Source organism: Ravibacter arvi (assembly GCF_039540405.1).
GTDB lineage: Bacteria > Bacteroidota > Bacteroidia > Cytophagales > Spirosomataceae > Ravibacter > Ravibacter arvi.
Window position 1 is genome coordinate 1 of sequence record NZ_BAABEY010000005.1, and the last position, 57,671, is coordinate 57,671.

Annotated in this window: 39 protein-coding genes, 3 tRNA genes and 1 pseudogene (1 of these 43 running past the window's edge); 31 read left to right on the forward strand and 12 right to left on the reverse strand. The window is 52.1% G+C overall.

Going from position 1 to position 57,671, the window contains the following annotated elements:
* Positions 1–1,432, reverse strand: a pseudogene (locus tag ABD852_RS03260) (gliding motility-associated C-terminal domain-containing protein); the annotation flags it as partial.
* A gap of 366 nt (positions 1,433–1,798) precedes the next feature.
* Between ABD852_RS03260 and ABD852_RS03265 the strand changes: the two are divergent.
* The 4 genes from ABD852_RS03265 (at position 1,799) to ABD852_RS03280 (ending at position 6,047) form a co-directional block, all read left to right on the forward strand.
* The gene (locus tag ABD852_RS03265; protein WP_345026587.1) at positions 1,799–2,581 is read left to right on the forward strand and encodes a succinate dehydrogenase cytochrome b subunit; all 783 of its coding nucleotides are present in this window, start codon (positions 1,799–1,801) and stop codon (positions 2,579–2,581) included.
* A 42-nt stretch (positions 2,582–2,623) separates the two neighbouring features.
* Entirely contained in the window at positions 2,624–4,612 is a 1,989-nt protein-coding gene (locus tag ABD852_RS03270) for a fumarate reductase/succinate dehydrogenase flavoprotein subunit (RefSeq protein ID WP_345026588.1), read from the forward strand.
* A gap of 17 nt (positions 4,613–4,629) precedes the next feature.
* Positions 4,630–5,382 (forward strand): succinate dehydrogenase/fumarate reductase iron-sulfur subunit, encoded by a 753-nt coding sequence (locus tag ABD852_RS03275; RefSeq protein WP_345026682.1) that lies wholly within the window; start codon positions 4,630–4,632, stop codon positions 5,380–5,382.
* A 92-nt stretch (positions 5,383–5,474) separates the two neighbouring features.
* A complete protein-coding gene (locus tag ABD852_RS03280; RefSeq protein WP_345026589.1) occupies positions 5,475–6,047 on the forward strand; it encodes a nitroreductase family protein in 573 nt (190 codons plus the stop codon).
* A 70-nt stretch (positions 6,048–6,117) separates the two neighbouring features.
* Here ABD852_RS03280 and ileS read toward each other — a convergent pair whose 3' ends face one another.
* On the reverse strand, positions 6,118–9,495 hold the full coding sequence (gene ileS / locus ABD852_RS03285) for an isoleucine--tRNA ligase (RefSeq protein ID WP_345026590.1): 3,378 nt from the start codon (positions 9,493–9,495) through the stop codon (positions 6,118–6,120).
* A gap of 149 nt (positions 9,496–9,644) precedes the next feature.
* Positions 9,645–10,412, reverse strand: coding sequence for a lysophospholipid acyltransferase family protein (locus ABD852_RS03290; RefSeq protein WP_345026591.1), 768 nt, complete (start codon positions 10,410–10,412; stop codon positions 9,645–9,647).
* A 389-nt stretch (positions 10,413–10,801) separates the two neighbouring features.
* Here ABD852_RS03290 and ABD852_RS03295 point away from each other — a divergent pair.
* The 10 genes from ABD852_RS03295 (at position 10,802) to ABD852_RS03340 (ending at position 21,422) form a co-directional block, all read left to right on the forward strand.
* A tRNA-Gly gene (locus ABD852_RS03295) sits at positions 10,802–10,874 on the forward strand.
* 53 nt (positions 10,875–10,927) lie between these two features.
* Positions 10,928–11,013: transfer RNA gene (locus tag ABD852_RS03300), tRNA-Leu, on the forward strand.
* A gap of 81 nt (positions 11,014–11,094) precedes the next feature.
* A tRNA-Val gene (locus tag ABD852_RS03305) sits at positions 11,095–11,169 on the forward strand.
* A gap of 282 nt (positions 11,170–11,451) precedes the next feature.
* Positions 11,452–12,030, forward strand: a complete 579-nt coding sequence (locus ABD852_RS03310) for a GNAT family N-acetyltransferase (RefSeq protein WP_345026592.1) — start codon at positions 11,452–11,454, stop codon at positions 12,028–12,030.
* A 304-nt stretch (positions 12,031–12,334) separates the two neighbouring features.
* Positions 12,335–13,810 (forward strand): energy transducer TonB, encoded by a 1,476-nt coding sequence (locus ABD852_RS03315; RefSeq protein ID WP_345026593.1) that lies wholly within the window; start codon positions 12,335–12,337, stop codon positions 13,808–13,810.
* Between the two features lie 114 nt (positions 13,811–13,924).
* Complete coding sequence (locus ABD852_RS03320; protein WP_345026594.1) at positions 13,925–14,917, forward strand: bile acid:sodium symporter family protein; 993 nt, start codon at positions 13,925–13,927, stop codon at positions 14,915–14,917.
* A gap of 50 nt (positions 14,918–14,967) precedes the next feature.
* Positions 14,968–15,948 carry a nucleoside hydrolase gene (locus tag ABD852_RS03325; protein ID WP_345026595.1) on the forward strand — a complete coding sequence of 327 codons (981 nt, stop codon included), beginning with the start codon at positions 14,968–14,970 and terminating at the stop codon, positions 15,946–15,948.
* A 958-nt stretch (positions 15,949–16,906) separates the two neighbouring features.
* Positions 16,907–19,570 (forward strand): hypothetical protein, encoded by a 2,664-nt coding sequence (locus ABD852_RS03330; RefSeq protein WP_345026596.1) that lies wholly within the window; start codon positions 16,907–16,909, stop codon positions 19,568–19,570.
* A gap of 119 nt (positions 19,571–19,689) precedes the next feature.
* Positions 19,690–20,760 (forward strand): T9SS type A sorting domain-containing protein, encoded by a 1,071-nt coding sequence (locus ABD852_RS03335; protein ID WP_345026597.1) that lies wholly within the window; start codon positions 19,690–19,692, stop codon positions 20,758–20,760.
* 32 nt (positions 20,761–20,792) lie between these two features.
* Positions 20,793–21,422 (forward strand): LuxR C-terminal-related transcriptional regulator, encoded by a 630-nt coding sequence (locus ABD852_RS03340; RefSeq protein ID WP_345026598.1) that lies wholly within the window; start codon positions 20,793–20,795, stop codon positions 21,420–21,422.
* 132 nt (positions 21,423–21,554) lie between these two features.
* Here ABD852_RS03340 and ABD852_RS03345 read toward each other — a convergent pair whose 3' ends face one another.
* The gene (locus ABD852_RS03345; RefSeq protein WP_345026599.1) at positions 21,555–24,731 is read right to left on the reverse strand and encodes a two-component regulator propeller domain-containing protein; all 3,177 of its coding nucleotides are present in this window, start codon (positions 24,729–24,731) and stop codon (positions 21,555–21,557) included.
* A gap of 161 nt (positions 24,732–24,892) precedes the next feature.
* On the opposite strand from ABD852_RS03345, the gene ABD852_RS03350 reads away from it, so the two are divergent.
* Positions 24,893–25,675: a response regulator transcription factor gene (locus tag ABD852_RS03350; protein ID WP_345026600.1), complete on the forward strand. Its 783-nt coding sequence runs from the start codon at positions 24,893–24,895 to the stop codon at positions 25,673–25,675.
* 46 nt (positions 25,676–25,721) lie between these two features.
* On the opposite strand, the gene ABD852_RS03355 is transcribed toward ABD852_RS03350, so the two are convergent.
* Positions 25,722–25,850, reverse strand: coding sequence for a hypothetical protein (locus ABD852_RS03355; protein ID WP_345026601.1), 129 nt, complete (start codon positions 25,848–25,850; stop codon positions 25,722–25,724).
* Positions 25,851–25,961: 111 nt separating this feature from the next.
* On the opposite strand from ABD852_RS03355, the gene ABD852_RS03360 reads away from it, so the two are divergent.
* Positions 25,962–26,867, forward strand: a complete 906-nt coding sequence (locus ABD852_RS03360; protein WP_345026602.1) for a TIM barrel protein — start codon at positions 25,962–25,964, stop codon at positions 26,865–26,867.
* A 98-nt stretch (positions 26,868–26,965) separates the two neighbouring features.
* On the opposite strand, the gene ABD852_RS03365 is transcribed toward ABD852_RS03360, so the two are convergent.
* Positions 26,966–28,396: a sensor histidine kinase gene (locus ABD852_RS03365; RefSeq protein ID WP_345026603.1), complete on the reverse strand. Its 1,431-nt coding sequence runs from the start codon at positions 28,394–28,396 to the stop codon at positions 26,966–26,968.
* Positions 28,397–28,633: 237 nt separating this feature from the next.
* On the opposite strand from ABD852_RS03365, the gene rpoN reads away from it, so the two are divergent.
* The 14 genes from rpoN to ABD852_RS03435 all read left to right on the forward strand — a co-directional run bounded on the left by rpoN (position 28,634) and on the right by ABD852_RS03435 (position 46,493).
* The gene (gene rpoN / locus ABD852_RS03370; protein WP_345026604.1) at positions 28,634–30,079 is read left to right on the forward strand and encodes an RNA polymerase factor sigma-54; all 1,446 of its coding nucleotides are present in this window, start codon (positions 28,634–28,636) and stop codon (positions 30,077–30,079) included.
* A 112-nt stretch (positions 30,080–30,191) separates the two neighbouring features.
* Entirely contained in the window at positions 30,192–31,637 is a 1,446-nt protein-coding gene (locus ABD852_RS03375; protein WP_425568756.1) for a sigma-54-dependent transcriptional regulator, read from the forward strand.
* Between the two features lie 24 nt (positions 31,638–31,661).
* Positions 31,662–32,657, forward strand: coding sequence for a sensor histidine kinase (locus ABD852_RS03380; RefSeq protein WP_345026606.1), 996 nt, complete (start codon positions 31,662–31,664; stop codon positions 32,655–32,657).
* A 28-nt stretch (positions 32,658–32,685) separates the two neighbouring features.
* The gene (locus ABD852_RS03385; RefSeq protein WP_345026607.1) at positions 32,686–34,131 is read left to right on the forward strand and encodes a hybrid sensor histidine kinase/response regulator; all 1,446 of its coding nucleotides are present in this window, start codon (positions 32,686–32,688) and stop codon (positions 34,129–34,131) included.
* 192 nt (positions 34,132–34,323) lie between these two features.
* Positions 34,324–35,193 (forward strand): helix-turn-helix domain-containing protein, encoded by an 870-nt coding sequence (locus tag ABD852_RS03390; RefSeq protein WP_345026608.1) that lies wholly within the window; start codon positions 34,324–34,326, stop codon positions 35,191–35,193.
* Positions 35,194–35,198: 5 nt separating this feature from the next.
* Positions 35,199–36,401 carry a Gfo/Idh/MocA family protein gene (locus ABD852_RS03395; RefSeq protein WP_345026609.1) on the forward strand — a complete coding sequence of 401 codons (1,203 nt, stop codon included), beginning with the start codon at positions 35,199–35,201 and terminating at the stop codon, positions 36,399–36,401.
* Between the two features lie 18 nt (positions 36,402–36,419).
* Positions 36,420–37,304, forward strand: coding sequence for a sugar phosphate isomerase/epimerase family protein (locus ABD852_RS03400; RefSeq protein ID WP_345026610.1), 885 nt, complete (start codon positions 36,420–36,422; stop codon positions 37,302–37,304).
* A gap of 19 nt (positions 37,305–37,323) precedes the next feature.
* Positions 37,324–40,203 carry a PVC-type heme-binding CxxCH protein gene (locus tag ABD852_RS03405; protein ID WP_345026611.1) on the forward strand — a complete coding sequence of 960 codons (2,880 nt, stop codon included), beginning with the start codon at positions 37,324–37,326 and terminating at the stop codon, positions 40,201–40,203.
* A gap of 36 nt (positions 40,204–40,239) precedes the next feature.
* Positions 40,240–41,031, forward strand: coding sequence for an SDR family NAD(P)-dependent oxidoreductase (locus ABD852_RS03410; protein WP_345026612.1), 792 nt, complete (start codon positions 40,240–40,242; stop codon positions 41,029–41,031).
* An 11-nt stretch (positions 41,032–41,042) separates the two neighbouring features.
* Positions 41,043–41,957, forward strand: a complete 915-nt coding sequence (locus ABD852_RS03415) for an ROK family protein (protein ID WP_345026613.1) — start codon at positions 41,043–41,045, stop codon at positions 41,955–41,957.
* Between the two features lie 9 nt (positions 41,958–41,966).
* Entirely contained in the window at positions 41,967–42,770 is an 804-nt protein-coding gene (locus tag ABD852_RS03420; RefSeq protein WP_345026614.1) for a sugar isomerase domain-containing protein, read from the forward strand.
* Positions 42,771–42,778: 8 nt separating this feature from the next.
* Entirely contained in the window at positions 42,779–44,143 is a 1,365-nt protein-coding gene (locus ABD852_RS03425) for an FAD-dependent oxidoreductase (protein ID WP_345026615.1), read from the forward strand.
* Between the two features lie 10 nt (positions 44,144–44,153).
* Positions 44,154–45,122: a phosphotriesterase family protein gene (locus ABD852_RS03430; RefSeq protein WP_345026616.1), complete on the forward strand. Its 969-nt coding sequence runs from the start codon at positions 44,154–44,156 to the stop codon at positions 45,120–45,122.
* 105 nt (positions 45,123–45,227) lie between these two features.
* Entirely contained in the window at positions 45,228–46,493 is a 1,266-nt protein-coding gene (locus tag ABD852_RS03435; RefSeq protein ID WP_345026617.1) for an MFS transporter, read from the forward strand.
* Positions 46,494–46,497: 4 nt separating this feature from the next.
* On the opposite strand, the gene ABD852_RS03440 is transcribed toward ABD852_RS03435, so the two are convergent.
* The gene (locus tag ABD852_RS03440) at positions 46,498–51,072 is read right to left on the reverse strand and encodes a translocation/assembly module TamB domain-containing protein (protein WP_345026618.1); all 4,575 of its coding nucleotides are present in this window, start codon (positions 51,070–51,072) and stop codon (positions 46,498–46,500) included.
* Positions 51,073–51,183: 111 nt separating this feature from the next.
* On the opposite strand from ABD852_RS03440, the gene tsaD reads away from it, so the two are divergent.
* The gene (tsaD, locus tag ABD852_RS03445; protein ID WP_345026619.1) at positions 51,184–52,188 is read left to right on the forward strand and encodes a tRNA (adenosine(37)-N6)-threonylcarbamoyltransferase complex transferase subunit TsaD; all 1,005 of its coding nucleotides are present in this window, start codon (positions 51,184–51,186) and stop codon (positions 52,186–52,188) included.
* A gap of 23 nt (positions 52,189–52,211) precedes the next feature.
* On the opposite strand, the gene ABD852_RS03450 is transcribed toward tsaD, so the two are convergent.
* From ABD852_RS03450 to metK, 5 genes are all read right to left on the reverse strand, one after another.
* Entirely contained in the window at positions 52,212–54,476 is a 2,265-nt protein-coding gene (locus ABD852_RS03450) for an NADP-dependent malic enzyme (RefSeq protein WP_345026620.1), read from the reverse strand.
* A gap of 83 nt (positions 54,477–54,559) precedes the next feature.
* On the reverse strand, positions 54,560–55,288 hold the full coding sequence (locus tag ABD852_RS03455; RefSeq protein WP_345026621.1) for a DUF4197 domain-containing protein: 729 nt from the start codon (positions 55,286–55,288) through the stop codon (positions 54,560–54,562).
* 69 nt (positions 55,289–55,357) lie between these two features.
* On the reverse strand, positions 55,358–56,116 hold the full coding sequence (locus ABD852_RS03460) for a DUF4197 domain-containing protein (protein WP_345026622.1): 759 nt from the start codon (positions 56,114–56,116) through the stop codon (positions 55,358–55,360).
* 129 nt (positions 56,117–56,245) lie between these two features.
* The gene (locus tag ABD852_RS03465; RefSeq protein WP_345026623.1) at positions 56,246–57,202 is read right to left on the reverse strand and encodes an isopenicillin N synthase family dioxygenase; all 957 of its coding nucleotides are present in this window, start codon (positions 57,200–57,202) and stop codon (positions 56,246–56,248) included.
* An 80-nt stretch (positions 57,203–57,282) separates the two neighbouring features.
* Positions 57,283–57,671: the final stretch of a methionine adenosyltransferase gene (gene metK / locus ABD852_RS03470; protein ID WP_345026624.1), read on the reverse strand. 892 nt of this gene lie beyond the right edge of the window; 389 of the gene's 1,281 nt are visible here — the last part of the coding sequence; its start codon lies beyond the right edge, outside the window; its stop codon occupies positions 57,283–57,285.

The window sequence follows — 57,671 nt, forward strand, 5'->3', positions numbered from 1 at the left end:
CACCGTTGTCGACATAGGAGGTAGCATTTGCGGGCAGCCTAGCGACGACGGTATAACCTGCATTGTCGGCCAGGCCGGTCTGGCATTGGTCGAGCTGCAGGTCGGAACATCCTTCTTTCCTGTAGACGACGATCTGGGCGCCCGGCAGCTGGCAGGTATAAGGGTCCCATGAGAGGTTGAATGCCCTTGTGGGATTTTCGACGGCTGTTGCCTTGAGGTTTTTGGGCGCTGGGGCATACACGGTTATTTTAAGGGTAACCATGTCGACCAGCTTCCTGTAAAGGCTTGGGTTGGGATACCCGGGCCTTGGGGAATCTTCGACCTTAAAGGTGACTTCATAAGGTTCATTCCTGACATGCAGGCAGCCGGTCTGCCATGTAAAAACAGCAGAGGCGGTCCCCGGCGGGGGCGATTGGCCTACCTGGAAGGAAGCCAGCTGAGGGTCAACGAGCGAGGACTGGTAGACGCCCCCTGTAGAGGTAAGCCTGAGGTTGTCGCCATCCGGATCGGTAGCGGTGACGGTGTACCGCGCCGTTGTGCCAGCTTCCACACAGAGGTCCGGGGGTATAGCGAGCTTTGGCCTGGCATTGGGTGCATCCCTGATCCTGATCTGCATGTCCCTTACGATTTCGCCTATTTTGCTTCCGTCGCGCCATTCTTCGACGATGAAGGCTACGTTGTACATTCCGGCAACGGAGGGGGCATCCCATATGAGGTCTCCTGTTATGGGGTCGATTTTGAAATCGGCCTGCCCGGTACCGTCTTCTTTGGGCCCCAGGGGTGGCACGGTATTGGGGTGCCTGTAATCAAAGGGGATGGGAGTTTTCCCGTCGGTGGTAGCACCCAGCGGGGTGAATAACCTGTAGGAAAGGCTGTCGCCGTCTGCATCGAAGGCTCCCGGGTTATGAATGAACCGCTGCCCTATGGCGCCCTGGTCGATGGGCGAGTTGAGCAGGACGGGAGTCCGGTTCATGCCCAGGCTGGCGTTAATGGCCAGCGTGCTCCTGATAAAAAAGTTGAGGCGGTCGGTAGGCTGGGGGCCTATATTGAGAATGTCTGCGTTCCGGTTGTCGATTCCGAGGTTAATAGTATAGACGCCGGGAGCGGGGAAGGTATAGATCAGGACGTACTCGTTGCGGGTAGTTTCATTGCCGACATCAATCATACCGTCCAGGCCGCCCACCCGTGGGGTTTTGATACCTTCACGCTCTCCTGTGATCCAGAACCATACATCGGTATTAAGTATGGCGGCATCTTTCCCATCGTCGTCCATGTTATAGTACCCGGTGAATTTAATCTCGTAGGTGAGGAGTGAACTTCCGGGTATTCTTTTCGCTGTAATTTCACCGGCCCGTACATGGGTAGCGTTGGCACGGGTGCCGGTCAGCAGGAAAGCAATGACTAGTACCAACAAAGAGGAGAAAGGCTTCATAAGAATGAGGAACTAAGTCTATTGATAGGGAACAGGTATAGCCAGTGCAAAATCCAATTGCACCGTATTTCTGTTGTTAACGCAAAATCAGGAGAGAATGGTATGTGAGGTATGAGGTATGAGCTTTGAGGTGTGAGGGGGCAATCCTCATACCTCATACCTCATACCTCATACCTCATACCTCACACCTCATACCTTTTCAAAATATTCCGATGCCGGATGAGTATGTCTCAACTTAAAAAGATTATAAATAATTGGCGGGTGTCTGAAATAGTCTACCCTTAGTTGTATGAAACTTGAATGTGACTTACCTTTGGACACCTTTAAAATGAATAAATTTTACTTAAAACACTCTGGCTGTTTGCTATGTCTTGGCTAACACAAACTTTAACCAGTTCTATTGGCAAAAAGGTCCTGATGGCATTAACGGGACTTTTTCTATGTCTTTTTCTGGTAGTACACCTGATTGGAAATCTCCAGCTTTTCAAGGATGACGGCGGGTATGCCTTCAACACCTATGCCGTCACGATGACCACCTTCACGCCTGTTAAGGTGATCTCTTACGTTAATTACTTCTTTATCCTTTTTCACGCTTTCTGGGGGATCTACCTGGCGTCTTCCAACCGTAAGGCGCGGAGCGTAAGGTATGCTGTGGTCCATAACCAGTCCAGCTGGTCGAGCCGCAACATGGCGTTGCTCGGGACCATTCTGCTGGTGTACATTGTGGTGCACATGGGAGATTTCTGGTATAAGTTTCACAACAAACCACTGCCATACGTTCAGTATACCGAGGTTCTGGCAACCGGCGAGATATTCTCCCAGGACATGCCTGAGGACTATACGCAGGATGTCAAGCAAGTGGAGTTTGTCAACGCCGACGAAGGAACGAAAACAGTAATTGTAAAAGATCTGTACGAGACTGTGGCTTTCGCGTTTCAGAATTTTATTCTGGCGTTGTTCTATGTTCTGAGTATGGTAGTGGTCGGTTTTCACCTGTATCATGGTTTTCAAAGCGCATTCCAGACACTCGGGATTAATCACCCGAAGTACACTCCGCTGATTAAGACCATAGGCGCCTGGATCTTCGCGATTGTTATTCCGGCTGCGTTTGCCGCAATGCCTTTGTATTTCTATTTCAAGCAGTTTTAATAGGGGTTCCCCTTGTAACGACATAAATTTTAACAAACGAACATGGCAAGCTCATCACGTTTGGACGCAAAAATTCCCGCAGGCCCGCTTGACAAGAAGTGGTCTCAGTACCGGTCTACCGTTCCCCTGGTTAACCCTGCCAACAAACGTAAAATTGAAATAATCGTAATCGGAACCGGTCTTGCCGGGGCATCTGCTGCGGCAACGCTTGCGGAGATGGGTTACAAAGTAAAGACATTTTGTTTCCAGGATTCACCACGACGGGCACACTCGATTGCGGCCCAGGGGGGGATAAACGCTGCAAAAAATTACCAGAACGACGGTGACTCGGTTTACCGCCTGTTTTATGACACGATCAAAGGCGGGGACTACCGCTCGCGTGAAGCGAACGTTCACCGCCTTGCCGAGGTTTCGGGGAACATAATTGACCAGTGTGTGGCGCAGGGTGTTCCTTTCGCCCGCGAGTACGGCGGTTTGCTGAGCAACCGTTCCTTCGGAGGCACCCAGGTGCAGCGGACTTTTTACGCCGCCGGCCAGACCGGGCAGCAGTTGCTGCTGGGGGCTTACTCCGCATTGGAGCGCCAGATCGGTATGGGAACCGTGACGATGTACAACCGTCATGAAATGATGGAAGTGGTGATTATCGACGGTAAATGCCGCGGAATCATTGCCAGGAATCTGATCACCGGCAAGCTGGAGCGCCATTTCGGGCATGCCGTCCTGCTCGCGTCCGGGGGCTATGGCAACGTTTTCTACCTGTCTACCAATGCGATGGGAAGCAACGTGACTGCCGCATGGAAAGCACATAAGAAAGGGGCATTCTTCGGAAACCCCTGTTTTACACAGATTCACCCGACCTGTATCCCGGTCTCGGGCGATCACCAGTCGAAGCTGACACTGATGTCGGAATCGCTTCGTAATGACGGGCGGATCTGGGTTCCTAAAAAGCAGAATGATACCCGTGCTCCCGGCGCAATTCCGGAAGACGAAAGGGATTATTACCTGGAAAGACGGTATCCGGCATTCGGAAACCTGGTTCCCCGGGATATCGCTTCGCGCGCAGCAAAAGAGCGTTGCGATGCGGGTTACGGCGTAGGCGCCTCAAAACTGGCGGTATATCTCGACTATGCTGCGGCTATCGAGCGGTACGGGATAGGAGAAGCGAATAAGAACAGCATCCACAATCCTTCGAAAGAGGAGATTACCAGGATGGGAAAGGCGGTTGTCAAGGAAAAATACGGCAACCTTTTCGATATGTACAAGCAAATCACCGGGGAAGATCCCTATGAGGTGCCTATGCGTATCTACCCGGCGGTACACTATACCATGGGCGGGCTTTGGGTGGACTACAACCTGATGACGACCGTTCCCGGCCTTTACGCCCTGGGCGAAGCCAATTTCTCTGACCACGGTGCAAACCGGCTGGGTGCGTCGGCACTTATGCAGGGCCTGGCAGACGGCTACTTCGTTATTCCGTATACCATCGGCGCTTATCTTTCCAAGGAGATCGGCACCGCTGCGATCCCGACCACGCATGAAGCCTTTGTCGCGGCTGAGGCGAGTGTTCGGGAGCGGATTGTAAATTTGCTTAATATCAAAGGAAAAACCTCGCCGGAAATGTTCCACAGGCGCCTCGGCAAGATTATGTGGGAAAAATGCGGGATGGCGCGGAACAAGCAGGGCCTGGAGTCTGCAATTGTCGAGATTCAGGCGTTGCGGCGTGAATTCTGGAGCGACGTCCGCGTAATGGGTGGCGCCGACGAATTTAATACCGAATTGGATAAGGCAAGCCGGGTAGCGGATTTCCTCGAATTGGGAGAGCTGATGTGCCTGGATGCACTAACACGGGAGGAATCCTGCGGCGGACATTTCCGCGAGGAGTTCCAGACTGAAGAAGGAGAAGCTTTGCGGGATGATGAACACTTCATCTTCGTTTCCGCCTGGGAATACCTCGCTGAAAGCGAGTGGGAGCTTCACAAAGAAGAATTGGTTTACGAAAACATCAAGATTGCCCAGCGCAGCTATAAATAATCATGAGTCAAGGTAATATGAACCTAACCCTCAAAGTGTGGCGGCAGAAGAACAGCCAGACGGAAGGGTATTTTGAGACGCATCAATTGTCGGGAATTTCTCCGGACATGTCCTTCCTGGAAATGTTTGATGTGTTGAACGAAAAGCTGGTGGAAGAAAATAAGGAGCCGGTGGCGTTCGATCACGATTGCCGTGAGGGAATTTGCGGAATGTGCTCGATGTATATCAATGGGCGACCGCACGGACCGCTGCAGGGGGTTACTACCTGCCAGCTGCACATGCGCTCTTTCAAAGATGGTGATACCGTAGTGGTAGAACCGTGGCGCGCAACGGCTTTCCCGGTGATCAAGGACCTGGTGGTGGAGCGCGGCGCATTTGACCGGATCGTAGCAGCAGGCGGTTTTATTTCGGTAAATACCGGTAATGCGCAGGATGCCAATAATTTGCCCATCCCTAAAGACGATGCGGACGAGTCGTTTATGGCTGCGGCCTGTATTGGTTGCGGAGCATGCGTTGCGGCTTGTAAGAATGCTTCGGCGATGCTTTTTGTGTCCGCCAAGGTTTCGCAGCTTGCGCTGTTGCCCCAGGGACAGGCCGAAAGGACAATGCGCGCCGAAAAGATGGTAGCCCAGATGGACGAGGAAGGGTTCGGCGCCTGTACCAACACAGGTGCTTGTTCTGCCGAATGTCCGAAGGAAATCAGCCTGGAGAATATTGCGCGCCTGAACCGGGAGTACCTCGGTGCCAAGTTGTCGTCGAAAACGGTTTAGTTCCGAAGGAACGAAGATTCCGGGATATCAGTTATACCTTCAGCGTCGGGTACGCCCTGCGCTGAAGGTTTTTTTGTTAGTAACCCTACGATATGTCTTTTTTATCAGATTCACTTATTCGTTCCAGGCGAAGTATTTTTCCGCCAAGCTATGTCAGCGAGCCCATTTCAAAGGAAACCATCATGGAGCTGCTCGAAAATGCCAACCATGCCCCCACACACAGGCTTACACAGCCGTGGCGTTTTACGGTTTTTACCGGTGAGGGACTGAAAACCCTGGCGGCATTTATGGCCGAGAACTATCGGGCCACCACCAACCCGGCATCTTTTTCACAGGCAAAATATGACGTTACTGCTGACAAGATTCTAAGATCCGGCGCAGTAATTGCCATCAATGTGGAGCTTCATCCCGAGCTGGTGCCGGAATGGGAAGAAATTGCTGCCACGGCGGCGGCCGTTCAGAATATCTGGCTCTCGGCCTGGGAGCGGGGTATAGGCGGATACTGGAGTTCGCCGGGCGGGGCGCTGGAACCGCTGGGAGAATTTCTTAATCTCCCGGAAAACCAGAAAAATATTGGACTGTTTTATCTCGGTCGTCACAACGCGGCGGTGGTTCCGGCGAGGCGCAGCCCGGTAGAAGAGAAGACCGTTTGGATAGAAGCGTAGCCGTTTTTAAATAAATTAAAGGGGGAAAACGAGGCCGGTGCGTGCCGGTCTCGCTTTCCCCCTTTCTATTTTATACCACTTTTGCGGCTACCTGTAGGACGAATTCGTCCATTTCAATTTCAGTAATCGCGGAACCGTTAGCCGATGGCAGAAACTCCAGGTCTACTGCCTGCACTTCCTGGCAGATATAGGACTTGTTTAGACTCAGGGATTCGGTCAGCAGGGAGTTGTTGTCGATCAGCGAAATGTGGATTTTATCGGTTACTTCAAACCCGCTGTCTTTGCGCAGGTTCTGAATACGGTTTACGAAATCGCGGGCAATACCTTCGCTCCGGAGGGCGTCGGTCAGCGTGATGTCAAGTGCTACCGTCACAGCGCCTTCGGAAGCGACCGCCCAGCCGGGAACATCTTCTGTAGTGATTTCTACATCGGAAAGCGTCAGGACTGCTTCTTTCCCGTCGAAGAGGAGCGGGTAGGCTTCTTTCTGCTCGAGCTGCCGGATATCTTCTGCGGTAAACAATGCTATTTTTGCAGCAATGTCTTTCATTTGAGGGCCGAATTTCGGACCCAATGCCTTAAAGTTCGGCTTGATTTTTTTCTTCAGTACACCGCCGTCATCCTCTATAAACTCCACCGCTTTTACGTTCACCTCCGTTAAGATGATAGGCGTTACCGTTTGGATCTGCGAGCGCGTATCCGGGTTGAGAACCGGGACTAAAATGCGCGAAAGTGGCTGCCGGACTTTCAGTTTATGGCTTTTTCGGATGGAGTGCACCAGTGAACTGATGGTCTGGGCAAGTTCCATAGACGCTTCCAGCTCCTTGTCAATTGCCTCTGCCGGACGGACCGGCCAGTCTGTGAGGTGAACCGACTGCTGTCCTGCCGAAAGGTTCCGGAACAACCAGTCAGCAAAGAAAGGGGCGATTGGTGCCATTAGCTTTGAGACGGTTGCGAGGCAGGTATATAAGGTGTTGTATGCCGCTATTTTATCGGGGTTGAGCGCCCCGGTTGCAGACCCGCCGGTCCAGAAACGGCGGCGGTTCAGCCGGACGTACCAGTTGGAGAGGTGCTCCGTCACGAAATCCTGGACAAGACGGCCGGCCTTGGTCGGGTTGTAGCCGTCGAACTGTTCCTCTACTTCCTGCACCAGCGTACTTAGCCTCGAAAGGATCCACCGGTCCAGTTCGGTCGGCTTCCCTTCGGTTACATCGGTGATGTTGTATAGAAAACCGTCCAGATTGGCATAAAGCGCAAAGAAGTTGTAGGTGTTGAACAGAGTTCCGAAGAATTTGCGCTGTACCTCTACAATTCCCTCGGCATTGAACTTCAGGTTGTCCCAGGGTTCGGCGTTGGTAATCATGTACCAGCGCGTGGCATCGGGTCCGTATTCGGCCAGCGCCTTGAACGGGTCAACGGCATTGCCAAGTCGTTTTGACATCTTATTGCCGTTTTTATCCAGTACGAGCCCGGTTGAGACCACGTTTTTAAAAGCTACGGAATCGAAAAGCATACCGGCAATGGCATGTAGGGTGAAGAACCACCCCCTGGTCTGGTCTACGCCTTCCGAAATGAAGTCGGCTGGGAAGCTGTCATTGAAAACATCCTGGTTTTCAAACGGGTAATGCCATTGTGCGTAAGGCATTGCCCCTGAGTCGAACCATACGTCGATGAGGTCGGGTTCACGGAACATCACATTGCCTTTTTCCGACACCAGGAAAATCCTGTCTACATAGGGACGGTGCAGGTCGAAGTTGCCGGCCTCGAGCTGGTCCAGGTAAGTTTGGTTGAACGATTTCTGGTCGGGTGTAAGCGCATCACCGGCATTGGCTTCCAGGATCCTGTTTTTAAGCTCCCCGATAGATCCGATGCAGGCTTCTTCTCCCAGGCTGTTTTTCCAGATGGGCAGGGGCGTACCCCAATACCGGCTCCGGCTCAGGTTCCAGTCGACCAGGTTTTCGAGCCAGTTGCCGAACCTGCCGGTCCCGGTGCTTTCCGGGAACCAGTTGATGGTTTTATTCAGCTCTACCAGTTTTTCCCTGACGGTTGTGGTGCGAATAAACCAGCTATCCAGCGGGTAGTACAAAACCGGTTTGTCCGTCCGCCAGCAGTGCGGGTAGGTGTGTTCGTATTTTTCTACCTTGAAAGCCTTTCCTTCCTCTTTCAGTTTAATGGCGATCAGTACGTCAGTAGGTTTGAAATCCGGCTGATCCTGTACCTCCTGCGGATAATATTCGGGCTTCACAAACCGTCCTCCGAATTCGCCTATTTCCTGTACAAACCGCCCGGTCCTGTCTACGATGGGAACTTCTTTTCCAAGTTCATCTTCAACGAGGATAGCCGGAATGCCATTTTGCTGTGCCACCCGGAAGTCATCGGCGCCAAAGGTAGGTGCGGTGTGTACGATACCGGTACCATCCTCGGTGGTGACGAAATCACCGGTAATGACGCGGAACGCCGGCGTACGCGGCTGCACATAGGGTAGCAGCTGCTCGTATTCAATACCTTTCAGGTCGGTTCCTTTGAATTCCCCGACCACGCTCCACGGTAACACCTTTTTATCGGAACCGGCATAGGTTTCAAAGCCAGCATCGCGCCCTTTTTCGCTGAAGTACTTGGGAAGGAGGTCCTTGGCCAGTACCACCTGGATGGGCGTGTAGAGGTAGGGGTTAAAAGTTTTGACGAGCACATAGTCAATATTGGCGCCTACCGTCAAAGCCGAGTTAGCCGGGAGTGTCCAGGGAGTAGTAGTCCACGCAAGGAAGAAGTTCGGTCCCCACCCGGAGTCGGGAAGCACCCCGTTATTTTTCGCCCTGAACATGGCCACGATAGTGGTATCCTTCACGTTCTTGTAGGTACCGGGCATATTGAGCTCATGAGACGAAAGGCCGGTACCGGCAGCCGGCGAATAGGGCTGAATGGTATAGCCCTTGTAAAGCAGATCCTTGTCATAGAGCTTTTTAAGCAGGTTCCATACGCTTTCTATGTAGGCATTGTGGTAGGTGACATACGGGTTTTCCATATCTACCCAATACCCCATCAGATCGGTCATTTCCTGCCATTGGTCGGTAAACCGCATGACGGCCTCCCGGCATTTGGCGTTATAGGCCTCCACGCTGATACTCTTGCCGATGTCTTCCTTGGTGATGCCAAGCTCTTTCTCTACCTGGAGTTCGACAGGAAGGCCGTGGGTATCCCAGCCACCTTTCCGTTTCACCTGGAAACCGCGCAGCGTTTTATAACGGCAGAAAATGTCTTTTATGGTACGCGCCATTACGTGGTGAATGCCGGGCGTCCCGTTCGCAGACGGCGGTCCTTCGTAGAAGGTAAAGGACGGCGCCCCGTTCCGGATTTCAACCGACTTCTCGAAAACCTGGTTTTTCTTCCAGAAATCCAACACTTCTTTGGCTAATTGGGCATACTGAAGCCCTTTATATTCTTTGTAGCTCATCGTTATACTCAGCGACCCCTTATCGCGCTTTGGTAGGGTCCGTTAAGACTGTTGTTTGGGACTGCAAAATTAAGCAAAAATGACCAAAAGGCGATGGTATAACGGGAGACCGGGCGTGATTTCAGCCTTAATAACCGCTATGCCGACGCCTATTTCCAACGCTTGTGCGTCCAAAGCCACCAATCCGGATTTTGACGGATGCTCTTTTCCAGCTTTTGGGCGTAGGCGGTTGTGATGGTACCGGATGAAGTTTCGGCGGCATTTTCGCATATGGTTTGCAGGGACATTTCCCATTCGTGGCCCGAAAGCGGCCTGAGTTCGACATAACCTACGTAAGCGCCGAGGCGTTTTGCCAGTTGTTCGGCGCCGGTAAACATATAGGTAGGCTGGTTAAGGAAATCCAGTTGCAGTCCGTTCCGGTGGCCGGGGAATTGGTCGGCAATAAACAAGGTAATTCCCGGTCGCCCTCTTTCGGAGAGTAAGGTGCGTGCCGCTCCATGTGCGGGCAGGAGCCTGAGGCCGTTGCGCTGCCGTGCGGTCTTTATAAGTGAATTGCAGGTCTTATTTTTGAGCGGTTTGTAAAGTGCCTGTACCGGGGAGTTTACCCATAACGGAAGGCTATTAAGCACTTCCCAATTGCCGTAGTGGCCGAGCAATAGCACCATGCTGCGATTCTCCATGTCTTTTTTCCGGAGGAGGGCCAGGCTTTCCGGGGTGACGCGGAGCTTGGGCAGGCGATAGAAAATGTTCTCGATCAGCACCCGTGACAGGTTCCGGTAGAAGGTAGTCTGGTATTGCAGGATATCGGCATATGAGGCGGCGGGCATGGCGCGGGCCAGGTTTTGGAGCGAAACACTGGAGCGGTATCGGCATACTTTCCCGATCAGGTAGCCGAGCAGTTGGTAAGTAAGGCGCATGGGTCCGATTATTCAAGGCCCGTATGGAGGACCCCGGCGAAAATCCGGATGGTGAGCAGAATGGCCATTGCAATGGCGACGAAAAGATAGGTGATCAGAAACAAGGCGGTCATATTTTGGCTTTTGCCTGGGTGACAACTGAAAAGGAGATCTCCCTTTTCCAGTGCTCACTTTTATTTTCTAAATACAGGGCGGTGCGAGACCGGCTTGTCGGCGCTTTGGAGAAAAAAATTATTTGCGGGCAAGTTCAACAGGTTTAGGAGGTTAGCGGGGGGCGGTAAAAAATCATAAAAAAAATCTTGGTGGCAGACTTGCGCTGAATTGTCTAATCGGATACCTTTGCATCCACAATTCGAGAGAGGCGTTAAACGAAATGCCTGAATTGATTCGCAGAAGTAGCTCAGCTGGTAGAGCGCGACCTTGCCAAGGTCGAGGTCGCGGGTTCGAACCCCGTCTTCTGCTCAGGAGCACCGGGAACGGTGCTTTTCTTTTCTGACCCGAACGCGGGAAAGAGAGCCGGGGTGGTGGAACTGGTAGACACGCAGGACTTAAAATCCTGTGGGCCGCAACGCCCGTACGGGTTCGATTCCCGTCCCCGGTACGACGGTGAATTGGCGGCGGAACTTGTTTCGGAATGCCGGGCTGAAGTGAAAAGTTACTTCGGCAAGAAAATAAAAATATCGGGAGTTTAGCTCAGTTGGTTCAGAGCATCTGCCTTACAAGCAGAGGGTCGGGGGTTCGAATCCCTCAACTCCCACGAAAAGGAGACACCAGATACTGGTTGTCTCTTTTTTTATGCCTAAAATTAAAGACAGCGAATCAGACTGTTATGGAGTAGAATTTACTTTTGCAGCTTGGGTCAGACGTACCACGGATTCTGGAAAACTATGGTAAAGAGTGCTTTCTGTTTATGGACAACTTTATCCGAATGGTGTTTCCGGCTACGGAGATCGTCACCCCCCAAGTTCCCCCCAAGTCACCCCCCAAGTTCCACCCAAGTCACCCCCCAAGTTCCACCCCAAGTCTAGCCCCCTTGAATATGAATCTGGAAGAATTTTTCTCATCTGAATTGATTCTCGAAAATGAATCAATTTTATTGTGCCCTTTGACCATTCACCATATCGACGCAATAGAATCAATAAGCTATAGTACAGAGCTTGGCGAATTTGGCGCGCGAGTAAAAAGCAGGGAAGATTTAACGGCCTATTTCAACTTCTGCCTGGATTCGAAAAAGGAAAAAGCGCTATATCCCCTGGTAATTATAAGAAAGAAAAACAATGATCCGGTCGGGATAACGATGCTTGGAAATATCAGTTTTCAGCATAGGAGATTGGAAATAGGATGGACATGGCTCGGTGAAAAATTCCAGGGCACAGGTGCGAACACGATTTGTAAAAGACTCCTCCTTGATTACTGTTTTGATAATTTAAACCTCAGAAGAGTAGAGTTTAAAATAGATATCAATAACCTGAAATCACAAAAGGCAATAGAAAAGCTCGGCGCGATAAAAGAGGGGCTTTTAAGAAATTATAACGTCCAGTCTTACGGAGAAAGCAAAGGGACATACGTTTATAGTATTCTTAAGGAAGAATGGAGAAAGGTACATCGAAAGGGATGAGGGAGTAAAACCCCGCCAGGATCAGGGGAAGCCAGGCACACCTCATCCTGCACCCGACCCGTTAATTATGAAAGTGCATTCCCTTAATGTCTGAGGTAAAGTTTTTTTTTTCGACCGGATTTGCCAATATAATGTCATACTTCTATATTTCGGTAAAGTAGATATCAGTCGAGTTACTTTAAAGAAATAACAAACCCGGTCGAACCGCATACATCGCACCGGCCACTCAGATTTCCGATCTCCGACTTCTGACTTCCGATTTCTGATCTCCGATTTCCAATTTCCAACCTCCCATATTATACCTATGAAACACTTTATTCCTCTTTTATTTTTCTGCTTTATCCCGTTTCATAACAATAGCCAGCAAATTTACAGCGTTCACGAAGTTGATCAGCCGGCCGGGCCACGTGGCGGTATGGCCCTCATGCAACAATTTATCAGCGCCAATGTCGAGGTTCCGTTTCTGAGCGGCGTTCGCGGGCTGAATACGAAAGTGGTTGTGAAAGGGGTGATAGAGCCCGATGGTAGTATGTCTCAAATCGAAGCGGTGAATGGCCCGGATTTGCCTTGCCGGGAAGAAGCGGTTCGGGTGATGCGGTTGTATAAGGCTTGGAAACCTGCCCTTTTGAAAGGGGAGGTTGTCCGCCAGGAATTGTTTTTTCCTGTCACGTTTAAAGCCGAAGCCCGGGCCGATTTTGACAGTATTCGTTCAGCGTTTGTTCGCTACTTTGATAGAGACTTTCGTCGCGTTTCCGGTCCGGCAGGATCCGCGTTACGCAGCATCAGCCCGGTGGATCACCGGGGCCGGATTTGCAACGACGTAGTTTTTGAGCAGCTGAGAAAAAAAGAGTGGCATGAAGCCTTGCGCATTCCTTTCCGGAAGGAAGAATTCTGGTATAAAACCGGGGTTCTGGACCCGGGCACCGATTCTGTCAAAGCATCCAGGGTATTGGTCAGAGATAGTGACCGCACCAGCTACGGGCCGGTAGTTACGTACCAGGAAAACGGCTCCCGGCTTACCTTTACCGAATTCAACTCTGAACGATGGGTGAGCCACCTGCGCTATGACCTCAACGGACTCGTCAGGACGGCAAGTTATTGTGCGGATACCGTGGTGACGGAGCTCAGCTGGCACGACAACGGGCTGATTAAAAGTGTAGTGGAATACGCGACTTCACCCAATGACCGGGTTTATTCCGCACCAGCCCCGTTTTCCCCGATGTATTATCTGAACGCCTGGAGCCGTGACGGTAAACAGACCCTTGTCGATGGCGACGGGTATTGGAACGATACGGGCGTAGAACTTAATGGCGAATTGATAAGGGAATCGGGAGCGGTTGCCGCAGGACTAAAAAAAGGGAAATGGGTAGGCATCCGCGCTGACAGCTCGTTGTATTACGAGGAAGTTTTTGTGAATGGCCAACTCGAAAGCGGCACGTCTTACGACGGGGATGGTACCCGGTTTACCTATACCGATCCCGGGAAGTTGCCTGAATTTAAAGGCGGCAGGAACAAAATGTACCAGTTCCTCGCCTCCAATATCAGGTATACCGAAACGGCGGCCCGCCAGGGGGCAACGGGAAGGGTATTGATTTCGTTTGTGGTTTGCCAGGACGGTACGCTATGTGATTACGACCTGGTTCGGGGAGTGGAAAGTAGCCTGGATGAGGAGGCACTGCGCGTAGTTAAAATGATGAGCGGCTCCTGGAAGCCTGGATTTTTAAAAGGAAAGGCCGTCCGGGTAAGGCATATACTTCCCGTTAATTTCCAGATGGATTAGTGATTTATTAGCGACATTCGGCGACGGTTACAGACGCTGTCTCTGCGGAGGCTTGGTAAACTTCCCGCACCTTCCGATATTGCCGGATAAATACAACCGCTAAATCCTGAACCCTTGAAAACAGTCACGAAAACCTTTGTTAACCTGTATCCTGTCTGGATCATCACCAGTTCGTTGCTGGCCTATGTATGCCCTCCCGCATTTGCCTGGTTTTCGGGTAACTGGATGGTAGGGGCGCTGGCTTTTGTTATGCTGGGTATGGGGCTTACCCTTCATGTAGATGATTTTAAGGCCATCGCCAAAATGCCCGGTGTTGTGTTTGTAGCGAGTGTGCTCCAATATACGGTGATGCCGTTGTCGGCCTATCTTATTGCAAAATGGCTGCAGCTTGCGCCCGGCCTGGCAGTGGGATTGATTATCGTTGGCTGCTGCCCCGGAGGTACCGCTTCGAATGTTATCACCTACCTGGCACGCGGACACGTGGCATTGTCGATTATTATGACCACTGTTTCGACGCTTCTGGCCATCGTGGCTACCCCGTTGCTGACGGAAGCGCTTGCGGGAACATACCTCCCGATCGATCCCTGGGGGCTGTTCTACACCACGTTGCAGGTTGTTCTGGTCCCTGTCGTTCTGGGAATGGCCATTAATAACCGCTTTCCCGAGGTAGCTAAAAAGATGGTGGTCGCGGGACCGGTGGTTTCTGTTGTGGCACTGATTTTTATTGCCGGCAGCATTGTTGCGCTAAGCGCCGGAGCCGTAGCGGAAAACATCGGCTTGCTGACCACTGCAGCCGGCCTGCTCCATATCGCCGGATTTGCACTTGGTTACGCCATATCCAGGATTTTTGGATACAGCCATATCTTTTCGAGAACAATATCCATTGAAGTAGGAATGCAGAACGGCGGATTGGGAGCAGTATTGGCCAAACGGAATTTCCCGGCAGAGCCCTTAACTGCTGTACCTGCTATTTTCAGCAGTGTGCTGCAAAACCTGATCGGCGGGCTGCTCGCCGCTTACTGGCGATGGCAGACCGATCCGGGAAGAGAAAACGGTACATTTGCCACAAAACCACAATCTGTAGAGGAGGGCGGGTATCCCGAATGAAATTCGGATGATCCGGCGCCCCGGAGAGAACAGGATATAGGTAACCGATAATGACTTTAAGTAAAGATAAATTCGTGTCGCTTCTGACGGCGGCGATCCTTTTATGGACAATAGGTAATACGGATTGTCCGGCGCAGACCAACGTGATTTTCGATACCGACATCGGTTCGGACTGTGATGATGCAGGTGCTATGGCGGTCCTCCATAAGCTTGCCGACAAAGGGGAAATCAATATTCTCGGCGTCATTTTCAGTTCTGAAAAAAATAAATTCGGAGTGGGGACCTGCGACGCTATCAATACCTATTACGGCAGAGGGAACCTGCCGCTCGGCCACGCGAAAGGCAACGAGGTAGGCGATTCCCGGAATTTGTATTCGCAGGTAATTGCAGAAGCGAAAGATGAATATGGTCATCGTCTGGTCGATTCGGCGGCTGCGCTGCTCGACGTCTATAAGAATATTCTCGCCGGCCAACCGGACTCCAGCGTTACCATAGTGAGCGTCGGCCATCCTTACGGCCTTTACACGTTGCTGAGGGATGCGGAAGGGAAGGAGCTGATCGGCCGTAAGGTCTCCCGTTGGGTGGTCATGACCCATACGGACACTGCCCCGCTTCAGGACTGGAATTTCGGGAAAAACGGAGCGGCTCCTTATGTAAAATACCTGCTCGGGAACTGGCCCGGTAAAATATTTTTTTCCGGGGCAGGAAAAACAATCCTGACCGGTCATAAAAAACTGCCTTTTTCACCGGACCCCAATCCGGTGAAAAAGGCTTATGAAATATGGCGGTTCAACGCGCTGGTCAGGGGCCGATCAAGCTGGGATCAGATAGCGGTCCTATTTGCAGCCAGGCCAGGTTATTTCCATGTTGATGCGCGGGGAAGCCTCGTACAAAATGAGCAATACGAAACCTATTGGGACGTTGCCTCCGATCGCGCCAACCACTACCGGATTACACCGGCTCTCGATGACCGGGAAATGGAAAATATGATTGAAGACCTGATGAGCGAGCAGCCGTCAGCGAAGCGGTAGTACCCCACATTTTGATTTCCAAACGAAAGCCTCTCATCGCGTATACCGCGTGGGATCGGGCTGCTCCATACCGCCTGGCAGGAGCATAACCTCTGCGTCCGGTCATTTTCCCTTCAGATTGTTACAAACTGGCTATTTTTTGTAATGTGAGCGATAGAAAATATTTTATACCCTGCCGTTATTTGCAATAAAATAAATAGCCATAGAAAAATCCTGTAACACTGAACTTCTGAACAATATTGATAACAAGCAAGCATCTTTCATAGCTATATACTATATCTGATTGAAGTAATCTCTGTTTAATTCACAAGGGAGTCGCTATCCCGATTAAGAATGCAATTTGGTTAAATTATAATGAATTGATTTACGTGATAATTGCTAACAACTTTAAAAGTTTTTTATGACATGCATTATAACTATTTCCACTTCTTTAAAAATAAAACAATGAATTTGTGATTTTTTTCTATAGTTCTTTTGTGCCTTAATCGTGAGTTACGCAGCCCTTATCATGTCTTAAAGGCTGTCGTAAAGTATCACACACTATGACCGGGGGTATGGGCCCCACCGCCGGTATAGCAATTGAATATCGCCAACAGTTACCTGCTCTTAGCTGGTATAATTTGTCTCGCTCTTTTGATGTCGTAAAAAGAGTGCGCGCGCATGTATTGTGCTTTTTTTACACATTCAGAATGGAGATGCAATTGCCCGGTCGCTCCCGGCGACGGACATGCGCTCTCAGGGTTTTACCCTTTCGTATTACAACAATTAATTTCCCTCATTTTGTTTGTTCTTTCTTAAACTTATGATGATCAAAAGCTACAATAGTTTTTTTTTAAAGTGCAGCCGTGGGGACCAACCTTCCGCTTTAGTGCATTTTATATTCTTTTGGGTGGTTCTGACTTGTTTGATATTGCCTGATTCAGGAATCCGGGCGCAACAAGTCACCAGTTGGAGCCCAATGCCTCAGAATTGGTCCGCAAGCAGCGGTGTTACAGTTGAAAACGGGAGCGGATGCGGTGCATTGAACCGGCTGAAGTTTGATGATGCAGATGGATTGTGGGTTCAATATACGTTCCCCGCTGGAAAAAGAGCGGATAAAGTGACCTATCAATACGAGGAGTATGATTTCGATGAAAGAATGCTTTTCCAGCAAAGGATCAGCGGCGTTTGGTCGACAGTGGTAACTTATAATGGTACAGATAACAGTGGTTGTGTTCCTTCAGTTACCGCAACGGTTTCTCCCAGCGCTACCGCTATCCGTTGGTTTCAGCCGCAGGCAGATCCTAATGACTACATATGGCTCCTTTCCGGACTTAACCTTGTTGTTGTCGAGACAAAAGGGAATGTCGCCGGTGCGGTCCAGGTAACAAACGGGCCTTACCCCGCATCCGCCTCTTCACCACTTTATGTGGTAGTTGTAAACGGTAGCGGAGCCATTGTCGCCAGCTCACCTGCAATAACAACTCCCCTGCAAAACGGCGGCAATTCTTACCAGATCAGTGGTGTCCCCGAAGGAGGCCCCTATTCGGTACGGGTAAGCACAACCAGCTCCGGGAGCCCTGCGCTTCCTGCCAATTGGACCAGTAGTCCAGCAACAGGCGTCTCGGTTGTCGCCGCGCAGACCAGCAGCGGCGTAAATGTGCAGCTTACCGGACCTGATCCGAATGGCGACGCAGACGGCGATGGTATCAAAAACGGCGATGAAGGCGGTCCTTCCACCGATACCGACGGCGATGGCAAACCGGATTACCTGGATAAGGACAGCGATAACGACGGCATCCCCGACAGCGTGGAAAAAGGCACTGGCTCCACCCCGGTTGACACCGACGGCGACAGCATCCCCGACTACCGCGACTTGGATTCAGACAACGACGGCATCAACGACGTGCGTGAAGGGGGCGGATCTGCCACCGACACCAACAATGACGGCCGCGCAGACGGTACAGTTGACCCCACCACGGGCATTCCATCCAGCGCCGGCGCCAACGGCACCACTACGCCAAGAGATACCGACGGTGACGGCAAACCCGACTACCGTGACCTTGACAGCGACAACGACGGCAAGAGCGACCTGCAGGAAAACGGCAACCCGGCTGCGATTGCCGGTGACGCTGACAATGACGGTGTGATCGACTACAGCCCTGCCAATGACCCGGACAAAGACGGTATCATGTCACCTGCTGATGGGATCCCCAATACCTGGGGCGACGCAAGCGACCCATCGCCGAAAAATACCGGACCGAACACCACCGATGCGCCGGATTATATCAATCCGAAGTCCGACGGTACCAACAACGATATCAACAGCACACCGTACAAAAACCAGGATGGTAACGGCGATGGTAAAATCGACAATACCACCGACCCGGACAACGACGGTATCCCCAATGTGATCGACACCAAACCGGGTAACTTCGGCGGACTTTCGGCCTTCGACCCGAATGGCGATGCAGACGGCGACGGGATCAAAAACGGCGATGAAGGCGGTCCTTCCACCGATACCGACGGCGATGGCAAACCGGATTACCTGGACAAAGACAGCGATAACGACGGTATCCCCGACAGCGTGGAAAAAGGCACTGGCTCAACCCCGGTAGACACCGACGGCGACAGTATCCCGGATTACCGCGACCTGGATTCAGACAACGACGGCATCAACGACGTGCGTGAAGGGGGCGGATCTGCCACCGACACCGACAATGACGGCCGCGCAGACGGTACAATTGACCCCACCACGGGCATTCCATCCAGCGCCGGCGCCAACGGCATCACTACGCCAAGAGATACCGACGGTGACGGCAAGCCTGACTACCGTGACCTTGACAGCGACAACGACGGCAAAAGCGACCTGCAGGAAAACGGCAACCCGGCTGCGATTGCCGGTGACGCTGACAACGACGGTGTGATCGACTACAGCCCTGCCAATGACCCGGACAAGGACGGTATCATGTCACCTGCTGATGGAATCCCCAATACCTGGGGCGACGCAAGCGACCCGGCTCCGAAAAATACCGGACCGAATACCACCGATGCGCCGGATTATATCAATCCGAAGTCCGACGGTACTACCAACGACATCATCGGCACGCCGAACAGCGGCCAGGATACCGATGGGGACGGCAAGATCGACAATCCGGCCGACGCAGATAATGACGGTGTGGCCGATGTGATCGACACCAAACCGGGAGAGTTCGGCGGAATCGGCCTGGTGACGCCGGCAACACCCGACCTGAGGCCCCAGATTAACATGACGGATGTAGGCTTCTCGTCGTCGGCGACTACAAAGCCCCTGACCGTGCGTATCAGGAACCTGCGCAGCGGCACCACCACGACCGGACCGGTTACAGTACGTATCTACAAGCCTACGCCATCTTCTGTCATCACGTTGACCGGAGCTTCGGCCACCGCCTGGACGATATCGTCAACCCCGGGGTATTACCTGCTGACCACCAACAGTCCGATCGCCGGGCTGACCAACCGTGACATCACGGCAAGCCTGACGATCAACCCGGTAACGGCCGGCAACTTCGGACTGCGCGTGCTGATCCCGAACCTGGCCGGTGGCGAAGCCTTGCCTGACAACGGGAACAACGAAGCCAGCATCACGATATACGGCAACTAAAAACCATGAAACAGCCAACAGCGACCAGGAGCCGGCCGGTTCCTGGTCGCTGAAAGCTAAAAACTTTCACGATAGCGGCGAACACCTCAGGGGCTCACCGCTCCAACCTCACAGCTCCCATGAAAACAGCAATTTATAAGACCATCATTTGCATATTCGCCTTCCTGATCATCAGCGGGTATGCCGCCGGCCAACAGGTTGTCAACCTGTCGACCATTTACGGGCTGTATACGCCCAGCTCTTTTCCGGGTTACGGGGCTACGCACCCGGCCGCTGCAGGTACCTTCAGTGGCATGGCCACGCGGGGAGGATCGCAGGGCACGGCAATTCCCGCCGGCTCGGTGACGGTGATCGCGGTCCTGGTGCCGGAAATCCCCTGGACCTCCGAGCCCTTTACCGTACCCGCAGGCTGGGAGCTGCTTCCTGGCTCAACGCCGACCAACCTGGCTTTTGTCAACAGTGTGCCCTGGGCCGACGGTGGCGATGATTTTATGGTTGAAATACCCGTACGGGCGGTGGCGGCCAGATCTTCCACCGCCTCAAGCGCCGGGATGCAGATCAACCTGTTCGACGACAACTTTACCGAAACCGACTTCAGCGACAACAACCGGGCTTCCAGTGTTACCGTCGCCGATAATTCCCTGCCGGTCAGTTTGGGCGACTTTACCGCAAACAGGGAAGGTAACACCGTGAAGCTCGATTGGTACACCACCCTGGAGGAGAACAGTGCCTACTTCGAAGTACAGCACAGCCGGGATGCCCAAAACTGGCAGAAGCTTGGCCAGGTAACCTCGCACCGGGACAGCAAGGAGCGGAACAACTACAGCTATACACACACGATGCCTGCTTCGGGCATTAATTACTACCGGCTGAAGATGGTAGACCTGGATCTGAGCTACACCTACTCCGACATTAAAAGCGTCAGGATGAATGGTGTAGCCGCAGAAACGGTGAAGGTTTATCCCAACCCCGTCACTTCGGGCCTGCTTACGATCGAAACGGCCGGCGGCGTCCCGGTGAAGCAGGTCGAAATCCTCAACGGCGCCGGGGTACGCCTGTATACGGTGCCGGCCGGCAAGGGCGCGGTCACCACCCTGCCGGTTGAGCATTATCCTGCCGGGGTGTATACCACACGGCTGCTATACGAAGACGGATCTGTCAGCGCGCACCGCGTGATCGTAGCCAAATAAGGAACGTTCCAACCAATTAACCCGCTTGTTTTATGACCATTGCTTTAATCGATGAGTATCCGGTACTGCGCCTGGGGCTGGCGCAGCTTTTAAGCAGCCGCTTCGCAGACCTTGAGGTAAAAGAATATGAAAGTGTGGCCGGGTTCATCCGGGACCACCAGGGAGAGGAACCCGAACTGATCGCGCTCGGGCTGAACGGTTTGGGGCAGGAAGAGAACCTCAGCCTGTTATCGGCGCTGAAACGCCGGTTTCGCGCCGCCCCGATCCTGGTTTTCGATGAGCGGGTGGAGGCGATGCATGCCCTCAGCTACCTGAAAGCAGGTGCGCTGGGCTATGTCGCCAAATCAGACGACCTGGCCCGGTTGGAAGAAGCCATCGGTGAGGCCCTCAGCGGCAAACGATACATCGTCAAAGAGGTGTTCTTCGAGGCGATCCTGGAAGAGCAGGCCCCGGGTAATCTTGTGCTGACACAGGGAGAAAACAGGGTAGCGAATTATCTGATCAAAGGCATGAAGACCAAATCAATTGCCAGGCTCCTGGACAGAAGCACCTCTACCATCAGTACTTATAAAAGCCGGATTTTTAAAAAGTATAACGTCGGAAACGTAATCGAGCTAAAGGAAAAAATGAAGCCGCAGACCGGAAGGTCCTATGCCTTTTAGAAGTTTGGCGTTGACGCCAACGTCACAGCGTTTTGGGGGTTAAGTGTTGAGCAGTAAGGCAGGATTTTTTCCTGCCTTACTCTTTTTCAGGGCTTCAATTCGTTCATGAATGTCATTTGTTCGCGATCATGCTCAAGCCTTTTTGGGAGCCGGGTTAACCCTGCGAAGACGGATGGTAAAAACGGTTTCTCCCGGTTGGCCGCCAGCGGCCGCCCGGCTTTTCACGGTGAGCGTCCCGCCGTGCTGGTCCACAATTTTTTTGGAAAGGGCCAGCCCAAGGCCGGTCCCGGTATTTTTTTCCCCCAGCTCATTTACCTGGAAGAAATTGACGAAAAGTTTTCCCAGGTTATCGGGGGCAATTCCTTTCCCGGTGTCGGTTACCTGGATTTTTACCCATTCGTCCAGCAAAGCAACCGATAGGGTTATTTTTCCCCCTTCCGGTGTAAACTTGTAGGCATTCACCAGCAGGTTGAAAATTACTTTTTCAAACTGTTCCGGATCAAAAGGGACGCGTATAGTATTTTCATCGCTGATAAATTCCGACGTGATCCGATGGGCTTCGGACAGGTGCGAAAATGAGTTGAAAATATCCCGGAGAAATGTCACGAGCTCATTTTCCCGGACCTGGAGAAATAGCGCGCTTACCTCGGCTTTCCGGAAATCCAGGAGTTCATTTACGAGCCGCAACAGCCGTTCCCCGTTTGATTTTACGGAAATAAGGCGGGAATGTACGGCGGAGCGGTCGTAATCCCGGTTGAGGACAAGGTCAATCGGGCCTAATATCAGCATAATATGTGTCCTCACCTCGTGTGTGATGTTGGTGAAAAAATCAAGCTTGGCCTGGTAGAGTGCATGTTCGTATCGCAGCAGGGTGCGCAGCCAGAAGAAGCGTATAATGAAAAAGGTTGCGGCAAAGAGAGTCAACGCATAAAGTGTGTAGGCCCACCATGTGCGCCACCAGGGGGGCAGCACCGAAATCCGCATGCCTTCCGGTTTTCCCCAGACTCCGTCGCTATTCGCTGTTTTTATCCAAAGTGTATAGTCCCCCTCGGCAAGGTTGGTATAGGTGGCCGAGGGAACAGGCACAAAATTCCAGTGCTTCTCCAAGCCTTCCAGCCGGTAAGCATATTGGTTTTTCTCCGGTTTGTTATAGCTGAGGCCGGTAAAGTCAAGGGTGAAAATGTTCTGGAAGTGACTGAAGGTCAGGGTGGAGGTTTCGTTTACCGGCACGCTCAGTAGTTGTGAGCTATCCCCGGGAAATACAGGTTTGTTGTTCAGCTTAAGGCTGGTGAAAACAGATGCGGGGCCATTGCGATTCACCTTCACCTCATCCGGCCTGAAGTAGACAATCCCTTCATCCGTGCCGAAGAAAAGTTGGCCGGACCCGTTCCGAAATGCTGCTCTTGCTTTAAAAACATTGCTCGTAATACCATCAACCGTATTGTAATTCCTGACAGCGCCTGATTCCGGATCCAGGCACGACAGTCCATTCTCCGTGCCCAGCCAGAGCAGACCCGAGTCATCTTCTGCAATTCCCGCTATGTTGTTATTGCTAAGCCCTGTCTCACTGGAATAAGACCGGATGGTTTTGGCGCCGGGATCATAGCGGTTCAGGCCACTATTCATCCGGTTGCCGAACCACATCCTTTTTTTTGAATCTTCATAAATTACCTGGACCAGTTTAAGGGGCAACGTGTTGATCAGCTTTCCGTTGGCATCAAAAACCTGCATGCCTTTTACATGGCCGATCCAGATATTTCCTGCTGAGTCGGCAAACAAGCTTCGCACGTACCGGTTCCCAAGTGGAAAAAGGGTGGAGTGTTCGTTGATATGGTAGAACCTATCGTCAACCGGGTCGAACAAATTGATCCCGTCAGATTCGGTAGCGGCCCATATCCGACCTCGTTTGTCTTTTATCAGGATGGAGATATTGTCGGAGCTGAGAGAGCTTGAGTCCGCCGGATTATTCCGGTAAGCCTTTACACGACCCGTTTTTGGATCGAGGCGCGAGAGCCCTCCTCTGTACGTTGATATCCAGATGTACCCGGCTGCATCTTCCAGTATCCCGGAGATATGGTTGGAAGCCAATGTGCCGTTCTGGGTAGTGAAGTATTGGTATTTCCCGCTGGCCGGATCATAACGGTTTACCCCACCGCCCTGCGTACCGATCCACAGGTGCTGCTGTGAATCTTCCAGCACTGCACTGACCACATCGCTGTTCAGACCCTGGCCGGGCTTATCGGCTTTTATCTTGTGAAAAGGCATAACAAGATCGTGCACCACACTGATGCCTTTGTGATAGGTTCCGACCCAGATCGAATGGGTTTTGTCCTGGAAAAGGCCGTAAACGGAGTTGTTCCCAAGTGAAGCCGGATTAAGCAGGTTTTGCCGGATGCTCGTAAATTCCGACGACGGGGTATTGAGTATGCTGATCCCGTCAAATGTGCCGATCCATAATGATCCGTCATGCGTGAGCAACAATTCCCTGATATCATTGCTTGCAGGGCCTTTTCCGGGAATCTCCGATGCAGGATAGTGGATAAATTGTTTTTTTTGCCGGTCCCACCTGTGCAGTCCTCCTTTTTTGGTACCGACCCAGATATTTTTGTCGCGATCTGCGGTGATGGTGGTAATATGAAGATCATGCAATCCTCCTGTTTGCTGGTCTGCGCTTGGAAATTCTTCGTAAATCGGTTGATCCCCTTCGAAGGACATACGGATTAAACCGTTACGGCACCCGATCCATAAAGCGCCGTCCTCGTCTTCGTGAATAGCCCAGACTTCCCTTATTCCGGGTGTACCGGCAGCGTCCGAGTTCAGGTAGCTGCGGAACGTGCCCTTTTCCTTCGAGAGGAGCATGCTGATACCTTTTTTCGTACCGGCCCAGACACGGCCCTTTCTGTCTTCGTACAGCCGGATTACCGCATCGTCGCAAATACTTTCCGGAGATGAGTTTTTTAAAATACGACGAAATTTATCGGTTTTCGGGTTGTAGATGTTTAACCCACTGGGTGTCGCGACCCATATCGTCCCTTTGGTATCGCTGAGAATAGAATTGATGTAGCTGCTTGAGACGCTTGTAGTATCCGACTCGTCGTAAAGAAACACCCGGAATTGCTTCGAATCAAATTGGTTAAGGCCCTGTGTCGTGCCAAACCACATATAGCCGGTGGTATCCTGCGCGATAGCGTATACGATATTGTTGGATAGTCCATCGCCCGACCGTAGGTGGCGGAAGATAAACTCCTGCGACGTACAGGGGATACAAGCCAAAAAATGTAGAAAGGCTAAAAACAGCTTTTTGACCATAGCGCAGTTAGTTTCATAAAAGAGGTGGTGTTAAAATTCCCGGTGAAACCGCAGATTTTGATTTTATAGGATAAAGTTGCAATAAATACGATATTTGACATAAATTAACCCGAAAAAACTGGATAAAACTGGAACGTTGCAGTGCGAATTGCCGGATACCTATGACCAAGTTACCCAAAATACTTTTGGTTGATGACAGCGAAGAAGTGATCGCTTATTTGGCGGATTTACTCTATGAGGAATATCAAATTATTACTACGTCAAATGGGGAAGAAGCGATTCGCGAGCTTCAACGCGAAAACATCCAGTTGGTGATCAGCGATGTAATGATGCCGTTAATGGACGGGCTGGAATTATGCAGGCTGATCAGGAGCGACGAACGGATCTGCCACGTTCCGGTGATTCTGCTCACCGCGAAGGATTCAATGCAATCCAAGATCGAAGGCCTTGAAACCGGGGCAGACGCTTATATAGAGAAACCCTTTTACCCCAAATACCTTCTGGCACAGGTGAGCAACCTGCTCCAGAACCGGAAACAGCTCCGCGATTTCTTTTCTCAAAGTCCTTTTGTTCATGTCGGAACCATTGCTCATACCCGGTCGGATGTGACTTTCCTGGAAGAGGTATCCAGGTTTGTATTGAGCCGGAGCGACGAGGCCGAATTGGATATGGATCTTCTCGCCGACAATGTCAATATGAGCCGGATGACCTTTTACCGGAAGATAAAAGCCGTAACCGACATGACGCCCCGTGACTACGTCAACCTGGTCCGGCTGAAGCGGGCTGCGGAACTATTGACTGACGGAACCTACAAAATATACGAAATTGCTTCGATGACCGGGTATAAATCGGCCACGCACTTCAGCAAGCTGTTTCACAAGCAATTCGGTCTTAATCCAATGGAGTTTGTGAGAACGACCAGGTCGAAGGATGCTGAAAAGTGAATTTCAGGCGGGTTGGATTACCCTGTGAGGAAGTAAACCGGGGGACTTAACTTTTCTGGTTAAGTCCCCCGGTGGTGGTCATTTCAACCGGGTAGATCCCGGCCTGCAGCAGGTCTGATCGTACCTGAAACCCGACGCTTCGCCGGAGCGGCTTTTTCTGCTTCAACAGAAGCATACAGGAGAGTGTTTTTATGTATGCAGGGGGTAAATTTCCCGGAAAAGATCTTTGTATGGGTAATACCATGCCGATAGGCAGGAAGTGAAAATCCGGCAAACCGCAATCACTATGACCACTACTATTTTATCAAGACGCGACTTTCTGAAAAAGGCGGGTGCTGCCACTGCTGTGGGGGTTTCCGGCGTGTCATGGCCCGGGTTTTCGCGCAAACACCCAGTGGGTGCTCATTTGTGGGTGTATGCCTCGGCTTATCCGCCTGACTGGGATTGCACACCCAGGCTGGAAGAAATATTTGACGACATGCGCTATGCCGGGATTGAAGGCCTCGAAGTAATGGATGTGCTTTTGCGTCGTAACGGTAATCCGCAAACGTTGAGGGAGTTGAGCCAGAAGTATAAGGTCCGGATTCTGGGGACTTCCTATAGCGCCGACATCTGGAACCAGGCGCTGAGAACCCGGATACTGGACGATGTCGCCCTGGTTACAGAGCGATTGCAGGAATGCGGCGGAAAAACTTTTGGCATATCTGTAGGGACGCCGCGCCGGAAGAAAACCGTAGAAGAGCTGGATGCCCAGGCGCTGACGCTTAAAGAGATTTATGCCATCTGCAGCAGGCACGGTATTGTGGCCAATCTTCATAATCATACTTACGAAGTTGAAAACGATCTCTACGACCTGAAGGGAACACTCGCACGGCTTCCTGAAAGCAAACTCGGTCCGGACCTGGCCTGGCTGGTAAGGGCCGGTGTCGACCCGGTGGAGTTTATCCGTAAATATCACCGCAACATGGTGTATCTGCACCTTCGCGACCAGGATCAATCAGCTAACTGGACCGAAGCGATGGGCGAAGGGAATATCAATTTTGACGCTATTGCCAGAGTCCTGAAAGAGGTGAACTACTCAGGTCCCGCCACCATAGAACTGGCCTTCCCGAAAGGTTTTACTCCGACCCGGCCCCTCCGCGAAAGCTGGAAAATAAGCCGGGGATTGGTGAGGGAGAAGTTTGGGTGGTAGGAGGAAATCGGAAATCAGAAATCGGAAATCGGAAATCGGAAATCGGAAATTGGCTTTGCAAACGCAGACTGATTTCCGATTTCTGATTTCCGATCACCTTATCCCTCCACCGGCAGATAAAACGAAAACGATGCTCCGAGCCCTTTGATGGACCTGGCGGTGATGTAGCCGTTGTGGTTGGTCACGACACGTTTGCAGATGGCGAGGCCGATACCGGTACCCTCATAGCTGTCGCGCCCATGGAGGCGCTGGAAAAGTGCGAAAACTTTTTCCGCGAATTCTTCGGCGAAGCCGATCCCGTTGTCGGTGATGGTAATGCAATGAAAGTCAAGCTGTTTGTGAGCAGGCATGCAGCTGCCGATTTCACTCCCTTTCACTACGGCGTGTGTCACGCCGATTGCCGGAGCAAGGCCCGGTTTGGTATACTTTAATGCATTTTCCAGCAGGTTTTGAAAAAGCTGGACCATCTGAGAGGGATAAGCGGACACCGTAGGCAGGTCGTCGCTGGTAATGGTTGCGTTCTTCTCTGCGATAGCCAGCGACAGGTTGCTCTGAACTTCCCGCAGGGTTTTGTTCAACGCCACCTGTTCCCTGCTGTTCTGAGGGCGCATGAGCTGCGAGAATGCCAGCAGGTCGTGGATCAGTCTTTGCATTCTTCCGGCCGATGAGCTGATTTTTTCAAGGAGCGTCCTGCTTTCCTCGCTCATCCCGGCGGCATGTTTTTGCTCAATCCTATCTGAAAAGCTCTTGATCTTTCTCAGTGGCTCCTGGAGGTCATGCGACGCGCTATAGGCAAATTGTTCCAGTTCGTTGTTCGACCGGTTCAGGTTTTCAATTTTGTTTTCAAGATCGGCGCGATACTTCCGGTTCCGTAGCAATTCTCCATCCAGCAGGTAGAAGATGGCAGCCATAAATACCACCGAGACAAGCGTGAGCAGCCAGTTGTACCGAAAGAGCTGAGACTGGTAATTGTTCCTTATTTCAAGCCTGAGGTCCATCAGGGCAGCCGCCTTTTCCTTCAATTGCGCAATCAACTGGTAGGTTTCCCGCATGGCGGTGGTGTTGGGCAGGCTCAGTTTTCCCGGTTTTGAGAAAAAAGTCAGGTCCGGAGCGGAATCCGGCGTACCCAAATCATACAGAACGTAGATTCCTGCACGGATCTCCCTGTTTAATTTTCGTTGATCTTCTTCCCGGGAAAGCAGGGAGTCCAGCCGGCTGCTCTGCCCGAGCAGCAGCGGTACATTATCCAGCGCAAGGTCTCTGTTCGACCGGTTACCGTAAGCGTTATGGGCGAGTATATTAAAATTGATCTCATACAACGTTGTCGACAGGCTGCTCAGTTCGGTCAATACCTGCTGGCTGTTATCCACCTGGGCGGCATAAAAGGTCAGGTGCCGGTTAACGCGGTTGAAACCGATCGAAAGTCCGACGATCAGCAGCAGCGGTACCAGAAAAAGCAGCCGGAACAGCGCAAGCGGGTTCCGGAAATTAAATTTCAGTCGCGGGGGCTGGTATAGTCTGAAATTCATGGCTGGTTTCGGGATAAGAAACCCCTTGGCCGGGGTCTGAGTTCCTCAGTTTAAGGGTGATCGGTTTGCCTGGTGTTCAATTTAAGCCACAAGTCCAATGAGTTTATAATCTGGAATTGATTGAATGTGGAATTTTATACTCATATTTGACTATCGCAAAGAAGTAGTCTAATACCAGTGGGCAAAATCTTTGCCAGCGATACCGATTTACCAGTTTTGTAAAACCGAAGACCATTCATGCAAAGACAGGCTCAGGTACAAAAGCAGACCTTAAAGTACTCTCCGTTGCAGATACAGATGCTGAATCTGCTGCATCTGACTACTATGGAGCTTGAGCAGAGGATAAAGGAAGAGATGGAAATTAACCCGGTGCTGGAAGAGGGGAAAGACGAGCAGGCGCAGGAAGCAACGGAAGGGGAAGATTTGGGGGATACCGTGGGGAAAGGAGGGGAAGAAACTCCCGCTGTTCAGGATTACTACGATTGGGATGAGTTCAGAGACGACGATATCCCCGATTATAAAACGACTTCCAATAACTATTCGGCCGACGACGAAGTATATACAAGGCCTATCGTAGACGCAGTGTCATTCAGGGACGAGCTGAAACAGCAGGTGCACTTTCTGGCACTTGACGAGCGACAGCAGTTTATCGCCGATTTTCTGCTGGATTCGCTCGACGAGGACGGTTTTCTCCGACGCGATTGCGACGCTATCGCCGATGACATTTCTTTTGCCAATAACTTATATATAGAAACCGAGGAGGTGGAGGAGATGCTGAAAGTAATTCAGCAGCTTGACCCGCCCGGTATTGCCGCCCGGGACCTTAAAGAGTGTCTTTCGCTTCAATTGATGCGCCTCGACGACGGGACGCCCGGCCTGAACCTGGCCAGGAAAATTGTAAAGAACCTTTTCGACGAGCTCGGGAACCGCAATTACGAAAAGATCATGCGGGTGCTCGAAATCAACGAGACCGATCTGAAGGAAGCCATCCAGCTCGTGGTTTCGCTCAATCCCAAGCCTTCTTCCGGACTCCGCAATGACTCCCTGCTCAATGAGAGCATCAAACCGGATTTTTTGCTCACTTACGCCAGTAACGGCGATATCGAAGTACAGCTCACCTGGGGCAACAGCCCGCCGCTGAGGCTCAATAATTTCTTTATCGACATGGCGGGCGAGAAGAAAGATAAAGCCACCAAACAGTTCCTGAAAAGCAAAATCAACTCCGCCAAATGGTTTATCGATGCCATCAAGCAGCGGGAAAATACCATGCTCAGCACGCTCAAAGCGATCGTGAAGCTCCAGCATGAGTATTTTCAGACCGGCAACGTCAAGCTGCTTAAGCCCATGATTCTGAAAGACGTTGCGGACATTATCGGGATGGATATCTCCACTGTTTCCAGGGTCACAACCAACAAATACGTGCAAACTCCCTTCGGCATCGTCCTCCTGAAGGACCTCTTTACCGAGGGGGTTGCCAATGAGATGGGGGTAGAAGTCAGCAATAGGGCCATACAGGAAGCGATCCGGGAAATTATTGAGCAGGAGGACAAGCGGCACCCGCTGAATGACCAGAAAATTACCGAGCTGCTTGCCGGTAAAGATTATAACGTAGCCCGCAGAACGGTAGCAAAGTACCGCGAACAATTAGGTTTACCCACCGCAAGATTACGAGTGAAAATATAAATTCAGTTACCGGCAGGAAAGTTATCCTGTTGTTGCCTTTATACAATAACAGGATTATCCACAGGTATTCGGCGTATCCCTCTGAACGTAACGCCTATTCTTACAACTTATGATGAGAAAGATACTGGTAATAGATGACGAAATAGACATCTGCATGCTCCTGAAGCGCTTTTTGACCAAAAAAGATTTTTTAGTCGAAACGGCGCAGTCGGGCCGGAAGGGTCTCCAGTTGCTGGAAGACTTTGAACCGGATATCGTAATGACCGATTTCAGGCTGGGTGATTCAACCGGGACCGATTTGCTGGTCAGTATCAAATCCCGCTCGCCACAGATTCCGGTGTTGATTATCACCGGGTATTCCGATATCAAGGACGCAGTCAATGTAATGAAGCTCGGCGCTTACGACTACATTACCAAACCGCTTTTCCCGGAGGAAATCCTCGTGACGGTCAACAAGGCGCTTGAAGACGCCGACAAGCAGAAACTGTCGCAAACGCAAGTTGTTCAAGAGAAGGCCGCCGACGAAGATGCGCCGAAACAGCGCGGTAAAGCGACACGCGCTTCGTTCAAGCCCGGCTATATCATGGGCAAAGGCGCCCTGGCCCAGCAGCTTTTCAAGCAGATTGACCTGGTGGCTCCTACGAACTACAGCGTCATTATTTACGGGGAGAGTGGCTCGGGGAAAGAGGCAATCGCACACGAAATCCACAATCGTTCCAACCGGCGCGATCAGGCTTTTGTAGCGATGGACTGCGGCGCCATTTCAAAGGAGCTTGCCGGGAGCGAGTTGTTCGGGCATGAAAAGGGATCGTTCACTGGCGCTCTTAATACCAAGCTGGGCCATTTTGAAATGGCCAATGGCGGGACCCTGTTCCTCGACGAAGTAGCCAACCTCTCCTATGAAGTGCAGGTAGCGCTTCTGCGGGTGGTACAGGAGCGGAAAATGAGACGTATCGGCGGAAATAAGGAAATTGAGCTCGATGTACGTATTATAGTGGCCAGCAATGAAAAGCTTTATGAGGCGGCCCGCAAGAAAAGATTCCGGGAAGACCTCTACTACCGGTTCAACGAATTCACCATAGACCTGCCGCCGCTGCGGGAACGTAAAGACGACCTGATGCTTTTTGCCGAAGCATTCCTGGAAGAAACCAACAAGGAGCTGGGCAAAAATGTGAAGGGGTATGCGCGGGAAGTGATCAACGATTTCATGAACTATGGCTGGCCCGGCAACCTGAGAGAGCTGAAAAATGTCATCAAGCGGGCAACACTGCTTACCGACGGGGATTTTATTGAAGAGAAGGCACTGCCTTTTGAAATAGCCAACTATCCCAAGCTCGCTTACCTGGAGCCGGAACCCGATGAAGAGGAGCTGTCACCGCAAGCCGGCGACAATGAATCTGATGTGCCGAATCTCAAGCTGGCAGTGAACGAGGCGGAATACGAGATGATTATGAAGGTATTGAAACAAGTCAATTTTAACAAAAGCAAAGCCGCCCGCATCCTGAATATCGACCGTAAAACGTTGTATAACAAGATGAAGCAGCTGGATATGCAGTAAGTATCGTAATAGCAGGAAAACAGAATGAGTTCAAAGGAACAAACACAATTATTGGATGCGGTTGCCTGCGGCGTGATGAGGTTTCGGAAAGAAGGTGCAACCGGAGATTTTATTTGCAATTATGCCAACGAAGAAGCGGAAAAAGTGCTGGGCGACGCGACGGGAAAATCCTGGACCGCGTTAAGCGGCGCCTACAGCCTCCCGATCCGTTTCGGGAATGAAACCCTTAATTTTCCGAACGGGAAGATTTACCAGGTAGTGAAACAGCAAATCGACGAAAAGGAGTTTCTTTTCACATTGCTGGATATTTCCTCGGAAAACCGCGTTAGCCGCGAAATAGAAGATTTTTTGTTCATAGCTTCCCATGATCTCCAGGAGCCGCTTCGCAAAATTATTTCTTTCGGCGAGCGGATAGAAAGAAACAAAGCATCGCTGGGTGAGGAAAATAGCCTGTACCTGACCAGGATGCTCGGTGCTACCGGTCGTATGCAGAATATGCTCGGCGGGTTGCTGTCATTTTCCCGTATCGGTCAGGGCGGCGAGGTATGGGCCGAATGTGATCTCTCGGAAATTGTACAGGAAGCATTTCTTGAGGCCTCGCAGGGCTATCAAACCGTGCCGGCAAAATTTTCGGTCGGACGCCTGCCCACCATAGAAGGTCATAAAAACCACCTGCTCCAGTTGTTTAAGGAATTATTCCTGAATGCGCTGAAGTTCCAGCACCGGGAAATCGTACCCGAAATAACGGTGACGAGCGAGGTCGATCTTCTGGATAAAACGGTAGTGTTGCGGATAACCGACAACGGAATCGGTTTTGGCAGCGAACACGCCGAAAGGATTTTCCTGCTTTTCCACCGCCTGAACGGCAGAACCGAATTCGATGGCACCGGTATCGGGTTGGCCGTGTGCAAAAAAATTGTGGAAAAGCATTCAGGTGAAATAAAAGCCTACAGCGCCGTCGGCAAGGGTAGCACTTTCCTGGTTACGCTTCCGCTTACCCAAAGTAAATCAAGTCTTTAATTCAGTCCGTTTCTCCAAGAACAGCCGCATGTCCGATGCCCCGCTAAGAATCCTTTACGTGGATGACGACGAAGATGATTTTTTGTTGGCCGAAGCCTGTTTTAAAGAGATCCCTGATCTCCGCTACGAGCTGACCTGGTGTTCCAATTACAGAAAGGCGCTTGGCTATCTGAAAAAAAACGAACACGATCTTTATCTTTTTGACTTTTACCTTGGCGAGTACACGGGTATTGATTTGATAAAAAAGGCCTTCTCCTATCAATGTGAAGGCCCTATCATACTTCTTACCGGGAGGAATGACGAGTCTGCGGCGGTTCAAAGTCTCAGGACCGGGGCCACTGACTACCTAGTCAAAAGCGAGCTGAATGCCCAGTCGCTGCAGCGCAGCATCCGCTATTCGCTGGAACGCACGTCATTCACCAAAGCAATTCAGCAAAGTGAGCGGCGGTACCGCAAAATCTTCGAAGAGTCCGGGGATATGCTGTTTACCACCGATACGCTGGGGCATATCCAGGATTTTAATAACTCTACGTTGGAGTTGTCCGGTTATAATGCATGGCAATTGAAAGAGCTCGGGCTTCCCGTGCTCATCGTTTCCCCCAATTTCAGGGAACAGTGGAAACTCCTGCTCAGTCGCCGGGAAATAGACAATATCGAAGTAACGCTTAAAACCGGAAATGGTGACAAACGCATTTGTATTTTCTCCGGAAGCCTGGAAAAGGATGGCACCCGAACCTATGTACAGTGCCGCTTGAGCGATATCACTTCCCGCCGCCAATCGGAGCGGGAGCGATTGTTTTCCGAGAAAATAGCCGTATCGGGAAGGTTGATCCGGATGCTGGCCCATGAAGTCAGGAACCCTCTGACCAACATTACCCTCTCCGCCGAACAGCTGGAATCGGAATTCGAAAATGAAGACCTGGCCTTCTACACCCAGATTATCAAGCGAAATTGCGGGCGCATCAATGAATTGATTACACAATTACTGCAGTCGTCTCGGCCCGGCGAGGTGAACCTTGAGAAAGGTGACATGCGGGAGGTGATGGACGATGCGCTCAACGCCGCAAACGATCGACTCAGGCTGAAGAAAATAGCCGTACGGAAACGATATACCCAGGATTTGCCGGAAATTAACCTCGACAAAACTTCGCTCCAGCTTGCGTTCCTGAACATGATCAACAATGCCATAGAGGCCGTCGGGGATACTGCCGGGATTCTGACCATCCATTTGCAGCCGCAGGATTCCGAATTGAAAGTGCTGATTGCCGATAACGGATGCGGGATCAGTGAGGAGGTAATGCAGCAGATTTTTGAGCCTTATTTCACCGGGAAGAAAACAGGAATGGGGATCGGGCTCGCGACGACCCTCAGTATTGTCCACTCGCATGGCGGCAGGATTGACGTTCAATCCGAAATCGGAAGCGGCACTGCCTTCACACTCAGCTTCCCGTTCTTCAAGGAAACGCATTCCTGAACCCGGTAAGGCTACTTGAGCGCCTTTTTTTACTTCCGGACGAAAAAGTATCAATTTTTATCGAAATTTTGCTAGAATAGTATCGGTATTGCCCATACTTTAGCAGAAGCGCTTTCCAGGCCGACGGCATGGCAAAGCCGATGGAAAACGGTTTTTTTAAGGGTTCAGTTATTTTGTCCGGTAGCAGTATACATGAAGCCAATCCTGGAACATCTTCCCAGAAGCAAAGAGCAGTCGTTTGTCGTATGTGATTTCGAATATTCCTATTATCCCACTCCCTGGCACTACCATCCGGAATACGAGATTGTGCTGGTGACGGAAAGTAGCGGGAAACGGATCATTGGTGACCGCGTGAGCGATTTCCAGCGCGGAGACCTGGTGCTGATCGGACCGGACCTACCCCACGTTTACCGCAACGACGACGCCTACTATGACCCTCTTTCGACGCTCAGGGCACGGTCCGTGGTGGTTCATTTTCTCGAAGATTCTTTCGGGGTGGGGATGCTCGCGCTTCCGGAAATGGCGGCTATCCGCAGCTTGTTGAAACGTAGCAGGTTCGGATTGGAGTTTTCAGGAGAAGCCAACCGCACGATTTCGAAAGCCATGATCGAAATAATAAAGCTGAGCGGCTTCGAACGTTGGATGAAATTGATATACATACTGGATACAATGGCTTCCGCGGATACCGGCGAGGTGAGAAGGATTTCGACCGCCGGGATGGCAGAGCACCATGAAACCGATGAGGAGCGCCTTCAAAATGTGCTTGCCTACCTGAATGCGCACTTCCGGGAGGAAGTTGACCTGGTTACGGTCGCCGACCTCGCGCACATGACCCCCTCGGCTTTCTCAAGATATTTTAAACACCGCACCCGAAAAACGTTTTCGGAATATTTGCTGGAGCTGCGGACCAGCCACGCCGCTCATTTGCTGATCAGGACCGAACAGGGGGTCGGTGAAATCTGCTATGCCAGCGGGTTTAACAATTTGTCAAATTTCAACCGGCATTTCAAGGCGTACTACCAAATGCCGCCGCGTCAGTTCAGAAAACAATTTATCCAGTAGACGTCATGAGGAAAATTGCCCTGCTCGGAGCAGGTTTTATCGCCAGGTTTTATGCAGATTCTATCCACGGTTTGCGTAGTCGTGACCGCATAACAGTCGTTTATGCAAGAAACGGGGAGAGCGCATCCCGGTTTGCGGAGGATTACAGGATAGGCAAATGGACGGACTCCATGGAGGCGGCCGTGAATGATCCTGACGCCGATATGGTCTTGATCGCGCTGCCTAATTTTCTTCACGAGGCGGCGGTTATGGCTTGCGTAAAAGCAAAGAAGGCCGTTTTGTGCACTAAGCCGTTGGGACGCAACGCTGATGAGGCGCTCCGTATGTTGAAAGCGGTGGAGGAGGCCGGTATTTTTCACGGTTACCTGGAAGACCTGGTGTATATTCCAAAGACCCAAAAAGCCATCCAGAGCGTGCGGAAAGGCGCACTCGGACAAGTGTTATGGACCCGGTCCAGGGAGACCCATCCCGGGCCGCACAGCGATTGGTTCTGGGACAGCGAAGCAGCCGGGGGCGGCGCTATTATTGACCTGGGTTGCCACTGTATCCAGATCGGGCGAAATTATATCGGCAAAGACGTTCGCCCTATAGAAGTAATGTGCTGGGCCGACACCCTGGTGAAACCGATCGATGCAGAAGATAATGCTATCGGCCTGGTCCGCTATGACAACGGCGCGGTGAGCCAGTTCGAGGTGAGCTGGACCTTCAGGGGCGGCATGGACCTCCGCGACGAGGTGATGGGTTCCGAAGGTACCATCTGGATCAATAATTTCCTGAGAACAGGCTTTGAAATGTATACGTCCGGCGCTGCGGACGCCTATGTAGCCGAAAAGTCGGAAACCAACCAGGGGTGGGTTTTCCCGGTTGGCGACGAAGTTCATGAACTCGGCTACAACGTCATGTTCGGCGATATGTTCGATGCTTTCGAAAGCAAAAAGGAGCCTGCTGAAACCTTCTATGACGGTTACGTGGTCAACGCCGTAATGGATGCAGCCTATCGTTCTGCGAAATCCCGCCAGTGGGAGCCCGTAGAACTGGAAGTATGGCGGGGTGGTGAATCGACCGGAAAAAAGGAGCTGATGAAGGACTACGACGACGAACACTACCTTATCAAGGAAGAAACTACGCATTACGGCGTCGTGAAGCTTATCCTGAAGCATAAGAAGACCGGGAAGCTGATCGAGGTAGAAAAACAGGCAGACCGTTAACCCTAAATCCCTGACCTTATGTCGGACGACCTATTCCAACCCGGAAAAATATCGCGGCGGACCGCCGCACGTTACTTGTCCTGCCTGGCGGCCGCGTCAATACTGCCGGGCGCAGCCACCCGTGGCGGTACGGAAACGCGGTTCCCGATCGGCGCCTGCGACTGGTCGATCGGCGGGCACAGCAAGCCGGAAGTATTTTATACTGCGAAGAAGATAGGGCTCGACGGTGTTCAGATCAGCCTCGGAACAGAAGCCAATAACATGCATTTGAGGCTGCCGGAAGTGCAGAAGGCTTATCGCGAAGCTTCGGCTGCTACCGGGGTTAAGTTTGGCGGCCTCGCCATCGGCGAGCTCAATAGTATTCCCTATAAGTCCGATCCGCGGACTGAACAATGGGTGAGCGACGGAATCGGCGTGGCCCGGGAACTCGGGTGCAAGGTAATCCTGCTTGCCTTTTTCAGTAAAGGCGATTTGAAGAACGATCCTAAAGGACAGAAAGAGGTGATCAGGAGACTCAGGAAGGTTGCGCCTGAAGCAGAAGCCGCGGGGGTTGTGCTGGGCATTGAATCCTGGCTGAGTGCTGAAGAACACATGGACATTATCCAGGCCGTAGGTTCTGGGAATGTGAAAGTGTATTACGACGTGGCCAATTCGACCCAGATGGGCTACGATATTTTTCGGGAGATCCAGTGGTTAAATGACCATATCTGCGAAGTCCACATGAAAGAAAACGGCGCGCTCCTCGGCAAAGGTGTAGTCGATTTCCCGCGTGTGAAAAATGTGCTGGACGAAATCGGCTACAAGGGCTGGATGCACATAGAAGGCGCCGTGCCCAAAGGCGCGGACATGGTGGAGAGCTATATCACGAATCGCCGGTTTTTGCGTACAATTTTTCCCGCTTAACCTTAATATCCCGTCTGAAATGAAGCAAACCAAGGTTTTGAGTCTGTCGCACGCCACCGGGGGCAGCGTTCCCTGGCTGGCAGGTCTTGCGACTGTACTGTTGTTGGCGAGTTCATCGCCGCTTTCCGGTCCGGGTAGCCCGGATGATCTCGTTCTGCCGAAAGATCTGGACGCCTCCCTTTGGGCGGAGAGTCCTATGTTCTATAACCCGACTTGTATCGATGTCGATTATAAGGGCCGCATTTGGGTGGCCGAAGCGGTTAACTACCGGAATTTTAAGAACAATTCACCCGGCAAGCTCAGCCATCCTGAAGGCGATCGCGTTGTGATACTCGAAGACACCAATGGCGACGGGAAAGCCGATAAATCTACCGTTTTCGTACAGGACAAGGACCTCCAGTCGCCTGTCGGTATCGCCGTGCTGGGCAATAAGGTGGTGGTGTCGTCGGCTCCATCGATCCTGGTATATACCGACGAAGACGGCGACGACAAGGCCGACAAAAAAGAGGTGTTTCTCACCGGTTTTGGGGGGTACGACCACGATCATTCTCTCCACTCGGTGGTGGCCGGACCCGATAGCCGGTGGTACTTCAATGTAGGAAATGCCGGCCCGCACATGGTGACGGACAAGGCCGGCTGGGCGCTTCGCTCAGGCAGCGTGTATGTGGGCGGCACGCCTTACAACAAAGAAAACAAACCCGCCCAAGTAAGTGACGACGGGCGTATCTGGACCGGAGGGTTGGCCCTCCGCGTAGATCCCGATGGACGCGGGCTCAAGGTACTGGCGCACAATTTCCGGAATGCGTATGAGTTTACTGTGGATTCTTACGGCAATATCTGGCAGAACGATAACGACGACGAGGTAGCATCGTGCCGCACTACCTGGCTCATGGAGACCGGAAATGCAGGTTTTTTCAGTAAAGACGGAACCAGGACCTGGCGGGCAGACCAGCGGCCTGATCAAAACATTGTAACGGCACACTGGCACCAGGAGGACCCGGGTGTGATTCCTTCAGGGCATATTACCGGCTCCGGCGCGCCTACCGGAATTGCATTTTATGAAGACAATTTACTCGGGCCCGGCTATCGCGGAATGCTGTTAAGCGCCGACGCAGGCCGCAACGTTATTTTCGGTTTCAAGCCCTCGGCCTCCGGCGCCGGTTTTGACCTTTCCGACCGGATTGACTTTGTATCTTCGCTGGGGCAGTCTACCGAAAATTATCGCTGGGATGCACTCGATGGCGACAAGAGAAAGTGGTTCCGGCCCAGCGACGTAGCGGTAGGCACCGACGGTGCCGTCTATGTAGCGGATTGGTACGACCCGATCGTGGGCGGCCATGCCATGCATGACACAACCGGCTATGGCCGTATCTACCGGGTAACCCCCAAAGGCAAGTCGTTGCCAGTCCCGAAATTGAATTTTGAAACGACTCAGGGACAATTGCAGGCTCTGCTTAGCCCCGCCGTGAATGTGCGCAGTATCGGCTTTGCCAAACTGGCCGAAAGTGGGGCAAAAGTTTTACCAGATGTAATTCGTGCCTTCGAAAAGTCAGGCAACCCGTATCACAAAGCCCGGATTGTCTGGTTGCTACCGCATCTTGGCCAGCCCGGCAAAGCCAAGGCCGAGGCGCTGCTGAAAAATGGGGATGCGCAGCTTCGACTGGTGGCATTCCGCGCATTGAGGTCGGTTACAGACGATGTGGTACCGCTTGCGAAACTGATGGTAAACGATAAATCCCCGGCGGTACGGAGAGAGGTGGCGTTGTCACTGCGTGACGTCCCGCTGGAAAAGAGCCGCGACCTGCTGCTGACGTTGGCAGACGGATATGACGGAAAGGATCGTTGGTACCTGGAAGCGCTCGGGTCGGGGATGGACCGGAAAGAGCAGGCGATTTACCCGCTCCTCGTCAATCGGTACGGGAAAGACCCGTTGCAATGGAACAACCGTATGGTAAACCTGGCCTGGCGGCTCCATCCGGAAGCATCAATTGAAGCCTTTACAAAAAGGGCTTTGCATGAAAAGTTGACTTATGAACAGCAAAACCAGGCATTGACTGCGCTGGCATTTGTTCCGGAAAAGACGGCGGCGGCGGCAATGCAGCAGATAGAAAAACAGGCAGACAATAAAAGGATTGCGGACAAAGCCACCTGGTGGTTGTCTTTCCGTTCGGGCAATGACTGGGCGGGTTTTTACGAGGTGAAGAAACAGGCGGAAGAATTGTCGGAGGACGTAAAAAAATGGCGGCAAAAAATGAGTGCCGCAGATGTGCCCGCTGCTGAGCAGGAGGCGGCTGTCGCCGCTTTGTCCCGGGATCCCGCAGGAGCCAAGCTGCTCTTTCCCCTGGCTGCCGGGAAACGGCTTAGCCCGAGGTTAATGGAAGTCATTGCCGAGAATATCTACGCCAATCCCGACCAGTCGGTACGGGTGCTGGCGGGCGAATATTTCCCGGGCAATAAATCTGCGGGCGCCCTGAGCATTCCCGGCATCCTGGGGCTCGAAGGGAATATCGCCAATGGAACCAGGGTTTTTTCTGCGTCCTGCGGCTCTTGTCACAAGATGGGTACGGTGAGCAGCGCGGACATCGGGCCCGACCTGACGAGTATTAAAAACAAATTGGATCGTCGCGCGTTGCTTGATGCGATCGTGCACCCCGACGCCGATGTGATGTTCGGTTACGAGCCGATCATGTTTACGATGAAAGACGGAAGCACAGTTTACGGATTCCTGCAAAGTGATGCTGATTTTGTGGTGGTCAAGGACGTTACCGGGAAAAAAGTCACTCTCGCCGCGAAAGACATCGTAAGCCGCGAAAAAACCAGGACGCTTATGCCCGATCCGGCTACGCTCGGACTGAAAGAGCAGCAGCTCGCCGACCTCGTAGCCTTCCTGATGAAATAACCCCCACACCTCAAACCTCAAACCTCAAACCTAAAGATGAACTCCTGGTTAGAGAAAAAACGCATTGTTGTAATAGGTGGAACCGCCGGCATCGGGCTCTCCGCGGCCCGGACGTTTGTTCAGCACGGGGCCAGTGTAGTGGTAATCGGATTGGGTGAAGAGAGCACCGCCGGTGAAATCGAATCGATGCTTGGAGGCGCGGGAGTAGTAATGCTGGGCGATGCGAGAGAAACCTCTACAGCTTCGACGGCGATCTCCCTTTGCCTGGACACTTTCGGGGGCTTTGACGGGTTGTACCACGTAGCCGGCGGCAGCGGTCGCCGGTTTGGCGACGGCCCCCTGCACACGCTCACGAAAGAAGCATGGGAAAAGACGTTTGACTTGAACCTGACCGCCCTGATGTTATCTAACCAGGCCGCCGTCCGGGCATTTCTGGAACAGGGTAGCGGCGGTTCAATTCTCAATGTAACTTCGGTGCTGGGCTATTCGCCTTCACCCGCCTATTTTACCACACATGCCTATGCGGCCGCCAAATCTGCGGTGTTCGGATTTGTCAAATCCGTAGCGTCTTACTACGCCTCCTATAACATTCGTATAAATGCCCTGGCGCCGGCGCTTGTCGAAACGCCTATGTCGCAGCGCGCTGCCGGCGACGACCAGATAAGACGCTTTATAGAGACCAAACAGCCACTTGATGGCGGGCGGCTTGGAAGGCCCGCCGATCTGGATGGAGCTGCTGTTTACTTTATGTCTGACGCTTCCAATTATACCACCGGGCAGACGCTCAGCATTGATGGTGGGTGGACCATCAGCGATGGCCAGGTGTGACCCCTATAGAAATGAAGAAAACTCATTCTCCACTTCGCGCCGCAATCGGGATCGACCTTGGCGGTACCTGTATCAAAGGCGCGCTTGTTTCTCTTGATTCGGGAGAAGTATTGCGTACTGCCTCTGCTGAAACCGAAGACGGGCGGCCGGACGCCTGGCAGAAAGCCGTCTTCGAGATGGTGGACGGCCTGGAAAAAAAAGCGGCTGCACCGGTTGCCGGTATAGGCCTGGCTGCACCCGGCCTGGTAAATGACGAACATACGGCCATTGCATTCATGCCTGGCCGTATGGCCGGTCTGGCCGGGCTTGATTGGTCTCGGCTTCTGGGCGCCCCGGTTCGGGTGATCAACGATGCGCACGCCGCCCTTGCCGCCGAGGTGAAGTACGGCGCAGCGAAAGGCCTCCGGAATGCGGTGATGCTTACACTGGGAACGGGAGTAGGCGGAGGAATTTGGCTCAACGGGAACCTGGTAAAAGGGTTTGCCAGCCGCGCCGGACATCTCGGGCATATTTCGCTGAACGCCTCGAGTCTCGAGTTAGGCATAACCGGTACCCCGGGTAGTCTCGAAAACGCTATCGGGAATATTACCGTTTCACAACGCACTTTCGGCCGGTATGCAGATACCGAAAAGCTCCTGCAGGGGTATCGGGCCGGTGACCCGGTAGCGGTTTGGGCCTGGATGGAGTCAGTGAAGAATCTCGCCGCAGCGCTTGCCTCGCTGATCAATGTTTTCTCTCCCGAAGCCATTGTGCTGGGCGGTGGGGTCGTGCGTGCAGGCGAATTCCTTTTTACCCCGCTAAAGGAATTTCTGGATGTTTTTGAATGGAAACCTACCGGGGTGGCTACCCCGGTGTTGAAGGCGCGCTTTGACGAATGGTCGGGTGCAATCGGCGCCGCCGCCTCAGTAGAATTAACGTGTAAATAGTATCATTTTATGGATCTTTCACAACAGTATATCGACAAAACAAGAGCGTTATTAACCACCATTGAAAAACAAAAAACTGCTATCCTGCAGGCCGCTTCGTGGTTCAGTGAGTCTATTCTTGCCGGGCGGATGGTACATGTTTTCGGTAGCGGCCACAGCCGGATTATGGTGGAGGAAATGTGGCCCCGCTATGGTTCTTTCCCCGGGTTTAATCCTATTGTGGAACTGTCGCTCACCTTTCATAACCTGGTGGTAGGGGCCAACGGGCAAAGACAGGCCATGTTCCTGGAGAACGTACCGGGACTGGCGCCCAGAATTTTACGCAATTTTGAGCTGTCAGAGAAAGATTCAGCACTTATTATCTCCTCCGGCGGATGCAACCTGGTGCCCGTGGAAATGGCCGAATGCCTGAAAAATTCAGGTGTAAAGGTAGTGGCTCTGGTCACGCTGGCACATGCCAACGAGAGCTCCAGCAAGCGGGCCGACGGGAAAAAGCTGATGGATTTCGCAGATCTAGTACTCGATACGGGCGCACCGGTCGGAGATGCCATGATCGATGTACCGGGGCTGGATACCCCCGTTGCGCCGGGCTCTACTGTGGGCGGAGCTGTAATTGTAAACAGCATCAAAGCTGAGGTAGCTCAACTATTGACCAATGCCGGGCGACCGCCCAAAGTACTGAGTGCCGCCAACAAAGTGGGGGCGCAGCGTGCAACCGAGATTTTTGAATCAGCCTATGACGAGCATGCGCACCGGTTGTCGAAACTCTATGCCAAAGTCGGAATTGAATCTTATGTGAGCCGGGAAAGCTAGACACGCACATGTTACATTCCATTCGCTTATCTGTGGAAGAGAAGGTCGACATCCTGGTAGTAGGGGCAGGATCGGCAGGCTGTTGTGCTGCCCTGGCGGCGGCTCAAAACGGTCGGTACAGCGTCATGCTTATTGAAAGATACGGGTTTCCGGGCGGCAGCTCTACCCAGATGCTGGATACATTCTATGGATTTTTTACGCCCGGCGAAACCCCCAGGAAGATTGTAGGCGGCTGGCCGGACCAGGTAGTGGATGCTTTGGACGCAGTTGGCGCTGTCTTCCTGAGGCCCAATACCTATGGCGCCGGAACCGGGGTGAACTACAACCCCGAGCGGCTGAAAGCCATTTGGGACCTTCTCCTGGCCCGTCAGGGCGTCCGTTACCGTTTGCATACCACATTGATTGACGTGGTGGGTGAGAACGAGGGATACAGCTGCATTGTGTGGAGCAAAGCGGGGTTTGGAAAAATTTCGGCCCGGCGCGTGATTGACGCTTCGGGTGATGCCGATTTTTCACACCTTGCCGGGTTTGGCTATGAAGTTGCCGGCGAAAAAGAACCCGCTCAAAGCATGACCACCACTTTCCGGATGAGCAATGTGGATCTGGGCGTCTATGAGCAGGCCGGCGGGAAAAAGATGCTGATGCAGCGTATGAATGAAGCCGTGGCAGCCGGACGACACGCTTTGCCCCGAAAGGAAGGTTCGGCCCATGAGATGAACGCCCGGAAATGTATTTCGACCGTGGCCGTAAAAGTAGCCGGATTTTCGGGACTGGAAGCAGATGCACTGACTTCGGCAGAAATTGAAGGCCGCCGTCAGGCTTTTGTCTATGAAAAGTTTTTCCAGCAGGAGGTGCCGGGCTATGAAGCCGCTGATATCATCGGGCTTTCCCATCAGATTGGTGTCCGTGAGACCAGGAGGGTCTACGGGCAAAGCAGGCTGACGAAAGAAGACTGTATGTCCGCGACCATTGGCGCGGACAGTATTTTGCTGTGCGGAGCACCAATAGAAGACCACAGGGCAACACCCGGCGGCGGGACCGAAACGCACTGGGAGTACATTCCGGGAACGGGTATTTATGGCGTCCCGTATGGTTGTATTGTTCCGGAAGGAAGCGCCACCGCCTGGGTCGTGGGGAGGTGCTTTTCAGCCACGCACGATGCGCATGCGTCCTGCCGTTCTATGGCCCAGACGATGTCAATGGGTCAGGCGGCCGGTTTCGCCGCATCGCAGTCCCTGGAGCTGGACGAAAGTGCCGCTCAATTATCGGTACGGAGCCTGAGAAACACGTTGTACGAGAACGGCGCAGTCCTGGAAATCCCGGTTTCGGTAGCCGATATTTCCAGGGGCGGTTGGGCCAATAACAAGCATTGATTTAGTCGTTATGAGTTTTGTAAGAACAGTGAACGGAGATATTGCCCCGGAAGAAATGGGGGTTACCTATTCACACGAGCATATTATTATTGACCAAAGCTTTCCGACAATAGCCAACCCGGACTTTCTTATTGACGATGTCGGTAAGGTGGCCGAAGAACTGAGTGAAGTATACCGGAAGGGGGGGCGGACAATGGTGGATACTATGCCCTCCGACAGCGGCCGCAACGTGATAAAGCTGGCTGAGGTCTCAAAACGTTCGGGTATTCATATTGTCGCGCCTACGGGTATTCACCTGGAGATATATTACCCGGCTTCTCACTGGCGCTACACCTATTCCGCGGAAGAAATGGCCTCGCTCTTCGTCGCCGACGTCATGGAGGGTATTGACCGGTATGACTACAGCGGACCGCTTGTAAAACGTACCGCGCACAAGGCGGGCATGATCAAGCTGGCTACCGGCGACGACCGGATTTCCGATCATCAGCGTAAAATATTTGAAGCCGTCGCGATCGCGCAGCGCGAAACAGGAGCTCCCGTTTTAACCCATTCCAATGCCGGGCAACTGGCTATTGAGCAGGCGGCTTTATTCGACCGCTTCGGTGTGGATCTCGGCCACGTGGTAATCAGCCATGTAGACCGGCGTAAGGATATCAGCTATCACAGAGACCTGCTTCAAACCGGCGTTTTCGTGGAATACGACAGCGCTTTCCGGTGGAAGGCAGGCGAAGAAAACTGGACATTCAAATTGCTGGAGAATTTGCTTCCTGATTTCCCGGATCAGATCACGGTGGGTATGGACGCAGCGCGCAGCTCCTATTGGCGCGCTTACGGGGGAAAGCCGGGCCTGGATTATCTTGTGACTACCTTCAGGAAAGAGCTGGCAGACAGGGGACTGGGAAGTTTCTGGGAGAACCTGGTAATATCCAATCCCGCTTCCCTCTACCGGTTCTCCCGCGTAGGGGCCGGTAAGGAGTGATCCGGCGCCGGAAAATGGAGGAATTCGGGTTACGGGCGAGTAAGAACCTTATCTTGACCGCTCTATAGCTGTAGTATCCAGTTTCGAACCTGTATCCAATACCGAATGAAAACCATGCTTCCCAGCTCCAGATGGTACCGGATTATACCCATCGCATTTGTAACCTATAGCCTTGCCTACCTGGACAGAGCCAATTTCGGTTTTGCTGCGGCGGGCGGCATGACAGAAGATCTGAATATTACCAAGGGGATGGCATCGCTGCTTAGCTCGCTATTCTTCCTGGGATATTTCTTCTTCCAGATACCGGGCGCCCGCTATGCTGCTCACAAGAGCGCCAAAAAACTGATTTTCTGGTCCCTGATTTTGTGGGGAGCCCTGGCGGCTGCAACCGGGATGGTAAGCAATACCGGTACGCTTATCGCAGTACGTTTTTTGCTGGGCGTTGTGGAAAGTGCGGTCATGCCCGCGATGGTGATTTTGTTAAGTCAATGGTTTACCAAAGCGGAGCGTTCCAGGGCCAATACCTTCCTGATCCTCGGCAACCCGGTTACCGTCCTGTGGATGTCCGTATTGTCCGGCTACCTGATCGACGCTTACGGTTGGCGCTGGATGTTTATCCTGCAGGGGCTTCCGGGCATTGTATGGGCATTTGTGTGGTGGAAAATCATTGACGAGCGCCCCAAAGACGCAAAATGGCTTACACCTGCCGAGCAAAAGGCAGTGGAGGACGAGCTGCAGGCCGAGCAGCAGGGAATAAAGCCGGTGAAGAACTATTCGGAGGCATTCAGGTCGCGTCCTGTCATTTTGCTCTGTTGCCAGTATTTCCTTTGGAGCCTGGGTGTGTACGGTTTTGTAATGTGGCTGCCGTCCATTATTAAATCGGCCCCCGATATGGACATTGTAACCACCGGCTGGCTATCGGCTATTCCTTACGTGCTGGCCATCGCCGGGATGCTGGCAGCCTCTTATTTTTCAGACAAAACCTTAAACCGCCCGGTTTTTATCTGGCCTTTCCTGCTGGTGGCAGCGCTGGCTTTTTTAGGAATTTACCTGAATGGCGCCGGTAACTTCTGGCTTTCCTTCTGCTTGCTTGTGCTGGCCGGCGGGGCGCTTTATGCTCCGTACGGGCCTTTTTTTGCCGTAATAACCGAAATACTCCCAAGAAACGTGGCCGGAGGCGCCATAGGGCTTATCAACAGCATGGGGGCTTTGGGCTCGTTTGTAGGCGCTTACCTGGTAGGGTATCTCAATGGTGTAACCGGCAATTTCGATGCTTCGTATGTGCTGATGGCTGTGGCGGTATTCCTGGCAGCCGTCCTGACGCTTACGGTTATGAAAAGCCCGGAAACCAGGCGAGCGGGCGAAGCCTGAGTGTTTATTTCCCCGACATAGACAGGGGTACCCATTTGAGTTTGGGAAGCAGGCGACCGACCGGTACGACAGGCGACGTGGAGTCGCCGGAGGCGGTGTCTTTCCTGACCGGAGCGGGGACCAGGAAGCGGTTGAAGCTGTGGCTGAACTGGAGGCTGAAACCCGCAGTGGTTTGCGTGTTGTTCAGCAGAAGCGGGTTTTGAATGTTGCGGTTGTAGGCTCTCCCCCGTATGCTTCCATTGGGTGTAAACCAGTATTCCAGCGTCCATTCGCCCAGTAAACTGGCAGCGTCGTATTGATTCTGCACATTGGTAAGCCGCCCGTCACGCGTGATCCTGAACCGGTCGTTCAGAAACCGGTAGGAAAAACGAAGCTGCAGGTTGTCGATCATGTGCTCGTCAAGCGTGAGGCCGGTAAGCCCTACCTCCAGGTTCTGGTCCAGGGCAGACGCCCATTTACTGATCTGGTTGGAGATGAGCTCGCTGACGCTGTTGCCTACAAAGCTCTGCGACTGGTTCCCGAACAGGGGGTTGTTGGGGCTGAGCAGCGTATTGAAAAGTAATAAACTGCTGACCTGTTTGCTTAACTCCTGCTCGTCGTTCAGAAGCTGGTTCTCGAAAATGGCGATGCCGTTCCGAAACTCGGGCGTGTTGGGGTATTCTTTAAAAGTAATCGCATAGCCCACTCTCGGCGACATCAGCCTTTCGGTAAGGGTAATGATCAGTTCTACCGGGTAACGTCTGGTTCTGGCGGTATTGTTGGTAGTAGTAGACACCGGGAGGATGTCTGCAAGGGAGGTAAGCTGCGTATAGGCGGCCCTGATATTGGCGACACCCTCCATAGGGTTGCCAGTCCAGGTGATACGGCTGCCTGGTTTTATATCAAATCGTTTGTGAATGGCGTTCTGAAGGGTAAAGGTATAATCCCCGCGTTCAATTTCATAGGTACCCGTCATCGCAAAATCACCCTTCGTGTCTATCTTCAAATTAAGCAGGCTGCTGCCGTAGGCCTTGATGATGTCCCCGGTTTGTCTGTCCAGTTGTATTTCACAGTAAGCTTCCGGGGTGATATTGAAATTGAAATTCATCTTGATGCCATTCTGCCGGGCGGGCCTGAAACGCCGGGGCCCGGTACCGGAGCTGTCGGCGTCGCGCTGTAGCTGGCTCGCGAACAGGATATACTCTTTCTGTGTTACTTCTGTCGCACCGTCGAACGGGATGTAGATACGCGTGCCGCGGTTGCTGGTTGCATTCGAGTTGATCGTCAAATCGCCTGCCGGGCCCAGGACGCTGGCTGTGCCGGTAACGTAAGCCACGCCGTAAAACAGCTCATTGTCTGCCGCTGTTGTGTTGAGGATTTTAAACCCTTTAAACTCGGCATCAAAAGAGATAGTGGGGAATTTGAAGCCATCGTGGTAAACCCCGCCGGAAAGCGTCGCTTTGTTGCCTTCGGGGTCTTTTAATTCCATTTTTTTGACAACAATTTCATTTTCACCGAAGTATATCTTGTCTTCAAAAGTGAAAATTGCCTGCAGGTAGTCGAATTTGGCCCGCCCTTTCTCCACATTCAGGAAGCCGCTCAGTTTGGGTTTGGTGAGTGTTCCGTTCGCATTTACGGTTCCGGAAGCCAGCCCCGAAATGTCGGAAACGATGAAGGAAGCGAACGGTTCGATCAATTTGAGCTCCATTTGTTTAAAATCGGCTTTCAGATCGAGCGGGTTCTCGGTTTTGTCGGGTGTATAAAAGCCCGAAACGTTGAGCGTCCGCGCCATGTTTTTTTCAAGATAGGCACTAAGCTGCAGCCTTTTGCTTAGCTTGTCCCAGTCTCCCTTCCCGATGAAGTTGCCGAATTCCTGTTTGGCATATTCCAGGCCTTCGATTTTGAATTGCACATCCATCTCCTGCCCGATATCGAGGTCCCTGATGTTGGCAATACCGTCCATGATACCGTCAAATTTGGAGTTGAGAACGGTATTGATCGACGCCAGCCTGAAGTTTCGCATCTCGATGGAAAGGTTCTGCCCGCTCTTGTCGCCGGTGGTCCCTTCCAGCGACACCCGGGCCCGCCCGTTTTCCATGGCAACGTCTTTGAAAGTGATCTTCGGACCCTCGAAAAGCAGCTGGTTTTTAGGGCTGACTTTCCAGATTTCATCCAGGAGCAGGAACTGCGACCCTTCTTTCAGATTTATCGCCATACCTGTGGGAATAAAATCAAGGTCGCCATTCAATACGGCTTTGTTCCCCTGGCCCAACTGCCTCACATTCGTCAGGAAGTGAATATGGTCTTTTTCCCAGGTGGCATCTACAAACAATTTTTCCAGGTTGACCTGCGATTTGATGGATTGCTGGCGTGAAGTGAGGGTGGCGGAGGCGAGTACTTCCGGTTTCCTGACAAATTTTGAGAAGAAGACATCGATCTCAGTATCGTAAGCATGGTTGCTGCCCCATTTAAGGGTATCTGCCTTACCTTCGATCATTACCAATGAGGTATTATCCATTTGAAGAAACCCGGAGATGGCCGTGCCTGCAGAAATAAACACTTCAGGCGCCAGGAAGTCGGTCAGACTGGTCAGGTCGCCGGCGGTGAGCGCATAGTCGATCCGGTACCGGTTAATGGTATCTGATACAACTTTTGATTCATAGTAACTCGTACGGTCGGATTCGTTCCCGGCAAAAAACAGTTTGTATTCGCGCAGCAATTCGGCAATGTCGGCTACCGCCTGGCTGGGTACAAAATTGCCTGATACTTCGGCGCTTACGATTTCACTGCTGATCTCTACGCGATATTCTTCATTGGTTTTTGCTGCGGTCAGAATAAGTGAATCGAGCAGCAGGTTCCGGTCATTTTCCGGTTTCAGGAGATAAATGTCGGTAAGCCGCACTTTTCCCGTCAGGTCATCGATAGAGTTACCGTCGGCTTCGATATTTACCTGGGTGTGGAGGCGCAGCGGTTTTTTCGTGAAGCCGAGCGTGCCCAGGTTGGCCTGTTCGACGATCCCGTCGAAATTATAATGGTTTTTCTCCCCCGTGAAATCAACCATCCCGTTCAGTTCGAACACCATGTTGGGGTCTATAGAGCCGACCATTCCTTTGAAAAAGGACTGCTGCAGGTTGCCCTGGAAGGTTACGTTCCGGTAATCGTAGCGTTTGAAACCAATACGGCCCAAATTGGCTGAAACGTTGACGTTGGCCGACTGTAGGGTCAGTCCTACGCCGTCGATGTTACCCGCGACGTCCAGTTTCTGAAAAGTTTCCGGTTTGTCGAGGACAGTGCCCAGATCCAGGTTCCTGGTTTTAAGATAACCTTTGTAGGTGGTATTATGGGTTTCCCTGGCATGAAATACCAGATCGGTTTCCAGGTCCCCGATATCGGTTTGAAACTGCCCTTTTACAGTGAAATCGACCACAGACCCCGCGAAGATGGCGTCGGCATTGATCATGCCGAACTTTTTCAGCGTCTGGTGAAATTTGGCCGGCGGATGGTACTGTACCAGGTCACGGGGGTCGATACGGCTTTCCTGTATCTTGAAAAACATGCCGGTTGTCCTGAATTCGGGCAGACCTTTAAATGTAAAGTCTCCCTTCAGGGTACTTCCTCCACCGAATCTGGCATGAAGGGAGCTGAGTGTAAAATCCACTACTTTCCCTTTGAAAATCCCGCTAAGTTGCCAGCGTTCGTCCAGGGAGAAAAGATACTTGGCAAAGTACCCGATGTCTTTGGAATACAGGCTGGATTCGGCGAAATGTGCTTCCAGGTCCACTTTGTGGTTAAGGTCGTTAAAGGCCGACGGGTGATCGTAGTGAAAGGCGAGATAGTTCCGGATGTGTGTGGAGCCGGCCCTCACATCGAGATCGGCCAGCACCATTTCCTTCCTGCAAAAAGAGAACTGTGTATTCAGCCTGTCGATCTTTAAGCCGGTATGCACATCCGTGGCGGTCATATCGACGGCCCGAAACCGAACGGTATCTCCCGAAAGCGAGAAGTCCAGGAGCTCGCTTCCCAGGTCTTTGAGCGTAAAGTTTTTGAAGTCAAAAACCTGCGGGTCCCGGATTTCGGCCACACGTTTGTCGCCGAAATGGAATACGCCGTTGATAATCGTCGCTTTTCCTATGCCAAATTTGTTGGATTTTCTGCCGGTCGTATCTTTTTTCTGCGTAAGCTTCCCGATGGCGGCGATAAACTCATCAATGTTCAGTTCACCGGTTTTTACATTCTTCTGGAGGTTGACATCGGGCTCGAAAAGCGTTACTTCATCAAGAAAAACACCTTTTCTTTTTTTGCCTGTGATACCGCTCAGTTCAAAATTGACATCAATCCGTTCGACGTCAATCATGGGCCCGTTCCGCATGTCCCGTACCCTCACCTGCTGCAATGAAATTACATCAAACCACTTGATGTTTACCCGCCCTATCGAAATCGGGTGCTGAAGCTTTTCGGCAAAATAGGAAGAAGCTTTTTTGACCAGGTAGGTCTGGACGGAAGGAAATTGTACGGCGATGGTGACAATCCCGAGCAGGAACAATGATAAAATCATTGCCAGGATAATTCCGTTGCCCAGAGATTTCAATAGTCGCTTCATTTACCTGCCTTTCTTTCAACCGCGCAAAATGTGTATTTTTGTCCACTTAAATACCCGGACCTCTGAGGACAAAGGACCCCTCGGAGCGGATATGAATTTTTGTGGCGCTTTATGCATATACTGGCTATTGAATCTTCGTGTGACGAAACATCTGCTGCTGTGATTAGTAACGGCAAAATCTGTTCCAATGTTGTTTCCACGCAGCACATCCATCAGCAGTATGGCGGAGTCGTTCCTGAACTCGCCTCCCGTGCGCACCAGCAACACATCCTGCCGGTGGTTCGCGAAGCGCTTCAGCAGTCAAAATTAGCAAAAACAGAGCTAAACGCGATAGCTTTTACGAAAGGACCCGGTTTGCTCGGTTCGCTCCTGGTAGGTGTATCGTTTGCGAAGGCAATGGCGCTGGCACTTAAAATACCCCTCATTGAAGTAAATCATATGCAGGCGCATGTGCTGGCTCATTTTATCGAAGACCCCAAGCCGCCTTTCCCCTTTTTATGCCTGACGGTGAGCGGCGGCCATACCCAGATTGTCCGGGTGGATAGCCCGACGGAGATGACCATAATCGGCGAGACGCTTGACGACGCGGTAGGGGAAGCATTCGACAAAGGGGCAAAGATCCTCGGGCTTGACTACCCGGGCGGTCCGCTGATCGATAAGTATGCCGCGCAGGGAAATCCGGGGGCATTCGGGTTCCCGATTCCTGAAATTCCCGGGCTCGATTTTTCATTCAGCGGTGTAAAGACCGCCTTCCTGTACTTTGTTCAGCGTGAAACAGCCGCAAATCCCGGTTTTGTGACGGAGCGCCTCGAAGATTTATGCGCTGGGCTGCAGCATACGCTTATCGAGATATTGCTGAGGAAGCTCCGGAAAGCCGCCAGGCAAACCGGCATCAAAGCAGTTGCCATTGCCGGCGGAGTGTCGGCCAATACGGGGCTGCGCCGGTCCCTTCAGGAAACCGGCGACGCACTGGGTTGGAACGTGTACATACCGAAATTCGAATATTGTACCGATAACGCTGCGATGATCGCGATGGCCGCCAGCTTCAAGTACGAAAAAGGTATTTTTTCGGACCAGCGGGTCAGCCCGGCGGCGAGAATGGATTTCAGCCTGTAAAACAGGGGCGCTTCTCCACCCGTCTATTTCTGCGCATCTACCACGGCAGTGGCTACCATACTGACAATTTCCCGTACCGAGCTTCCCAACTGCAGCACGTGAACCGGCTTTTTCAATCCCAGGAGAATCGGACCTATGGTTTCCAGCTTGGCGGCTTCTTTCAACAGGTTGTAGGCAATGTTGCTTGCAGAAAGATTGGGAAAAATCAACGTATTGGCGCCGCCTTCAATGATGTCCGCAAACGGATGGTTCTTTTTCAGCAGCTCCACGTCGAGGGCCAGGTGCGCCTGCATTTCGCCGTCGATGATCATATCGGGGTGTTTGCGCTTCAGGATTGCAACGGCCTGGCTCATTTTTTCAGCGTCTTCACCCTTTGCGCTGCCAAAGTTGGAGTAAGTGACGAGCGCAATCCTGGGCCTGATGCTGTAGCGCTCCACGGCGCGCGAGGTGAGCTCAGTAATTTCCACAAGTTCTTCAACGGTAGGATTGAGATTCACCGTAGTGTCCGAAAAGAACAGCGGCCCGTGCGGGGTGTGTAAAATGTACATGCCTGCCACGCGGTTCACGCCCGCATCACGGCCGATCACCTGGAGCGCCGGGCGGAGGGTGTCCGGGTAATTGCGTGATAAACCGGAGATCAGCACGTCAGCTTCGCCTTTCTCGACCATCATAGAGCCGAAATAATTCCGGTTGTACATCAGCCGTCGCGCCTCAAACCTGGTGAGCCCTTTGCGTTTTCGCAGGTCATAAAGTTTTTCGGCATATTCCTCGATCTTGGGCAGCACCGCTTCCGATTGGGTGAAAATAATGGGTACATCGCCCAGGTCCAGGCTGTTTTCCCGGATCAGTCTCCCTATAATTTTGTCGTCTCCCAGAAAAATCGGCTGTGCAATTCCCTCTTCCCGGACCTGGTGAGCCGCTTTCAGCACCTGGAGGTTTTCAGCGTCTGCAAAAACCACTTTTTTCGGCGCTGACTTTGCCTTGTTGATGATCACCCGCGAGAGCCGGTCGAACCGCCCCTGCCGTGATGACAGTTCCGTTTGGTAGGCCTCCCAGTCTTCAATCGTTTTGCGTGCTACACCGGTTTCAATAGCAGCCTTCGCCACGGCCGGGGCTACGGTGGTAAGAAGCCTCGGGTCTACCGGCTTGGGAATGATGTACTGTCTGCCAAAAACAATGCTCTCCTGGTTGTAGGCGACATTGACAATATCGGGTACGGGTTTTTTGGCCAGGTCGGCCAGGGCGTAGACCGCTGCCAGCTTCATCGCTTCGTTAATTTCGGTGGCCCTGACATCGAGCGCTCCCCTGAAAATATAAGGGAAGCCCAGCACATTGTTAATCTGGTTCGGAAAATCGGACCGCCCGGTCGCCATTATGGCATCCGGCCTGGCTTCAACCGCGTCCTGGTAAGGAATTTCCGGGTCCGGGTTCGCCATAGCAAAAACAATGGGATCCTTGGCCATGGTTTGTATCATTTCCCTGGAAACAATATTCCCGACCGACAACCCGAGAAAAAGGTCCGCTCCCTGAAGTGCTTCTGCCATGCTGCCATACCGGATTGACGAAGCCATTTGCCGCCGCATGGGGTCGAGATCAGTCCGGTCCTGATGAACGCAGCCGTCGATGTCGAACATGACCAGGTTTTCGCGCCTGACGCCCAGAGTGACGTACAGTTGCGCGCAGGAGATGGCTGCGGCGCCTGCTCCTGAAATAACTACTTTAATGGTAGAAGCATCTTTCCCGACCAGCTCGAGCGCATTCAGTAAAGCGGCGCCCGAAATAATGGCGGTTCCGTGCTGGTCATCGTGCATGACCGGGATATTGAGATCGGCTTTCAGGCGTCGCTCAATCTCGAAGCACTCCGGTGATTTGATGTCTTCGAGGTTGATTCCGCCGAAGGTAGGTTCAAGAATTTTTACCGTTCTGACGAACTCGTCGATATCTTGGGTATTGAGTTCCAGGTCAAAGACATCAATGTCTGCATAAATTTTGAAAAGCAGCCCTTTCCCTTCCATTACGGGTTTAGAAGCCTCCGGGCCGATATTTCCGAGCCCCAGTACTGCCGTTCCGTTGCTGACTACCGCTACGAGATTTCCTTTGGCGGTATAGAGGTAGGCGTCCTCCGGGTTTTCCGCTATTTCAAGGCAAGGTACCGCGACGCCCGGGGAATACGCGAGCGTCAGATCGTGTTGCGAGTTGTACTCTTTGGTGGGCACGACCTGGATTTTACCGGGCCTTCCCTTCGCGTGGTAATAGAGGGCATCTTCTTTCCGTACCTTCTTTGTCATAGCATTTAATGAGTTGATGAAAATCAAAAGTACTGACAAATCGCGAATCTCCGGACCGGATATCCCCGCTCACCCCTCAAACCTCATCCCTGCCCAAACACTTTCTTTAGCGTCTGTGTCACGCGCGCCACCGGGTCTTTCCTGATTTTTTTTTCTTCCTCGCCTACCAGGTGGAAGAGACCGTCCATGGTTTTCTGGGTTGCGTATTGGATCAGGTCAGGGTTAATCTTTTTCACCAGCGGCACTTTGTTGTAAGCATTGGCCAGGTCGGTATAGTACCTGGAGACATGGTTCTTGTCCAGTGTGTTTTTTACGACAGGAGAGAAAGCTTTGTATAGCTGCGTGTTGGTTTTCTGTTTGAGGTAGGACGTTGCCGCGGTATCGGCGCCGTTGAGAATGGAAAGCGCGTCGGTGATGGACATGGAAGTGACCGCGTTGGCAAAGATAGGTACCGATTCTTTGGCGGCTCCCTCGGCAGCCCGGTTTAGCGATACAATAAACTTATCAACTTCCGGACCCAGTCCCATTTTTCTTAACGTGCTTTCAGCACGCTGCAGTTCGGGAGGTAGCAAAAGCTTGATGACTTCATTTTTCAAAAAGCCGTCAGGTGACGACGCCTGAGTGGCTCCTTTTTTGATCCCCTGTGCGAGGGCTTCCTTTAATCCGCTGATAATTTCTTTTTCCGATAATCCGCCTCCTTTTGCTTCGCTGTTTTCACCGCCCAGCAACCCGCCGAGTTTCTTGCCTAGCTGAGCATGTGAGATGAATGGAACAAAAAGAAAGAGAAAAATAAGCGGTTGATACTTTTTCATAGGGTTAATAAAATCTGGTTGGTACTATAGATAGAACCGGCTTCGAGTGAGAAAAATTGTCGGAACCAATCAATAATTTGATGGCGTCAGCCGGGGGGGCGCTGCGTTCTGTGTGTTGCTTTGTCCACCGAAAACCCGCTTAAGAATTTGGGTTACCCGGGCTACAGGGTCCTTCCTGATTTTCCGTTCTTCATCGGCAACCAGCGTGAAAAGCCCGTCAATAGCTTTGTTGGTGGCGTATCGCTTGAGATCGGGATCTACTTTTTGTACAAACGGGATTTTATTGTAAGTGTTAACAATGTCGGAATAGTACCGTGTGGCCTGGTTGAGTTGCAGGGTACTGTCTACGACCGGGTAAAAGCTGTTGAACAAAGCAACCCCCGAGGTTCTGCGCAGGTAGGCGGTCGCGGCGGTGTCAGATCCGTTCAGGATACCCAATGCGTCCTGTATGGTCATCGAGGTAATGGCTGTAAAAAAAATGGGCTTTGCTTTCTTGGCGGCGTCTTCCGCTGCCCGGTTCAGTGAAAGAATGAATTTGTCTACTTCCTTCCCGAGGCCGATCTGGCGTAGCGCATTTTCTACTTTTTGCGCTTCAGGCGGCATCAGGATCTTGATAAGCGCATTGCCGAAATAGCCGTTTACCTGAGACGCCTGTCCGGCACCGTTGTCGATACCTACCCGTAATGCTTCTTTGAGTCCCTGGACAATTTCGGAATTGGTAAGCGGACCGCCGCTTCCGGAATTCATATCCTGGAGGACGGTACCCAGCGTGGCGCATCCTCCCAATGCAGTTACAATCAATAAGCCGGCAAAAAGTTTCTGAATCATAAAGAGAATCTGGTGAAAAGTCGATATAATAGAATACGGGAAAAGCACCGCTAAGTAACAGGCGGGCGCATTTTACGTCGGTTAAAGACGCAGGTTTTCAGTGGAGCGGGAAATAAAAATGCCGGGGAACTATTTCTTAAGGCCAAGTTCCCGGAGCCTTTCATCGAGGAATTGCCCGGCGGTCATGTCAACGTAGCGCTTCGGCGATTCGGCACTGACGCAGCTTTCAAGACTGGTGAGGTCCATGTCTGCCCTGGGATGCATAAAGAAGGGAATGGAATACCGTGAGGTTTTCATTTTTTCCCGCGGAGGATTTACCACCCGATGAATCGTGGATTTGAGTTTGTGGTTGGTTAGCCGGTCGAGCATGTCGCCGACGTTCACCACGATCTGGTCGGGCAGAGCGGTAATAGAAACCCATTGCCCGTCCCTGCGAAGTACCTCAAGGCCTTCCGCGCTGGCCCCCATCAAAAGGGTGATCAGGTTGATATCCCCGTGCGCTGCGGCCCTTACGGCGCCTTCTTCCAGTGTGTCCGGGTTTTCGATCGGAAAATAATGCAGGGCCCTTAAAATACTGTCGCCTTGCGCAACCCTGCTTTCGAAATATTCTTCCGGTAGCTCCAGGTAAATGGCAATCGCTTTCAGGAGCGTTTTGCCCGTTTCCTCAAAAATCCGGTAAACCTCCAGTGTATGGGTTTTGAATTCCGATACTTCCTCAGGGAAAATATTCTCCGGCATGGCGCCGGTAGGGTGGGGCTGGCCTACGTGATAGAACTCCTTCAGGTCGGCCGCCTTGAATCCTTTGGCAGTCTCCTTGCCTTTTCCGACGTATCCGCGTTGACCAAAGAGCTCGGGGAATTCATACTTTTTCTTGACCGCCTCGGGTAAGGAGAAAAACTCCTGTACCGAGCGGTAAAGATGGGCCCGGAGTGTTTCATCCAGGCCATGATTTTTTATGGCCACAAACCCGATGGTGTTGAAGGCATTTCCAAGGTCTGCGACAAATTTGCCCTTTTGGACGCTGTTTCCTTTCACGAAATCCGACATGTCGAGTGATGGAATTTCGTTAAGTAAGGCGGTGTCCATTAGCTGTTTTTTGCAAGTTGAAAAAAAAGTTCATTACCATCGGCGAAGGCCGGCATTCAGCCCGGAAGAAGGTAGCTGGATTAAAGCCCGAAAGCCGATTTGATTTTGTCTACGTAGTCGAGTTTCTCCCACGTGAAGAGCTCCACTTCCAACTTTACAGAATTTCCGTCGGTCGCTTTGAACTCTTTCGTAACGATCTCGTTTTTCCTTCCCATGTGGCCGTAAGCCGCTGTTTCAGAGTAAATAGGTTTACGGAGCTTGAGTCTTTGCTCAATAGCATACGGGCGTAAATCGAACAATTCGCTCAGCTTTACAGCAATTTCTCCATCGGTCAGACCTACTTTAGAGGTGCCGTAGGTGTTGACAAACAGGCCGCACGGTTTTGCAACACCGATGGCGTAGGAAATCTGAACGAGAATTTCGTCAGCGAGCCCCGCAGCTACCGCGTTCTTGGCCATGTGCCTGGTGG

Coding starts and splice junctions, on each gene's coding strand:
- ABD852_RS03265 (WP_345026587.1), top strand. CDS start 1,799: ATGTCTTGGCTAACACAAACTTTAACCAGTTCTATTGGCAAAAAGGTC.
- ABD852_RS03270 (WP_345026588.1), top strand. CDS start 2,624: ATGGCAAGCTCATCACGTTTGGACGCAAAAATTCCCGCAGGCCCGCTT.
- ABD852_RS03275 (WP_345026682.1), top strand. CDS start 4,630: ATGAACCTAACCCTCAAAGTGTGGCGGCAGAAGAACAGCCAGACGGAA.
- ABD852_RS03280 (WP_345026589.1), top strand. CDS start 5,475: ATGTCTTTTTTATCAGATTCACTTATTCGTTCCAGGCGAAGTATTTTT.
- ileS (WP_345026590.1), bottom strand. CDS start 9,495: ATGAGCTACAAAGAATATAAAGGGCTTCAGTATGCCCAATTAGCCAAA.
- ABD852_RS03290 (WP_345026591.1), bottom strand. CDS start 10,412: ATGCGCCTTACTTACCAACTGCTCGGCTACCTGATCGGGAAAGTATGC.
- ABD852_RS03310 (WP_345026592.1), top strand. CDS start 11,452: ATGAATCTGGAAGAATTTTTCTCATCTGAATTGATTCTCGAAAATGAA.
- ABD852_RS03315 (WP_345026593.1), top strand. CDS start 12,335: ATGAAACACTTTATTCCTCTTTTATTTTTCTGCTTTATCCCGTTTCAT.
- ABD852_RS03325 (WP_345026595.1), top strand. CDS start 14,968: ATGACTTTAAGTAAAGATAAATTCGTGTCGCTTCTGACGGCGGCGATC.
- ABD852_RS03330 (WP_345026596.1), top strand. CDS start 16,907: ATGCCTCAGAATTGGTCCGCAAGCAGCGGTGTTACAGTTGAAAACGGG.
- ABD852_RS03335 (WP_345026597.1), top strand. CDS start 19,690: ATGAAAACAGCAATTTATAAGACCATCATTTGCATATTCGCCTTCCTG.
- ABD852_RS03340 (WP_345026598.1), top strand. CDS start 20,793: ATGACCATTGCTTTAATCGATGAGTATCCGGTACTGCGCCTGGGGCTG.
- ABD852_RS03345 (WP_345026599.1), bottom strand. CDS start 24,731: ATGGTCAAAAAGCTGTTTTTAGCCTTTCTACATTTTTTGGCTTGTATC.
- ABD852_RS03350 (WP_345026600.1), top strand. CDS start 24,893: ATGACCAAGTTACCCAAAATACTTTTGGTTGATGACAGCGAAGAAGTG.
- ABD852_RS03355 (WP_345026601.1), bottom strand. CDS start 25,850: ATGCTTCTGTTGAAGCAGAAAAAGCCGCTCCGGCGAAGCGTCGGGTTT.
- ABD852_RS03360 (WP_345026602.1), top strand. CDS start 25,962: ATGACCACTACTATTTTATCAAGACGCGACTTTCTGAAAAAGGCGGGT.
- ABD852_RS03365 (WP_345026603.1), bottom strand. CDS start 28,396: ATGAATTTCAGACTATACCAGCCCCCGCGACTGAAATTTAATTTCCGG.
- rpoN (WP_345026604.1), top strand. CDS start 28,634: ATGCAAAGACAGGCTCAGGTACAAAAGCAGACCTTAAAGTACTCTCCG.
- ABD852_RS03375 (WP_425568756.1), top strand. CDS start 30,192: ATGAGAAAGATACTGGTAATAGATGACGAAATAGACATCTGCATGCTC.
- ABD852_RS03380 (WP_345026606.1), top strand. CDS start 31,662: ATGAGTTCAAAGGAACAAACACAATTATTGGATGCGGTTGCCTGCGGC.
- ABD852_RS03385 (WP_345026607.1), top strand. CDS start 32,686: ATGTCCGATGCCCCGCTAAGAATCCTTTACGTGGATGACGACGAAGAT.
- ABD852_RS03390 (WP_345026608.1), top strand. CDS start 34,324: ATGAAGCCAATCCTGGAACATCTTCCCAGAAGCAAAGAGCAGTCGTTT.
- ABD852_RS03395 (WP_345026609.1), top strand. CDS start 35,199: ATGAGGAAAATTGCCCTGCTCGGAGCAGGTTTTATCGCCAGGTTTTAT.
- ABD852_RS03400 (WP_345026610.1), top strand. CDS start 36,420: ATGTCGGACGACCTATTCCAACCCGGAAAAATATCGCGGCGGACCGCC.
- ABD852_RS03405 (WP_345026611.1), top strand. CDS start 37,324: ATGAAGCAAACCAAGGTTTTGAGTCTGTCGCACGCCACCGGGGGCAGC.
- ABD852_RS03410 (WP_345026612.1), top strand. CDS start 40,240: ATGAACTCCTGGTTAGAGAAAAAACGCATTGTTGTAATAGGTGGAACC.
- ABD852_RS03415 (WP_345026613.1), top strand. CDS start 41,043: ATGAAGAAAACTCATTCTCCACTTCGCGCCGCAATCGGGATCGACCTT.
- ABD852_RS03420 (WP_345026614.1), top strand. CDS start 41,967: ATGGATCTTTCACAACAGTATATCGACAAAACAAGAGCGTTATTAACC.
- ABD852_RS03425 (WP_345026615.1), top strand. CDS start 42,779: ATGTTACATTCCATTCGCTTATCTGTGGAAGAGAAGGTCGACATCCTG.
- ABD852_RS03430 (WP_345026616.1), top strand. CDS start 44,154: ATGAGTTTTGTAAGAACAGTGAACGGAGATATTGCCCCGGAAGAAATG.
- ABD852_RS03435 (WP_345026617.1), top strand. CDS start 45,228: ATGAAAACCATGCTTCCCAGCTCCAGATGGTACCGGATTATACCCATC.
- ABD852_RS03440 (WP_345026618.1), bottom strand. CDS start 51,072: ATGAAGCGACTATTGAAATCTCTGGGCAACGGAATTATCCTGGCAATG.
- tsaD (WP_345026619.1), top strand. CDS start 51,184: ATGCATATACTGGCTATTGAATCTTCGTGTGACGAAACATCTGCTGCT.
- ABD852_RS03450 (WP_345026620.1), bottom strand. CDS start 54,476: ATGACAAAGAAGGTACGGAAAGAAGATGCCCTCTATTACCACGCGAAG.
- ABD852_RS03455 (WP_345026621.1), bottom strand. CDS start 55,288: ATGAAAAAGTATCAACCGCTTATTTTTCTCTTTCTTTTTGTTCCATTC.
- ABD852_RS03460 (WP_345026622.1), bottom strand. CDS start 56,116: ATGATTCAGAAACTTTTTGCCGGCTTATTGATTGTAACTGCATTGGGA.
- ABD852_RS03465 (WP_345026623.1), bottom strand. CDS start 57,202: ATGGACACCGCCTTACTTAACGAAATTCCATCACTCGACATGTCGGAT.